At 40.0% G+C, this 57,671-nt stretch carries 60 protein-coding genes, 1 pseudogene and 1 riboswitch (1 of these 62 only partly in view); of the genes and pseudogenes, 54 read left to right on the forward strand and 7 right to left on the reverse strand.

What is annotated here, in order from left to right:
- The 8 genes from deoB to LQ203_RS07200 all read left to right on the forward strand — a co-directional run.
- On the forward strand, positions 1 to 429 hold the 3' portion of the coding sequence (gene deoB / locus LQ203_RS07165) for a phosphopentomutase (protein ID WP_230156886.1). 774 nt of this gene lie to the left of the window's left edge; only the last 429 of its 1,203 coding nucleotides appear in the window; the start codon falls outside the window, past its left edge; its stop codon occupies positions 427 to 429.
- Positions 430 to 1,242 (forward strand): purine-nucleoside phosphorylase, encoded by an 813-nt coding sequence (locus tag LQ203_RS07170; protein WP_230156887.1) that lies wholly within the window; start codon positions 430 to 432, stop codon positions 1,240 to 1,242.
- A 64-nt stretch (positions 1,243 to 1,306) separates the two neighbouring features.
- The gene (locus tag LQ203_RS07175) at positions 1,307 to 2,611 is read left to right on the forward strand and encodes a pyrimidine-nucleoside phosphorylase (RefSeq protein ID WP_230156888.1); all 1,305 of its coding nucleotides are present in this window, start codon (positions 1,307 to 1,309) and stop codon (positions 2,609 to 2,611) included.
- Positions 2,612 to 2,816: 205 nt separating this feature from the next.
- Positions 2,817 to 3,983, forward strand: a complete 1,167-nt coding sequence (locus tag LQ203_RS07180) for a D-alanyl-D-alanine carboxypeptidase family protein (RefSeq protein ID WP_230156889.1) — start codon at positions 2,817 to 2,819, stop codon at positions 3,981 to 3,983.
- A 131-nt stretch (positions 3,984 to 4,114) separates the two neighbouring features.
- Complete coding sequence (gene spoIIAA, locus LQ203_RS07185) at positions 4,115 to 4,465, forward strand: anti-sigma F factor antagonist (protein WP_057914308.1); 351 nt, start codon at positions 4,115 to 4,117, stop codon at positions 4,463 to 4,465.
- Between the two features lies 1 nt (position 4,466).
- The gene (gene spoIIAB, locus LQ203_RS07190; protein WP_034308139.1) at positions 4,467 to 4,907 is read left to right on the forward strand and encodes an anti-sigma F factor; all 441 of its coding nucleotides are present in this window, start codon (positions 4,467 to 4,469) and stop codon (positions 4,905 to 4,907) included.
- Positions 4,908 to 4,920: 13 nt separating this feature from the next.
- On the forward strand, positions 4,921 to 5,688 hold the full coding sequence (sigF, locus tag LQ203_RS07195) for an RNA polymerase sporulation sigma factor SigF (RefSeq protein ID WP_034308137.1): 768 nt from the start codon (positions 4,921 to 4,923) through the stop codon (positions 5,686 to 5,688).
- Positions 5,689 to 5,996: 308 nt separating this feature from the next.
- A complete protein-coding gene (locus LQ203_RS07200; RefSeq protein WP_230157093.1) occupies positions 5,997 to 7,286 on the forward strand; it encodes an NCS2 family permease in 1,290 nt (429 codons plus the stop codon).
- Positions 7,287 to 7,568: 282 nt separating this feature from the next.
- Here LQ203_RS07200 and LQ203_RS07205 read toward each other — a convergent pair.
- Positions 7,569 to 7,760 (reverse strand): annotated as a pseudogene (locus tag LQ203_RS07205) (IS5/IS1182 family transposase); the annotation flags it as partial.
- Between the two features lie 315 nt (positions 7,761 to 8,075).
- On the opposite strand from LQ203_RS07205, the gene LQ203_RS07210 reads away from it, so the two are divergent.
- The 5 genes from LQ203_RS07210 to lysA all read left to right on the forward strand — a co-directional run bounded on the left by LQ203_RS07210 (position 8,076) and on the right by lysA (position 12,823).
- Entirely contained in the window at positions 8,076 to 8,699 is a 624-nt protein-coding gene (locus LQ203_RS07210) for a stage V sporulation protein AA (RefSeq protein ID WP_356714049.1), read from the forward strand.
- A complete protein-coding gene (locus LQ203_RS07215; protein WP_063233148.1) occupies positions 8,689 to 9,111 on the forward strand; it encodes a stage V sporulation protein AB in 423 nt (140 codons plus the stop codon). Before LQ203_RS07210 ends, LQ203_RS07215 begins: the two co-directional genes overlap by 11 nt.
- Before the next feature lie 43 nt (positions 9,112 to 9,154).
- On the forward strand, positions 9,155 to 9,760 hold the full coding sequence (locus tag LQ203_RS07220) for a stage V sporulation protein AE (RefSeq protein WP_230156890.1): 606 nt from the start codon (positions 9,155 to 9,157) through the stop codon (positions 9,758 to 9,760).
- Positions 9,717 to 11,207, forward strand: coding sequence for a spore germination protein (locus LQ203_RS07225; RefSeq protein WP_230156891.1), 1,491 nt, complete (start codon positions 9,717 to 9,719; stop codon positions 11,205 to 11,207). The genes LQ203_RS07220 and LQ203_RS07225 overlap by 44 nt, the downstream gene beginning before the upstream one ends.
- A 287-nt stretch (positions 11,208 to 11,494) precedes the next feature.
- The gene (gene lysA, locus LQ203_RS07230; RefSeq protein ID WP_230156892.1) at positions 11,495 to 12,823 is read left to right on the forward strand and encodes a diaminopimelate decarboxylase; all 1,329 of its coding nucleotides are present in this window, start codon (positions 11,495 to 11,497) and stop codon (positions 12,821 to 12,823) included.
- Positions 12,824 to 12,860: 37 nt separating this feature from the next.
- Here the strand turns inward: lysA and LQ203_RS07235 are convergent, their stop codons facing one another.
- Positions 12,861 to 13,730: a DUF1002 domain-containing protein gene (locus LQ203_RS07235; RefSeq protein WP_230156894.1), complete on the reverse strand. Its 870-nt coding sequence runs from the start codon at positions 13,728 to 13,730 to the stop codon at positions 12,861 to 12,863.
- A 581-nt stretch (positions 13,731 to 14,311) separates the two neighbouring features.
- Between LQ203_RS07235 and LQ203_RS07240 the strand changes: the two genes are divergently transcribed.
- Entirely contained in the window at positions 14,312 to 14,656 is a 345-nt protein-coding gene (locus LQ203_RS07240) for a GNAT family N-acetyltransferase (RefSeq protein ID WP_230156895.1), read from the forward strand.
- 28 nt (positions 14,657 to 14,684) lie between these two features.
- Here LQ203_RS07240 and LQ203_RS07245 read toward each other — a convergent pair whose 3' ends face one another.
- Together LQ203_RS07245 and LQ203_RS07250 are read right to left on the reverse strand one after the other, a co-directional pair.
- Entirely contained in the window at positions 14,685 to 15,218 is a 534-nt protein-coding gene (locus LQ203_RS07245; protein ID WP_230156896.1) for a DUF309 domain-containing protein, read from the reverse strand.
- 164 nt (positions 15,219 to 15,382) lie between these two features.
- On the reverse strand, positions 15,383 to 15,475 hold the full coding sequence (locus tag LQ203_RS07250) for a YjcZ family sporulation protein (RefSeq protein WP_230156897.1): 93 nt from the start codon (positions 15,473 to 15,475) through the stop codon (positions 15,383 to 15,385).
- 216 nt (positions 15,476 to 15,691) lie between these two features.
- Here LQ203_RS07250 and LQ203_RS07255 point away from each other — a divergent pair, with 216 nt between their 5' ends.
- From LQ203_RS07255 to LQ203_RS07340, 18 genes are all read left to right on the forward strand, one after another.
- Positions 15,692 to 16,459 (forward strand): segregation/condensation protein A, encoded by a 768-nt coding sequence (locus LQ203_RS07255; protein WP_230156898.1) that lies wholly within the window; start codon positions 15,692 to 15,694, stop codon positions 16,457 to 16,459.
- Positions 16,446 to 17,027 carry an SMC-Scp complex subunit ScpB gene (scpB, locus tag LQ203_RS07260; protein ID WP_230156899.1) on the forward strand — a complete coding sequence of 194 codons (582 nt, stop codon included), beginning with the start codon at positions 16,446 to 16,448 and terminating at the stop codon, positions 17,025 to 17,027. The genes LQ203_RS07255 and scpB overlap by 14 nt, the downstream gene beginning before the upstream one ends.
- A gap of 40 nt (positions 17,028 to 17,067) precedes the next feature.
- A complete protein-coding gene (locus LQ203_RS07265) occupies positions 17,068 to 17,484 on the forward strand; it encodes a hypothetical protein (protein ID WP_230156900.1) in 417 nt (138 codons plus the stop codon).
- A 22-nt stretch (positions 17,485 to 17,506) separates the two neighbouring features.
- On the forward strand, positions 17,507 to 17,992 hold the full coding sequence (locus LQ203_RS07270; RefSeq protein WP_230156901.1) for a YpuI family protein: 486 nt from the start codon (positions 17,507 to 17,509) through the stop codon (positions 17,990 to 17,992).
- A gap of 123 nt (positions 17,993 to 18,115) precedes the next feature.
- Entirely contained in the window at positions 18,116 to 18,991 is an 876-nt protein-coding gene (locus LQ203_RS07275) for a superoxide dismutase (protein ID WP_230156902.1), read from the forward strand.
- Positions 18,992 to 19,440: 449 nt separating this feature from the next.
- Complete coding sequence (gene ahpC, locus LQ203_RS07280) at positions 19,441 to 20,004, forward strand: alkyl hydroperoxide reductase subunit C (RefSeq protein WP_057217417.1); 564 nt, start codon at positions 19,441 to 19,443, stop codon at positions 20,002 to 20,004.
- A 172-nt stretch (positions 20,005 to 20,176) separates the two neighbouring features.
- The gene (locus LQ203_RS07285; RefSeq protein ID WP_230156903.1) at positions 20,177 to 21,823 is read left to right on the forward strand and encodes an FAD-dependent oxidoreductase; all 1,647 of its coding nucleotides are present in this window, start codon (positions 20,177 to 20,179) and stop codon (positions 21,821 to 21,823) included.
- 163 nt (positions 21,824 to 21,986) lie between these two features.
- The gene (locus tag LQ203_RS07290) at positions 21,987 to 23,147 is read left to right on the forward strand and encodes a D-alanyl-D-alanine carboxypeptidase family protein (protein ID WP_230156904.1); all 1,161 of its coding nucleotides are present in this window, start codon (positions 21,987 to 21,989) and stop codon (positions 23,145 to 23,147) included.
- Positions 23,140 to 23,733: a nucleoside recognition domain-containing protein gene (locus LQ203_RS07295; RefSeq protein ID WP_230156905.1), complete on the forward strand. Its 594-nt coding sequence runs from the start codon at positions 23,140 to 23,142 to the stop codon at positions 23,731 to 23,733. Before LQ203_RS07290 ends, LQ203_RS07295 begins: the two co-directional genes overlap by 8 nt.
- A gap of 4 nt (positions 23,734 to 23,737) precedes the next feature.
- Positions 23,738 to 24,274: a spore maturation protein gene (locus LQ203_RS07300; protein ID WP_290370543.1), complete on the forward strand. Its 537-nt coding sequence runs from the start codon at positions 23,738 to 23,740 to the stop codon at positions 24,272 to 24,274.
- A 307-nt stretch (positions 24,275 to 24,581) separates the two neighbouring features.
- Positions 24,582 to 25,322 (forward strand): pseudouridine synthase, encoded by a 741-nt coding sequence (locus tag LQ203_RS07305; RefSeq protein ID WP_230156907.1) that lies wholly within the window; start codon positions 24,582 to 24,584, stop codon positions 25,320 to 25,322.
- Positions 25,323 to 25,533: 211 nt separating this feature from the next.
- Entirely contained in the window at positions 25,534 to 26,064 is a 531-nt protein-coding gene (gene resA / locus LQ203_RS07310) for a thiol-disulfide oxidoreductase ResA (RefSeq protein ID WP_230156908.1), read from the forward strand.
- Positions 26,065 to 26,082: 18 nt separating this feature from the next.
- Positions 26,083 to 27,732: a cytochrome c biogenesis protein ResB gene (locus tag LQ203_RS07315; RefSeq protein WP_230156909.1), complete on the forward strand. Its 1,650-nt coding sequence runs from the start codon at positions 26,083 to 26,085 to the stop codon at positions 27,730 to 27,732.
- Positions 27,725 to 28,903, forward strand: a complete 1,179-nt coding sequence (gene ccsB / locus LQ203_RS07320) for a c-type cytochrome biogenesis protein CcsB (protein WP_230156910.1) — start codon at positions 27,725 to 27,727, stop codon at positions 28,901 to 28,903. Before LQ203_RS07315 ends, ccsB begins: the two co-directional genes overlap by 8 nt.
- A gap of 300 nt (positions 28,904 to 29,203) precedes the next feature.
- Positions 29,204 to 29,920: a response regulator transcription factor gene (locus LQ203_RS07325; protein ID WP_230156911.1), complete on the forward strand. Its 717-nt coding sequence runs from the start codon at positions 29,204 to 29,206 to the stop codon at positions 29,918 to 29,920.
- On the forward strand, positions 29,920 to 31,710 hold the full coding sequence (locus tag LQ203_RS07330; RefSeq protein ID WP_230156912.1) for an ATP-binding protein: 1,791 nt from the start codon (positions 29,920 to 29,922) through the stop codon (positions 31,708 to 31,710). The genes LQ203_RS07325 and LQ203_RS07330 overlap by 1 nt, the downstream gene beginning before the upstream one ends.
- A gap of 216 nt (positions 31,711 to 31,926) precedes the next feature.
- Positions 31,927 to 32,487, forward strand: coding sequence for an RNA polymerase sigma factor SigX (sigX, locus tag LQ203_RS07335; RefSeq protein ID WP_230156913.1), 561 nt, complete (start codon positions 31,927 to 31,929; stop codon positions 32,485 to 32,487).
- Positions 32,453 to 33,676, forward strand: a complete 1,224-nt coding sequence (locus tag LQ203_RS07340) for a hypothetical protein (RefSeq protein WP_230156914.1) — start codon at positions 32,453 to 32,455, stop codon at positions 33,674 to 33,676. Before sigX ends, LQ203_RS07340 begins: the two co-directional genes overlap by 35 nt.
- 131 nt (positions 33,677 to 33,807) lie before the next feature.
- On the opposite strand, the gene serA is transcribed toward LQ203_RS07340, so the two are convergent.
- Positions 33,808 to 35,382, reverse strand: coding sequence for a phosphoglycerate dehydrogenase (serA, locus tag LQ203_RS07345; RefSeq protein ID WP_230156916.1), 1,575 nt, complete (start codon positions 35,380 to 35,382; stop codon positions 33,808 to 33,810).
- Between the two features lie 356 nt (positions 35,383 to 35,738).
- A riboswitch (FMN riboswitch) is annotated at positions 35,739 to 35,874 on the forward strand.
- Between the two features lie 166 nt (positions 35,875 to 36,040).
- Between serA and LQ203_RS07350 the strand changes: the two genes are divergently transcribed.
- The gene (locus LQ203_RS07350) at positions 36,041 to 36,622 is read left to right on the forward strand and encodes an ECF transporter S component (RefSeq protein ID WP_230156918.1); all 582 of its coding nucleotides are present in this window, start codon (positions 36,041 to 36,043) and stop codon (positions 36,620 to 36,622) included.
- A 627-nt stretch (positions 36,623 to 37,249) separates the two neighbouring features.
- Here LQ203_RS07350 and LQ203_RS07355 read toward each other — a convergent pair.
- Complete coding sequence (locus LQ203_RS07355; protein WP_230156920.1) at positions 37,250 to 37,498, reverse strand: ferredoxin; 249 nt, start codon at positions 37,496 to 37,498, stop codon at positions 37,250 to 37,252.
- 292 nt (positions 37,499 to 37,790) lie between these two features.
- On the opposite strand from LQ203_RS07355, the gene LQ203_RS07360 reads away from it, so the two are divergent.
- The 20 genes from LQ203_RS07360 to fni all read left to right on the forward strand — a co-directional run bounded on the left by LQ203_RS07360 (position 37,791) and on the right by fni (position 56,631).
- Entirely contained in the window at positions 37,791 to 38,855 is a 1,065-nt protein-coding gene (locus tag LQ203_RS07360) for a helix-turn-helix domain-containing protein (protein ID WP_230156922.1), read from the forward strand.
- Positions 38,855 to 40,366, forward strand: a complete 1,512-nt coding sequence (locus tag LQ203_RS07365) for an ATP-dependent DNA helicase RecQ (RefSeq protein WP_230156924.1) — start codon at positions 38,855 to 38,857, stop codon at positions 40,364 to 40,366. The genes LQ203_RS07360 and LQ203_RS07365 overlap by 1 nt, the downstream gene beginning before the upstream one ends.
- Complete coding sequence (locus LQ203_RS07370; protein ID WP_230156926.1) at positions 40,356 to 40,982, forward strand: type II CAAX endopeptidase family protein; 627 nt, start codon at positions 40,356 to 40,358, stop codon at positions 40,980 to 40,982. The genes LQ203_RS07365 and LQ203_RS07370 overlap by 11 nt, the downstream gene beginning before the upstream one ends.
- Entirely contained in the window at positions 40,960 to 41,739 is a 780-nt protein-coding gene (locus tag LQ203_RS07375; protein ID WP_230156928.1) for a LysM peptidoglycan-binding domain-containing protein, read from the forward strand. The genes LQ203_RS07370 and LQ203_RS07375 overlap by 23 nt, the downstream gene beginning before the upstream one ends.
- Before the next feature lie 125 nt (positions 41,740 to 41,864).
- Positions 41,865 to 42,323, forward strand: coding sequence for a YpbF family protein (locus LQ203_RS07380; RefSeq protein ID WP_230156930.1), 459 nt, complete (start codon positions 41,865 to 41,867; stop codon positions 42,321 to 42,323).
- Between the two features lie 98 nt (positions 42,324 to 42,421).
- Complete coding sequence (locus LQ203_RS07385; RefSeq protein WP_230156932.1) at positions 42,422 to 43,237, forward strand: metallophosphoesterase; 816 nt, start codon at positions 42,422 to 42,424, stop codon at positions 43,235 to 43,237.
- A 99-nt stretch (positions 43,238 to 43,336) separates the two neighbouring features.
- Complete coding sequence (locus tag LQ203_RS07390; protein ID WP_230156934.1) at positions 43,337 to 44,230, forward strand: B12-binding domain-containing protein; 894 nt, start codon at positions 43,337 to 43,339, stop codon at positions 44,228 to 44,230.
- A gap of 87 nt (positions 44,231 to 44,317) precedes the next feature.
- Positions 44,318 to 44,893 (forward strand): genetic competence negative regulator, encoded by a 576-nt coding sequence (locus LQ203_RS07395; RefSeq protein ID WP_230156936.1) that lies wholly within the window; start codon positions 44,318 to 44,320, stop codon positions 44,891 to 44,893.
- 271 nt (positions 44,894 to 45,164) lie between these two features.
- Positions 45,165 to 46,442: a Glu/Leu/Phe/Val dehydrogenase gene (locus tag LQ203_RS07400; RefSeq protein ID WP_230156937.1), complete on the forward strand. Its 1,278-nt coding sequence runs from the start codon at positions 45,165 to 45,167 to the stop codon at positions 46,440 to 46,442.
- Between the two features lie 151 nt (positions 46,443 to 46,593).
- Positions 46,594 to 47,562: a YpdA family putative bacillithiol disulfide reductase gene (locus LQ203_RS07405; RefSeq protein ID WP_230156938.1), complete on the forward strand. Its 969-nt coding sequence runs from the start codon at positions 46,594 to 46,596 to the stop codon at positions 47,560 to 47,562.
- A gap of 23 nt (positions 47,563 to 47,585) precedes the next feature.
- Entirely contained in the window at positions 47,586 to 48,551 is a 966-nt protein-coding gene (locus LQ203_RS07410) for an asparaginase (RefSeq protein ID WP_230156939.1), read from the forward strand.
- Positions 48,552 to 48,648: 97 nt separating this feature from the next.
- Positions 48,649 to 49,335 (forward strand): glutamic-type intramembrane protease PrsW, encoded by a 687-nt coding sequence (gene prsW, locus LQ203_RS07415; RefSeq protein WP_230156940.1) that lies wholly within the window; start codon positions 48,649 to 48,651, stop codon positions 49,333 to 49,335.
- 124 nt (positions 49,336 to 49,459) lie between these two features.
- Positions 49,460 to 50,311 (forward strand): spore cortex-lytic enzyme, encoded by an 852-nt coding sequence (gene sleB, locus LQ203_RS07420; protein WP_230156941.1) that lies wholly within the window; start codon positions 49,460 to 49,462, stop codon positions 50,309 to 50,311.
- A gap of 14 nt (positions 50,312 to 50,325) precedes the next feature.
- Positions 50,326 to 51,681, forward strand: coding sequence for a germination protein YpeB (gene ypeB / locus LQ203_RS07425; protein WP_230156942.1), 1,356 nt, complete (start codon positions 50,326 to 50,328; stop codon positions 51,679 to 51,681).
- 167 nt (positions 51,682 to 51,848) lie between these two features.
- Positions 51,849 to 52,508, forward strand: coding sequence for a flagellar brake domain-containing protein (locus LQ203_RS07430; RefSeq protein ID WP_230156944.1), 660 nt, complete (start codon positions 51,849 to 51,851; stop codon positions 52,506 to 52,508).
- Positions 52,509 to 52,575: 67 nt separating this feature from the next.
- Positions 52,576 to 52,761: a YpfB family protein gene (locus LQ203_RS07435; protein WP_230156946.1), complete on the forward strand. Its 186-nt coding sequence runs from the start codon at positions 52,576 to 52,578 to the stop codon at positions 52,759 to 52,761.
- A gap of 190 nt (positions 52,762 to 52,951) precedes the next feature.
- Positions 52,952 to 53,626: a (d)CMP kinase gene (cmk, locus tag LQ203_RS07440; protein ID WP_230156947.1), complete on the forward strand. Its 675-nt coding sequence runs from the start codon at positions 52,952 to 52,954 to the stop codon at positions 53,624 to 53,626.
- Positions 53,627 to 53,628: 2 nt separating this feature from the next.
- On the forward strand, positions 53,629 to 54,210 hold the full coding sequence (locus tag LQ203_RS07445; RefSeq protein ID WP_230156948.1) for a lysophospholipid acyltransferase family protein: 582 nt from the start codon (positions 53,629 to 53,631) through the stop codon (positions 54,208 to 54,210).
- Positions 54,211 to 54,425: 215 nt separating this feature from the next.
- The gene (gene rpsA / locus LQ203_RS07450) at positions 54,426 to 55,565 is read left to right on the forward strand and encodes a 30S ribosomal protein S1 (RefSeq protein WP_230156949.1); all 1,140 of its coding nucleotides are present in this window, start codon (positions 54,426 to 54,428) and stop codon (positions 55,563 to 55,565) included.
- 19 nt (positions 55,566 to 55,584) lie between these two features.
- Positions 55,585 to 56,631, forward strand: a complete 1,047-nt coding sequence (gene fni / locus LQ203_RS07455) for a type 2 isopentenyl-diphosphate Delta-isomerase (RefSeq protein WP_230156950.1) — start codon at positions 55,585 to 55,587, stop codon at positions 56,629 to 56,631.
- A gap of 65 nt (positions 56,632 to 56,696) precedes the next feature.
- Here the strand turns inward: fni and LQ203_RS07460 are convergent, their stop codons facing one another.
- On the reverse strand, positions 56,697 to 56,828 hold the full coding sequence (locus tag LQ203_RS07460) for a YpzI family protein (protein WP_230156951.1): 132 nt from the start codon (positions 56,826 to 56,828) through the stop codon (positions 56,697 to 56,699).
- A 134-nt stretch (positions 56,829 to 56,962) separates the two neighbouring features.
- Here LQ203_RS07460 and LQ203_RS07465 point away from each other — a divergent pair, with 134 nt between their 5' ends.
- The gene (locus LQ203_RS07465) at positions 56,963 to 57,583 is read left to right on the forward strand and encodes a hypothetical protein (RefSeq protein ID WP_230156952.1); all 621 of its coding nucleotides are present in this window, start codon (positions 56,963 to 56,965) and stop codon (positions 57,581 to 57,583) included.
- The last annotated feature ends 88 nt before the right edge of the window (positions 57,584 to 57,671 follow it).

Below are 57,671 nucleotides of genomic sequence, written 5' to 3' on the forward strand. Positions count from 1 at the left end.
ACCGTATCTAATATGGATGGAATGGATAAATTAATTCAAACGATAGAACAGGACTTCAAAGGGTTAAGCTTCCTTAATCTAGTCGACTTCGATGCTTTATACGGACATCGCCGCGATCCAGAGGGATACGGAAAAGCCTTGGAAGAATTCGACGCTCGGATGCCGGAAGTTCTCGATAAACTACATGAGGATGATTTATTGATCATAACTGCCGATCACGGGAATGATCCGGTTCATGAAGGAACCGATCATACACGTGAATATGTGCCATTATTAGTCTATTCCAAACGATTTACTAAAGGTGCCGAGCTTCCAGTAAGAGATACATTTGCTGACATCGGAGCGACGGTCGCTGCTAATTTTGATGTGAAAATGCCTGCCTTCGGGAAAAATATATTGGGCGATATAAATGAAGGGGAGATTAAATAGATGTTTAATAAAATAGAGACAGCTGCTGCATTTATAAAAAATAAGATTGAAGGCTCCCCGGAGATAGGATTGATTCTTGGTTCTGGACTTGGAGTATTGGCAGATGAAATTGAAAATCCCATAACGATCCCATACCACGATATCCCGGAATTTCCGGTATCGACTGTTGAAGGACATGCAGGACAACTTGTCATTGGTCAATTAAGTGGCAAAAAAGTTGTAGCCATGCAAGGACGCTTTCATTTTTATGAAGGTTACTCCATGGAGAAAGTCACATTTCCTGTACGGGTTATGAAACTTCTTGGCGTTGAGCAATTAATTGTAACCAATGCTGCTGGAAGTGTTAATGAAAGCTTCGCACCAGGCGACTTGATGCTGATTACGGATCATATTAATTTAATGGGGGCAAACCCATTGATCGGTCCTAATGAAGAGCGTTTTGGGCCTAGGTTCCCTGATATGTCAGAAGCTTATAACAAGGGGCTGCGGACTCAAGCTAAAAAAATCGCATCAACACTCGGGTTGGATATTAAAGAAGGTGTCTATATCGGGAATTCAGGTCCGACATATGAGACGCCTGCAGAAGTGAAAATGGCAAGAATCCTTGGCGGGGATGCAGTTGGGATGTCAACGGTTCCAGAAGTTATCGTGGCTAGACATAGCGATATGAAGGTGCTCGGAATATCATGCCTTACCAATATGGCGGCAGGCATTCTCGATCAGCCTTTGTCGCATGTAGAGGTAATTGAAACGACGGAAAAAGTGAAAAGCAGTTTTCTGGATTTTGTGAAGCACATCGTTAAAGACATATAAAATGATCAAAAAAATACAAGTACACCTGAGAGTATCGGTGTCTTAAAAAAGAGGGGATTCTATTATGAGAATGGTAGATTTAATCGAGAAAAAGCGGGATGGAAAGGCTCTTTCTACAGAAGAAATACAGTTCATCATCAAAGGGTTTACTGATGGAACGATACCTGATTACCAAATGAGTGCTTGGTCAATGGCTGTTTATTTCAAAGGGATGAATGAGCAGGAACGTGCTGATTTAACCATGGCAATGGTCGAGTCAGGCGATCAAATCGACTTATCGATGATTGAAGGAATCAAGGTCGATAAACATTCAACAGGCGGTGTTGGGGATACCACAACACTCGTGCTTGGGCCATTAGTTGCTGCGGTAGGTGTTCCGGTTGCAAAGATGTCAGGACGGGGTCTTGGCCATACAGGCGGAACGATCGATAAGTTGGAATCTGTAAAGGGCTTTCATGTTGAAATCGAAAATGACGAGTTCATTCGGCTTGTGAATAAAAATAAAATAGCTGTCATTGGACAAAGTGGTAACCTGACTCCAGCGGACAAAAAGTTATATGCATTGCGCGATGTTACGGCTACCGTTAACAGTATCGGCTTGATTGCTGGTTCGATCATGAGTAAGAAAATCGCCGCTGGTGCTGATGCAATCGTACTCGATGTTAAAACAGGAGCTGGCGCTTTCATGAAAACTCTCGAAGATTCTGAAGAATTAGCGCATGCAATGGTGAGCATCGGGAACAATGTCGGGCGTAACACAATGGCTGTCATTTCCGATATGAGCCAACCGCTGGGATACGCAATCGGAAATGCATTAGAAGTGAAGGAAGCCATCGATACGCTTAAAGGGGAAGGCCCGGAAGATTTAACGGAACTTTCTTTAACACTAGGAAGTCATATGGTATACCTTGCCAAAAAGGCAAGTTCGCTGGAAGAAGCAAGAACCTTGCTTGAAAATGCGATAAAAGATGGTTCTGCACTAAACTCATTCAAGGTTTTCTTAGAAGCTCAGGGAGGCGATGGTTCGGTTGTAGATCAGCCGGAAAAACTTCCACAGGCTGCTCATACTTTCGAGCTAGAAGCGAAAGAGGATGGATATGTATCGGAGATCATCGCCGATGAAGTGGGAACGGCAGCTATGCTTTTAGGCGCCGGGAGAGCTACAAAAGAATCAGAGATCGATTTGGCAGTCGGGCTTGTACTCCGTAAAAAAATCGGGGAAACAGTGGCAAAAGGTGAATCCCTTGTGACGATTTACAGCAATTTTGAAGATGTTACAAAAGTAAAAGAAAAATTGTATGAAAGCATTGCGATTTCAAAAGAGAAGGTCGAAAAACCTACCCTAATCTATAAAGAAATCATGGAATAAATGATTTTAAAAAGGTCACCCTTTTTCAGGGTGACCTTTTTGTGTTTTTCCAATGAATGTTAAAAAAGAGGATGCCCATGCGCATCCTCTTTTGCTTTTTGTTAATTGGTACTGATATTCAATGTATGTTCAAAATTCATCTTTAATTGTATAAAAATGGGTTTAATGGAAAAAATAAATGATATCAAGATTGGAGGGTATGGAGATGAAGCGGATTCTTTCTCTATTTATAACCGTATTAATAGCAATAGGCTTTTGCATCCCACATACAGAAGCAGCTAAAGATAAAGGAGTCGACTTGGCGGCCAATGCTAAATCCGCTATTTTGATTGAACGGGATACAGGCGCCATTCTGTATGATAAAAATGCAGACATTCGTCTTTCACCGGCTAGTATGACGAAAATCATGACAATGCTGCTGATCATGGAAGCGATCGATAAAGGCGAACTAAGCATGAAGGAGAAAATCAGGACAAGTGAGTATGCAGCATCGATGGGAGGGTCCCAAATCTTCCTCGAGCCAGGTGAAGAAATGACCACAGAACAAATGCTTAAAGGCATCTCGATTGGTTCGGCGAATGATGCATCGGTTGCGATGGCTGAACGTCTTGCCGGCTCCGAAGAAGAGTTTGTTAAAAAAATGAACAAAAAGGCGAAAGACTTAGGTTTGAAAAATACAAAGTTCCAAAACGCGACAGGCCTTCCAGTTAAAGATCATTACAGCTCGGCCCATGATATGTCGATCATGGCGAAGGAACTATTGAAATACGATACGATTACAAGATTCACGGGTACATATGAAGATTATCTCCGTGAAAACACCGATAAGAAGTTCTGGCTTGTTAACACGAATAGATTAGTAAAATTTTATCCTGGAGTGGATGGGCTAAAGACAGGGTTCACTAATGAAGCGAAATACTGTCTGACAGCCACTGCAAAAAAAGGGAATATGCGTGTCATTGCAGTCGTTTTTGGAGCCGATACTCCAAAGGAACGAAACGCTCAGGTCACCAAGATGCTAGATTATGCATTTTCACAATACATCACATATCCGATTTATAAACGCGGCGAGGTGTTAGGTGAATCAAGGGTGAGTAAAGGCCACAAGAAAGCGGTGGTGGGAGTGACAAGTGAACCTATTTCAGTTTTGACAGCCAAGAACGGAACGGCAAAGGACTTCACAAAAAAAGTCACTCTTGATAAAGATTTGAAAGCCCCTATAAAAAAAGGTGATCAAATTGGTACGCTTGAATTGAAGAAAAACGGTAAGGTGTATGTCGAATCTCCAATTATCGCGAAGGAATCTGTTGAAAATGCCAGCTGGTGGCAATTGTATAAACGTGCTTTCGGCATGTTTTCTCAAGCAAAATAGAATAAATTGTCGCAATGCCTGGTAATAGTACTAATTTAGGCGAAACTCCACTAGTTTTGCTGTTAAGAAGGAATCGGCAGGTAAAAAAGAGAATTTGACTCATTACAAGACAGTGAAGGAGGCTGTATATAGTGAGTCTTACGATTAATATGGAGGCGAAAAATCGCGTATTGTGCATTCGTCTCAAAGGTGATTTGGATCATCATACAGCAGAAAAATTGAAAAACCAGGCAGAGGCAGCCATTCAAAAGCATAACATCCAGCATATTATTCTCAACATGGAAGAATTGCATTTTATGGACAGTTCAGGGCTCGGAGTTATTTTAGGGCGTTATAAGCAGGTAAACAAAAAGCAAGGTGAAATGGTGGTCTGTGCAATTTCTCCAGCAGTAAAGCGGTTATTTGAGATGTCAGGGTTGTTTAAAATTGTTAAAATGGAACTATCCGAAAAAAACGCTTTGCAAAGACTGGGGGTTGCCTAAAATGAAAAATAAAATGGAAACGAAATTTTCCGCACTAAGCCAAAATGAATCTTTTGCCAGGGTAACTGTTGCGGCTTTCATTGCCCAATTGGACCCGACGATGGATGAATTGACAGAAATCAAAACTGTCGTGTCAGAAGCCGTTACGAATTCGATTATCCATGGGTATGAGAGTGATCCGGAAGGTTGGGTCTACATTTCAGTGGTCATCGAAGGTGATACAGTAGAATTGACCATTCGGGATGAAGGACTGGGCATTGAGGACGTCGAGGAGGCTAAACAGCCGTTATTTACGACAAAGCCCGAACTTGAACGTTCCGGTATGGGATTCACCATCATGGAAAACTTCATGGATGAAATCAATATAATTTCCCATAAGGGTGAAGGCACGATCATTCGATTAAAAAAGCACTTAACTACAAGCAGAGCTTTGTGCAATTAAGGGAGACTTGCATATGGATGTGGAGGTTAAAAACGAGAAGAGCAAAAAAGGCCAGCCCCATTTAAAAGATGAGGAATTGAGGAATTTGATTCAACGCAGCCAGAGCGGTGACCAAGATGCAAGGAACTTGATTGTCAATAGCAATCTCAGGCTTGTATGGTCAGTAGTGCAAAGATTCCTCAATCGAGGTTATGAACCGGATGACCTTTATCAAATTGGCTGCATAGGTCTTTTGAAGTCCGTGGACAAATTTGACTTATCGTTTGAAGTGAAATTCTCAACGTATGCTGTACCAATGATCATTGGTGAAATCCAACGTTTTATCCGTGATGACGGAACGGTAAAAGTGAGCCGGTCTTTGAAAGAAATGGCGAATAAAATTCGCAGGGCCAAAGAAGAACTTTCCAAGACGTATGGTCGGGTCCCGACTGTCAATGAATTGGCGGAACATCTTGAGCTGTCGCCAGAGGAAATCATCATGGCTCAAGAAGCTAGCAGGAGCCCTTCATCCATCCACGAAACGGTTTACGAAAATGATGGAGATCCGATTACTCTTCTTGACCAGATTGCCGACCATAACGAAACATCTTGGTTTGATCAAATCGCATTGAAAGAAGCGATTCATGAATTGAATGAACGTGAAAGGCTGATTGTTTTCCTGAGGTATTATAAAGATCAGACACAGTCGGAAGTAGCGGCCAGGCTTGGTATATCTCAAGTTCAAGTGTCAAGGCTGGAAAAGAAGATTCTTCAGCAAATGAAAAACCACATGAATCAGTGATTCATGTGGTTTTTTTATTTGGCTGAAGATAAATCACGATTTTAGGAAAAAGTAAAAGTAATGGACCCTCGTGAATAGTTAGGAGTCAAATTTATGGAAATATGTATGGGAATCAAATTTTTTAGTTGAATTTACAATTAAAAACGAATATTATAGTAAAGGTCGCGTTTTTCATTCGTTTTTTTATCTTTCATTCAACGAATATTTAACCAGGAAAAGCGACGATGCAGTACAATTTTAGGACACCTTGTTATTTCGTGCAAACGGTTGTCGGTGTTTCCTTTAGATCTGGAGGTCTAAATATGTTTATGGAAAGGTTTTTCTCCCTGAAAGAAAATGGAACGAGTGTCCGTACAGAAGTCATGGCGGGCGTTACGACATTTTTGACTATGGTTTATATCCTAATTGTGAATCCGGCTTTATTGTCTTCAATCGGGATTCCATTTGAACAAGTTTTCATGGCAACGGTCATATCATCGGTCATAGGTACCCTTATCATGGGGCTCGTAGCAAAATACCCGATTGCGATAGCACCGGGGATGGGCTTGAATGCTTATTTTGCTAGCGTAGTGGGGGCACAGGGCCTCTCATATCAGACTGTATTTGGAACGGTTTTCATCGCCGGTTTGCTCTTTTTATTAATTAGCGTAACGAGCTTGCGCAAAATGATAATTGATGCGATTCCTAACTCACTGAAATATGGAATCACATCCGGAATTGGTTTATTCATCGCGTTTATCGGTTTGAAAAATGCGGGAATCGTAGTATCTAATGAATCAACGATGGTGACTCTTGGCGATTTGCATCAGCCTGGAACCGTTTTAGCGTTGGTAGGTTTATTCATTACCTTGATTTTTATGGCCCGCAATATCAAAGGGGCCATTTTTATTGGTATGATCATTACGGCAGTTATCGGCTACTTTATCGGTTTGCTAAATTTTGATGGCGTCTTATCCGTACCTCCTGCACCGGTATTTTTCGATATCGATATTGCTGGAGTCTTCACCCATTCTTTATATTCAGTTGTATTCGCCTTTTTACTTGTGACGATCTTTGATACGACAGGTACATTGATCGGTGTAACGGAACAGGCAGGACTGACGAAGGATGGAAAGATCCCTCGTGCCAAAAAAGCTTTTTTAGGTGATGCGATTGCAACGACAGTCGGCTCAATGTTTGGAACAAGTCCTTCAACTGCTTATGTTGAATCGAGCACGGGTGTGGCTGCAGGTGGGCGCACCGGATTGACGGCTACAGTTGTGGCGATCCTGTTCGCTGTATCGATTTTCTTTTCTCCATTAATATCTGCGATTTCTTCAGTTCAAGCAATCACTGCTCCTGTTTTGATCATCGTAGGATGCTTCATGATGGAGGGGCTAGCTAAGGTCAACTGGAAAATTTTCGATGAAGCATTTCCAGCTTTTGCAATCATTTTAACGATGCCGCTTACTTCAAGCATATCAACGGGGATTGCCATAGGGTTCATTACCTATCCACTAATGAAGGTATTCAGTGGGAAAGGAAAATCGGTTCATCCACTCATTTATATTTTTGGATTAATATTTTTGGTTCAACTGATTTTCTTCCCAACCCATTAATTTATGGATGTAAATCAAAGAGACATGCTGTCATGGAAGCGTGTCTCAGGTGCTAGACAAAAAGGTTTCGGAATGATCTCATTCCGAAACCTTTTTGATTTTTAATGGATTTGAAGCAGGTATAGAGAATATTGACCCTCTGAAGTCATTATTTAGGTCATTTTCTGGCCCGCCAAGTTCAGTTGGCCATCTTCTTTACATTCATGGCAGCGAAAGTATTTTAAGTCCCCTTAAAGTGGTCCAACGCCCATGCTTTTCTATTGCATCTGCGGCAACTGCTTATGGTTTTCCTACTTTATCAATCACTTGTTCAACCAGAGGCTCTAAGATAAGACTATCTTGCATATTGACGGGTGAACTATCGCCCACCAACACAAATCCATTGCGCTCTGCTGTCGCATGAAACAAATAGGCAAACTGATTTGTTCGTTCATCTTTCACATAGTAGCAGCTCTCAGGATCAGTTGAACTTTCGCTGTAGGTAAAAGGAGTTCTATCTAAATGTTAAGACAAAGTTGATTGGAGCGAGTGTTCAAGACTCCTGCGGGAAAAGCGCGCCCAAGGGAGACTCCGCAAGGCGCAAAGGCGCCGAGGAGGCTCCCGGACCGCCCGCGGAAAGCAAGTGCCCTACGTTCCAATCAACGGTCAAATTTTAAAGAGACATGCTGTTATTGCAGCTTGTCCTTTTTTGTTTGCAGTTAGTAATATTTGGACATCAGTCACTTCCTGCATTTTCAATCTGTTTACAATCCATACTACTAGCATAAGGAAATAAAAGGTCGGGATGTGATGATAGTGGCAGTTGTATATATCAGGATGAGGAACCGTGTTCAAGTAAATGGAAATCAACCGGTGAGGATAAAAGATATTGCAAGGATAATCGGACCTGAAGAAGAGATTCAAATAATTGAAGAAATCTTATTATTAACGGTCAAGAAGGAAGATAAGAATATTATTGTCATTGATTTGGCTCAAGTTATCATGGCCATTCGCAAAGTGGATCCGGGTATTGAAGTGGAGACATTCGGACCGTCCCAAACCATCATTGAAGTCATCCTCTCGAAAAAGAAAATGTCAATCCTGGCTTTCACCCTAGTCTGGTTCTTGTTGTTTATCGGCGGTGGTATAACCATCATGAATTTTCATGTTGATGTCAGTATGGGGGAAGTGCATCAAAAAATCTTCACGATCATAACCGGAAAAGTGGATGAAAAGCCGCTATTGATTCAAATTCCATATAGCTTCGGCCTTGGTTTAGGCATGATTTTATTTTTTAATCACTTTTTTAAAAAACGCTTCAATGAGGAACCCAGTCCGCTCGAGGTTGAAATGTTCAACTATCAGCAGGATTTGGACCGTTATGTAGCCATGAATGAAAATAAGGAGAACGTGCGCCATCTTGATGACAGGTAAAATTATCTTCGGAATCTTTGTCGGTTTAGCTGGAGGTTTTGCTACAGGTGCCGGTTTTGTAGCGTTTTTAACTGTACTTGGGGTGATTCCGAGACTGACTCAGCTGACCAAAACAATGAAAATGATACATTACTACGAAGGAGCTATCATTGCCGGGGTTGTCGCGGGAACATGGTTCGGATTGCAGGAAACGGAATTTTCCCTTCCGCATTTTTTATTAATTCCGATCGGTTTGGCTGACGGGATCTTTAATGGGATGCTTGCTGCTGCCTTAACTGAAGTTCTGAATGTATTTCCTGTTCTGTCTAAACGAATCGGTATACAAGAGAAAATCATTTATCTGTTAATGGCACTCGTATTGGGGAAGATAGCGGGTTCTTTATTCCAATGGATTTATTTTGTCGATTTATAAGTTTTTAAGGTAACTATTCCTGGTTATGAAAGGTAGGCTCAAGATGGTGACCAAACGAAAAGTGATATTGATTACGGATGGAGATGAGTATGCTAAACGGGCTGTCGAACTTGTCGCCAAGGAAATTGGGGGACGATGTATCTCCATGTCGCAAGGTAATCCATCACGATATACGGGCTTGGAGCTTGTTGGACTAATAAAGAAGGCGAAGAATGATCCTGTTCTGGTCATGTTTGATGATAGCGGATTTATCGGTGAAGGATCCGGTGAACAAGCGATGAAAGTAGTTGCCGAACATCCTGATATTATTGTCCTTGGAGTGATTGCGGTTGCTTCAAAGACTAGAAGGGAAGAATGGACCAAGGTTGATATCTGTATCGACCGGGACGGGAATTTGACACCGAACGGGGTGGATAAATACGGCGCCGAGGAATTTGAACTGGGCAAGATAACAGGAGATACGGTGTATTGCATCGATCAATTACATGTACCTATAGTAGTTGGGATAGGGGATATCGGTAAAATGTCCCATCAGGACGATTATAAAAGAGGAGCACCGATAACGAAGCTAGCGGTGGAAATTATATTGGAAAGGAGTGGTCATGATGACTTCAGAAAAACCAGAAGAAATGAAACCGATTCCGAGTAGGGTAGCGGAAGTAGATGCGTTCATGGAAGAGAGAGTAGGTCTTGGCGTCAGCTTTGACTTAGGGGTAAGAAAGATAAAGGTCCTTAGAAAAGATGTGCATCTTTATTATATAAACGGGTTGACGGATACAGAATTCATCATTGAAATCCTCGACTCACTAATCCATAACAAAAATGCTGAAATCTTGACTACTAAAGTTTTTGATGTAGTCAAAGACTTGCTCGTACACCAATCCGTTGAAGAAATAAAGACGATGGATGAGCTTGTTGATCAGGTATTATCCGGTTTAATAGTCATTGTTGTTGATGGTAAACCAATAGGATTGGTTGTGGATGTCAGGAGTTATCCCGGGAGACAGCCGCAAGAACCCGATACGGAAAAAGTCGTCCGTGGATCAAGGGATGGTTTTGTTGAGAATATCATCGTTAACACGGCTATAACCAGACGGAGAATACGGGATGAAAGATTACGTTTCGAAATGTTGCATGTAGGGGAACGATCGAAAACGGACATATCCATTGGTTACATTAAAGATATTGCCGATCCTGATTTAATAGAAATCGTTCGTAAGGAATTGAATAGTATTAAGGTTGATGGCATAACGATGTCTGATAAAACGATCGAAGAGTTCATCGTCAAGCAAAGATATAACCCATACCCGATGGTTAGGTACACGGAACGGGCTGATGTAGCGGCAACACATTTACTTGAGGGGCATGTCCTTATTTATGTCGATACTTCACCGAGTGTCATCATTACCCCGTCCACTCTTTTTCATCATATGCAACATGCTGAGGAGTATCGGCAGGCACCTGCAGTTGGATCCTTGGTACGCTGGGTACGTTTTTTGGGGATTTTCGTTTCTTTATACTTGCTGCCGATTTGGTTGCTGTTTTGTTTAGAGCCTTCCCTCCTGCCTGAAAAGTTTGAGTATATCGGTCCAAATGACAAAACGCATATACCGATAGTGGTCCAAATCTTCATTTCCGATATTGGGATCGAATTTTTAAGGATGGCAGCCGTACATACTCCGACCCCGCTTTCTACGGCAATGGGCTTGGTTGCTGCCGTTTTGATAGGACAGATTGCGATAGATGTTGGTTTATTTGTTCCTGAAGTGGTTCTCTATGCTTCCGTAGCGACAATCGGTACATTTGTCACTCCGAGTTTAGAACTAGGGGTTGCGAATAAAATTTCCCGTTTAGCGCTCCTAGTGTTGGTTGCTATATTTAAAGTACCTGGCTTAGTCATAGGCATCACACTCTACATTATTTTGCTAACTAGCATAAAAACGTTAAATACACCATATTTATGGCCGCTTCTCCCATTTCAACCGAAGGGTTTATCACATATAATAGTTAGAAGACCTTATCCGGGATCTGTGGAGCGTCCAAGTATTGTACATCCTCAGGATAGATTTAGGCAGCCTAGAAAATCTAAAGGTTGATGTTGTCTAAAAGTTGTGGTAATTTAATTTTATTCGAATAAAGCGATAAAGTTAAGGCTTCACAAAGAGATAGAGCTTTTGTTTCTTGAAGTAAAACCAATCTGGCTTTTCTTTCGAACTACTAAGCAGTCATGGAGAACAATATTTAACTGGGATAATCAATTAGATTCGAATGAGGCTTGATCATATAGAGAACCCTTTTCACTACTATCTGGGTTTCTTTATTTGAGGCTGCCTCATTTCTTGTTAATCTTTTTTTAGTTTTAAGTCAGGAAGGTGAAGCTATCATGCATTTGTACGGAACCGGTGGTGTCAATGAGCGTGGACATCTGGAGATTGGCGGAGTGGACACGATCGAACTGATCGAAAAATTTGGTACACCATTATATGTTTATGATGTAGAGCTAATTCGTGAACGAGCAAGAGGGTTCAAGAGAACTTTTGAGGAATTGGGGATATCAGCACAAGTTGCTTATGCAAGTAAAGCCTTTTCTTCGATTGCCATGATCCAGTTGGCTGATCAAGAGGGCCTTTCTCTCGATGTTGTCTCAGCAGGGGAATTATATACGGCAATTAAGGCGAATTTCCCAACTGAACGCATCCACTTTCATGGAAACAACAAAAGTGAAGAAGAGCTACATATGGCTTTGGATTATAAAATTGGCTGTATAGTAGTCGATAATTTTTCAGAGTTGGAACTGTTAGAAGAGATTTGTACAAATCGTGAGCAAAAGGTGAAAATCCTTCTTCGTGTAACACCAGGCATCGAAGCCCATACGCATGATTACATCTTGACAGGGCAAGAAGATTCGAAATTTGGTTTTGATCTTATTAATGGCCAGGCTGAAGAAGCCCTTAAACAAGCACTACAAAGCGAATGGCTGGAAGTGCTAGGATTGCACTGCCATATTGGTTCCCAGATCTTTCAAACGACTGGTTTCCTTCTTGCCGCTCAAAAAATTATCGGCAAGTTGAATGATTGGCATGGTACTATAGGTTTTCAACCAAAGGTATTGAACCTCGGAGGAGGATTCGGAATTCGGTACACTCAAGAGGACGACCCGCTACCTGCTTCTCAGTATGTAGAAGAAATCGTTAGGGAAGTGCAGAACCTGATTGCCGAATCCGATTTAGGAATGCCTGAAATCTGGATCGAACCCGGTCGTTCATTAGTCGGAGATGCTGGTATGACTTTGTATAAAGTCGGTTCTGAAAAGGAAGTGCCTAATGTCCGTAAATATGTTGCCATTGATGGGGGCATGAGTGATAATATACGTCCAGCACTTTATGAAGCTAAGTATGATGCAATTCTTGCAAATCGGCCACTGGATCCTGTAGAAGAAACAGTGTCCATAGCTGGGAAATGCTGTGAAAGCGGAGATATGTTGATTTGGGATTTACCATTGCCTAAAGCAGGACGCGGGGATGTATTGGCAGTCTTTTGTACAGGGGCATACGGATATTCCATGTCGAATAATTACAATCGGATTCCGAGACCGGCTGTCGTCTTTTGTGAAAATGGGGAAGCTCGATTAGTTATCAAACGCGAGACCTTCGATGATCTTATCCATTTGGATTTGGCCCTTCATGAAGCCGCAGTCTTGAATAAAGAATAAAAAGAGGGTGGCATAGGCCATCCTCTTTTTATTTATATCAGCTGAAAAATGATTTGATCGCGTCTATTAAACTACTGAAAACTTCTTTCAATTTATCTAAAAATGATTGACCTTCTTCGGACTCCAGAAAATTGGATAGCTTATCTTTTGCAGCAGTAAGCTGATCGCCGACAGCGTTCCAATCAATATTCAATTCTTTTAGCTTATTGAATAAATCAATTAAACTTTGAACTTGAGCCTCATTTAAGGCGATTCCAAGTTCTTTTGCTGAAGATTCGACAACATCGCGAACCTCTTCGGTATTGGCTGGTGGATTTTCAGCCATATTTTCTTTGATTTTCGTTACCAGTGCAGAGGCTTCCTCCGTACCGATTTCATCACCTAACTTGGCTGTTTTGACCATTTCCTCATTTGCTGCCTGTTTCACGTCTTCCGGAATCTTCTTATCGGAAGAAATCTCATATGCTTTGATGACTCCTGTCAAAGCCGCTGTACCGGAAACAGGAATAGGTGCTGTCACATAAACGGTAGCATCTTTTACACCTGCAGTGGCCAGAGCATTGATATACATTTCATCGGTGACCCAGTTAATGTTTTTCGACTCCAGTTTAAGGCCAGTACCTTTTTCCTCCAGTGTAATGGCAGAGGATGAAATCGCTTTTGTACCAATCAGTCGGCTGGCGATATAATCTCCTAGGTATTCATGTTCCTCCGCATTTGTAACCGTTAAAACCTCGACATCATTGGGGGCTTTCATTTCTGACAAAATCATATTTTTTTGTTCGTTTGTCAAATTTTCACCAAGTGTGACGATCATTTCACCAACAGCTGCATCTGCAAAAGCCTTATATGGCAATAATAGACATAATAAAATAGTTACAATGACCCATTTATTACTTTTTTTCATGATAATCCTCCTTAACTTTTCCTGCTGAATTGGTATCTTTCATTTAAAGGGCGGCGCTTTAAATGAAGATTCATAGTATTGGACGAAACAAAGGATAAAAAAGATACATATTTTCTTTAAAAAAATAATATGGCCCAAGAAAGCTAATGATCTTTCAAGGGAGAAAAATGATTGCATCCTTGTTTTTTATACCTAAGAGGCACTCTATGAACCTAAGATCACTTTATCAATGTAGTAAAATCGAAGCAAGATTGCAAGGATATTTGTCAGAATGTGTTAGGTTATAGTAAAATGAATTCGATATTTAAATATTTGGACCATTAATAAAGGGAGTATGGGATGAGGAAAAGTAATAAAACTCTTTTACTTATGATGCTTGTTATCGCTTTGATGTGGGGGATCGTATATTGGCTGTTTATCGCGTAGCACATAGCACATCCATAAATCAAGTGCTGAAAGTGATGTTGAAACGTACGAAGTTTTTATGTATGATGGAAATGTTATAAGTGAGGATTATTATTCAAAGCGAATTAATTGGAATCAGGTAGATAATAAAACGTTATTTAGTAACGAGGGATATTATGTTGATTAAGTATAAGAAAAGTTATGAGAAATTTGCCATGGGATTATTATCTTTCATGCCAAATGAAAAAGAGATAAAAGTGCTTCGGAATACGATGAAGAATTATGAAACAGATGAAAATCTACAGCTGTTCTTATGGAAAGATGAAGAGATTATAGGCTTGATCGGAATAGAAGCCTCTCAAAATCACATTGAGATTCAACATATATCTGTAAATCCATCTTTTCGGAAGCAAGGTATCGGTAAAATGATGGTCAGGGCTCTTAAGGAGCAATATCCTGACAAAGAATTAAAGGCAAATGAGTTTACGGAAAGCTTTCTTGACAGGTGCGAAGAAATCTGAATATGAAAGTGAGAATGGAGGACAGCCTTTAAGGGCGGTCCTCCATTCTTTTTCGAAGGGATAGTTGTCGAGCCCTTTCAGAAATAACATCCGAACGGTCGCGCATTAGATGCTTATCAACTATTGCTGAATTAGCCATGTCACTTTTTGCGCACCATATGTATCCTTCATGCAGGCACATCGACTGGCATTTTTCGATCAACCCTTGATCTGCTATCGGAAGATTAATGCTTTCATATGGCTTTTGGGATAACATTCGTTCGAGGGTGTTCTCGAGCAAATTGAATAGTTCTTCGGAATCAAGCCCCAACTTTAGGAGCTCGGGCTTTTTAGAGTGGAGATTAGCTAGGGCTTTAGTTAGGGTCCTGACAGCCCCCTTATTGTTTCCCCTGCGATCATGGTATAGGGCAACAGCAATTTGAATGAGGCCGACCCAATGGGAGTCACGCTCTTTTGGAGCGGTTTCCTTCCAATATTCTTCAAGAATTTCATGACATTCGAAGTAATCCCTTGTCCCATGGAAATGTACAAGGAAAGAAAGGTAGTCGTCCGCGTAATTCAATAGGAGCACCCCTTTTGTTTTGATGGTATCATCTAAGGCAGAAAAGCCATTTTTCCATAGCCTTTCACCTGCAATGTTTACTTTCTAAGTTTAGCATAGAATTTTTTCTTGGAAAATAAAGAAAGCCGATTGCAATGCAATCAGCTTGATTCATCAGTCTTCCATTAACAACAAGAAGCACCGACGATTACTAACAAAATGAACAATACTACAATAAAGGCGAATCCGCCGCCGTGTCCAAAACCACCTGCACCCATAATAAGTACCTCCTTTGTTCTGCTATTCTTACATTTCTAGGTTATGTTGTATTTAAGAATGTGATTGGGCATCGACCCAATTGTCACAATTCCATTAAAAGAACTTTTTTCAAGGTCCGTAAATTATTATTATTGGATAAAGGGCGGCAATCCACTATACTTGATTAGGAAAAGAAATAGGCCTATGGGCCAATTGGATTTAAATGGGGTAATTTAATGGGTTATAATATAAAAATTGACGCTTTCGAAGGTCCGATGGATTTACTCCTACATTTGATAAATCGACTTGAAATAGACATCTACGATATTCCCATGGCAGATATTACAGATCAATACCTAGGTTACATCCATACCATGCAGCACCTTGAATTGGATGTGGCCAGCGAATATTTGGTAATGGCTGCAACGCTGCTTGCTATAAAGAGTAAAATGTTGCTGCCAAAGCATGAAGATGAACAATTGATCGATGAAGATGGGGAACTATTTGAAGAAGATCCACGAGATGAGCTTGTGGAGAAGCTTTTAGAATATAAAAAGTATAAGCATGCGGCCGAAGAATTTAAAGGGATGGAAGAAGAACGCAGTTTGATGTTCACTAAACCTCCAAGTGACTTGTCCGGATATGTTAAAGAAGCGGAAAGTGATAAACAAGAGTTGAATATCAGTCTATATGATATGTTGGGCGCTCTGCAAAAATTGCTCCGCAGACAAAAAATACAAAAGCCGCTTTACACGAAAGTAACGAAACAAGAGATATCGATAGAAAAACGCATGGATGAAATCCTGATGGAGTTACAATCCATCAAAGGAAAGAAAAGCTTTTTTGAACTGTTTTCGGTTCCGGTTAAAGAGCATATTGTCATCACCTTTATGGCGGTACTGGAACTAATGAAACTAAATGAAATCAACGTTGAACAAGAAGATAATTTTTCGGAAATCATGATTGCAGCTAAGAAAGGTGTAGAGCCAGTTGGAAGTTATTAATTGGAACGGGATTCTTGAGGCATTACTGTTTGCGGCTGGAGATGAAGGACTCTCCATCAAACAGATTGCGTCAGTCCTAGAAATTACAGAATATCAAGCAACGGACATCGTTGAAAGTTTAAAGGAAGAATATATATCGGATGCACGCGGAATTCAAGTGATTGAAATAGCGGGTGTTTATCAAATGACGACAAAAAAAGTACACTCGGATTACTTGAAAAAACTTGTAGAAACATCAAGCACACAAGGCTTATCCCAGGCTGCTTTGGAAACACTCGCAATCATTGCATATAAGCAGCCGATTACTAGAGCTGAAATTGATGAAATTCGTGGTGTCAAAACAGAACGTCCCATTCATACACTTGTCGCCAAAGTCTTAATAAAAGAGGTCGGACGTGCTGAAGGGTCCGGTCGGGCTTACTTATATGGAACAACAAAAGAGTTTTTGGATTACTTCGGATTGAATTCCATCGAAGAATTACCGCCGCTTGCCGATAATTCGGATGATAGCTTCGAAAATGGTGAAGCGGATTTGTTTTTTGAAAAATTTCAGCAAACAATCGAATAATTGTGATAATATAGAAAAAATGAATGCGGGGGGATTGCGGGTGCAAATCGTAGCATGCAATGGATTTGAGCTTGAAAAAGAGAAGTCAAATTCGCCGGAGGAATTTTTTAACCGATCCGTTATACAATACGTAAAGGATGGAAAAGAAAAGACACTGAATGTACTGTATCTTCGTTATTTTGATGAGATGGTTTCTCGTTTTACACCCTATCCCGCCAATCCTATATTCAAAAGTTTTAACAGAGATATTTATCTGGCTGATATCATTGCCATGGTCTGCCTGCTCAAAGACCCGAGTTTGATCAACCGAAAACGTATATATATAAATTCAGAAAAAGAGTTAGCTAGTTATTTCGAAAATATAGATTTTGAAAAATTGGAGAAAGTGTTTATATCTATTGACCAAGCTAAACCATATAATATAGAATCACATGTTGACTATTATATTCAATCTTAATCATTTTGAGGAGGGTTCACGGTTGGGGAATACATTGGTAAAATCTCAGCTTGAGGATGTAAAAAGCTTTTTAGAAACGACAGTGGCTCAGCTAGAAGAATTCATAAATCAGACGACCTATTCTAAGCTGCAAGAAGAAAAGCCTGGTGATGAAACCTATTATAAAGGAGTCCTTTCCAGTTTAAGAAGATTGCTCGTCAGTTGTGAAGAGGGCTTGGAAGCTTGTCAAATCGTTCTTAAAAATGATGTCTTTAATAAAGCGGCAGCTGAAAAGACTCTTTATAGGGTATATCATCAATGTATCGAAGAATACTTTTCCCCAAAATCGGATCGTTGGTTTGAGGACAGCAGATCTGCATATACAGGAAAAAACTCGATTAAATTTCACCAAAGTGTACCCGACAGCATAATATCCATTCTGAAGGTAGTAGAAAGTGGATTCCAGACCATGCGTGAAGAATTGGAGTTTTATGAAACGGATTACCGAACGAAAATGTTACAGTCATGATATAGAAACAGCAAGGCTTAATAGGCCTTGCTGTTTTTTTATATATAAATGGAATCTCCGCTTAATCGAAACATAAAATACTTTGATGATTTATGTGCCATAAGGTTACAAGGAGGTTGAAAGATGTCTGAAGAAAGAGAGTACGCAAAAGAGGTAAGTGATTGGATTGACGAGATCATGGAATATCTTGAGAAGATCGATATCACAGATTCGAATTTGTTGTCAAATATTGAACGGCTTTCCCAGTGGACCAAAGATTTGGATACGGAAGAAATAGATTATGAAGACATGGTCCTCATTGAAGAAGAGATGACTCGGGTCTACGGGGAAATTGAAGAAATCGCTAGAGATTATGGTATACAGGAAAGGCAATCAGTACCAATTGGGAAGCATACGCTACCGCCGTTACCGTATGCTTATGAAGCGTTGGAACCGACGATTTCAAGGGAAATCATGTACTTGCACCATGATAAGCATCATCAAGCCTATGTCGATGGTCTGAATAAAGCGGAAATGATGATGAAAAAAGCGAGGGAAACGAATGATTATTCCTTGTTGAAACATTGGGAAAAGGAAGCCGCCTTTCATGGTTCGGGTCATTATCTTCATACATTATTTTGGGAAGTGATGATTCCAGGAGGAGGCGGGCAGCCAAAGGGAGACTTACTTAGACAGATAGAACAGGACTTTGGAAGCTTTGCAGCCTTTAAAACTCAGTTTAGTGAAGCGGCCAAACAGGTTGAAGGTGTTGGCTGGGCGATTTTAGTCTGGGTTCCACGTACCCGGCGTCTTGAAATACTTCAATCGGAACTGCATATGGTATTAACCCAGTGGGATACGATTCCAGTCCTTGTTCTGGATGTGTGGGAACATGCTTATTACCTGCAATATAAAAACAATCGGGCAGCTTATGTGGATAAATGGTGGGACGTGGTAAACTGGCCGCAAACAGCTGTAAGGTTCACCGAAGCGAAGAAGCTTATTTGGAAAAAACAATAACGGATAAAATAAAAGAATGACATTGGATAACCAATTCAAAGAGCCGGGCCGTGATGGTTCGGTTTTTTTTGCTGAAATCATGTCGGAAGAATCGTTTAGGGAAAAAATGGCAATGATATAAAGGAATGGCCTTTCAATAAAAAAATTGGATGAAAAAAAGCTATTGATTCTCATTTAAAGTTGATTATTTGATTGAAAAGGGGGCGATAAAACCATTTGAAATAATGAGCTTGATTCTTATTTTTTACTCTTGAAATAACATTGGAAAGGTTTGAAATATGCTATTTTGTAGTGCCATGCCTTTTTAAAATTAATTAATTTATATCAATATAAAAACTGTGACTAATTTGTGAACTTAAAAATTATTAAGGTATATTTATTGACTAGTTTCTATTTAATAATTATTATAAATAGTAGCGTATTAAAAAAAGCTATTGGAGGAATTTATTATGTCATTGATCAATAAACAAGTTGAAGATTTTAAAGTACAAGCTTACCATGCAGGAGAATTCAAAGAAGTTACACTTGAAGATGTTAAAGGAAAATGGGCAGTATTCTTTTTCTACCCAGCTGACTTCTCATTCGTATGTCCAACTGAATTAGCTGACCTTCAAGATAACTATGAAACATTCAAAGAAATTGGTTGTGAAGTTTACTCAGTATCAACAGATACTCATTTCAGCCATAAAGGATGGGCAGATGCTACTGATACAATCGGTAAAATTCAATATCCTATGTTAGCAGACCCAGCAAACGTCTTATCCCGTCAATTCGGTGTTTTGATTGAAGAAGATGGATTAGCTCTACGTGGAACTTTCATCGTAAATCCAGAGGGACAAATTAAAGCATACGAAGTGAATGACTTAGGAATTGGCCGTAATGCTGAAGAACTTGTGAGAAAAGTTCAAGCTGCACAATTCGTAGCAGAACACGGAGATAAAGTTTGCCCAGCTAAATGGACTCCAGGTGAAGCAACGCTAGAACCAAGCCTAGACCTTGTAGGTAAACTTTAATTCTTAATGGGAAAATCCATTACTCCGGTTAATGGACCCATGATTATGATAATGGGGACAATTCGTTTCTGACAAGTATCTAATGACAAAAGGCACTTACCTAAAATAAGTGCCTTTTGTTTTTCAAAATAATCAGTTTAGCACGTATTATTTTTCAGCTAGGAGAACAAATATGAAAAAAATATATGATCTATTAATTATTGGCGGCGGCCCTGCAGGCCTCTCAGCGGGCGTTTATGCAGGAAGAGCCAAATTAAAGACTATAATTCTTGAAAAAGGCACTGGGGGCGGACAAGCCGCAACTACATCTGAAATAGCCAATTATCCTGGAATCCGCCATATTTCAGGCCCGAGATTAGTTGAAGAAATGAAGCTTCAAAATGAAGATTTTGGAGTAGAATTCGCCAAAGCGGATGTAACGGGCGTTGATTTCTCTGGTGAGGTAAAAGTCGTTAAAACTCTTGGTGGAGACTATCATGCACGGGCCGTCATCATTGCAACAGGTGCTACTCCGAGAACTCTAGGATTTCCAGGTGAAGAGGAATTTACCGGGCGTGGTGTAGCATATTGCTCAACCTGTGATGGTGAATTCTTTGAAGGGTTGGAAGTTTTCGTTATCGGGGCAGGATATGCAGCGGCTGAAGAAGCTATCTTCCTGACTCGCTTTGCCACAAAAGTTACCATCATTGCACGGGAATCAAGCTTCTCATGTGCCCCTTCCATTGTTGATAAAGTAATGGCAAATGATAAGATTGAAGTGAAATTTAATACGGAGATCCTTGGGGTGCATGGAGATGGGATGATCCAAAGTGCCCGTTTCATCAACAACGAGACTAAAGAAGAATTTGAATATAAGGCGAAGGAAGAAGACAATACGTTTGGCGTATTCGTATTCATTGGTTATGAGCCGAAAACAGAGATTTTCAATGGCCATATCGAAATGGACCATGCTGGTTACATTCTCACGGATGATGATATGAAAACGAATGTGAAGGGTGTATATGCAGCGGGAGACTTAAGGCCAAAATCCTTGCGCCAGATTATCACAGCTGTATCTGACGGAGCGATTGCTGCAACGGATGCAGGTAAATATATTGAAGAAGAAAAAGATCGCTTAGGCATTAAAGATGAGCCTGAGGTTGAAAAGCCAGCGAAGAAAGAACAGGCCGCAGTCCCAGCAGGAAAGAGCGCTTTATTAAGTGATGCGTTACGTGGCCAATTAAAGGGAATCTTCGGCAAGATGGAGAAAGAAGTAACATTGGTTTCCATCGTCGATGAAAGTTTGCCAAAATCAGTCGAATTGCGCGACTTCTTGTTGGATGTTGCGGAATTAGGCGACAAGCTTCATATTGAGTTATACAACAAAGGGGAAAATGAGGAAATTGAAGAAAAGATCAATGCAGATAAGTTCCCTGTCGTTTCCTTATTAAATTCGAATGGTGAATACAGTGGGGTCAAATACCACGGTGTACCAGGAGGACATGAGTTGAATTCCTTCATTTTGGCTATCTACAACCTGGCTGGACCTGGTCAAGCTTTGGATTCAGCCGTCTTGAGTTCAATTAAAGGAATCAGTAAAAAAGCGAACATCAAAGTGATGGTTTCATTGTCATGTCACTACTGTCCAGACGTTGTAGTGGGCGCACAACGCATTGCTATTGAAAACCCTAACGTTGAAGCTGAAATGGTCGATATAAGCAATTTCCAGGAAATTAAAAAGAAATATAAAGTCATGAGCGTGCCGGCTATGATCATCAATGATGAAGAAGTGGTATTCGGAGCTAAGAAAATTGATGAAATCGCAGCATTGTTAGTATGATAGAACACTAAATCGATAGGGGACTGTCCCCCTATCGATTTTTTTATTGGAAATGACCATTGAAAATCAGAGGATATCATGGGGTTTACATTCTTTTTATTCATAACCCTTGTCCCTTTGCATAAACTTGTACAAAAACAAGTAAAGAGACGAGGGGGCACTCATGCGTTTTCGATATAAAGGGTTATCAAGTCTGTGTATTGTCATTCTCCTGCTGTCTTTTATGGCACCTGTACAAAGCGCCAACGCAAATGTAGCCGTCAGTGCCCACAGCGCGATTTTGATGGATGAGGATAGCGGAAGGGTCATTTATGAAGTGAAAGCTCATGAAAAAAATCGCATAGCAAGTATTACGAAAATAATGACGGCTATCTTGGCTATTGAATCGGGACAAATGGATGAAACAGTAAAGATAAGCAATAATGCCTTCGGGACGGAGGGTTCTTCCCTTTATTTAAAAGAAGGAGAAAAGATTAAGCTTGAAGATTTGGTTTATGGCTTGATGCTGCGTTCAGGTAATGATGCAGCAGTGGCAATCAGCGAAAAGGTGGGTGGAAGCCTGGATGGATTCGTCTGGATGATGAATCAAAAGGCAGAAGAAATCGGTATGAAGAATACCCATTTTTCGAATCCACATGGTCTGGATAATACGGAAAACCATTATTCAACCGCATATGATATGGCTATACTGACTCGTTATGCCATGCAAAATGAAACATATGTAAAGATTGCCGGCACCAAGGAGCACAGAGCCCGTAATTCAACAGAACAATGGGACTATGTCTGGAAGAACAAAAATCGCCTTCTTACACAATTATATGAGTATTGCACAGGTGGGAAAACAGGGTATACCAAACTAGCAAAGCGCACCTTGGTCACGACGGCAACAAAAAATGGGCATGGCCTAATCGCAGTGACATTGAATGGCCCTGATGATTGGAATGATCATATTCAAATGTACGAATCCGCTTTTAAGGATTATAAACCAACGGAAATTTTACCTGAAGGCATGGTAAAAAATATGCAAAACAAAACGTATAAAGGGCATGTTTATATTAAAAATGATTTTTCGTATCCACTCACGAAAGATGAAAGAAAATTGGTCAATGTGAAAATGAAATTGTTGAAACCGCAGAAAGCTTGGAAAGATAAAAGGAAAATACCGGATGTTGTCGGGAGAGCTTCCATCTACCTCGATGGAAAGAAAATAGGTACACGCTCGATTTTTTATGGGGAATCAAAAGAAAGCTTCAAACAACAATCATTCCAATCATCATGGGCTGAGATGTTCGAAGCAGTATTGGGAATCGAACGCAATGGTTAATTACATTTGGGTTGGAATGACTGTGATCGGTATTGTATTTGGCATGATTAATGGGACGATGGATCAGGTGAATGAGGCTCTTTTTGTCAGCGCAAAGGAAGCGGTCACCCTTTGTCTGGGTCTTATGAGCATTCTTGTTTTTTGGTTGGGTTTGATGAAAATAGCGGAGGAATCGGGACTGCTTGATAAACTATCCATCTTGTTCAAGCCATTCATGAGATGGCTGTTCCCTGAAGTTCCTCCTAATCATCCCGCTATGGGGTATATACTATCGAATATGATGGCAAACACATTCGGTCTGGGTAATGCGGCTACGCCACTTGGTATAAAAGCAATGGAGCAGCTAAAGAAACTAAATGGCGGTAAAGCAACGGTCAGTCGATCTATGGTCACTTTTTTAGCGATCAATACCTCGAGCGTAACGTTGATTCCGACGACAGTCATTGCAATCCGCATGAATTACGATGCCCACTCCCCGACGGACATCGTTTTTCCGACTATAATAGCTACGGCCATTTCTGCCGTTGGAGGAGTCGCGATAGATCGATATTTTTATTACAGGAGAAAGAGGAGCGGGAGGGAATAGGATGTTGCACTGGATGACCACTATCTCGATTTGGATGATACCGATTTTGATTCTCTCTATATTACTGTACGGTACATTGAAAAGAGTCCCCACCTATGAAACTTTCGTCGAGGGGGGGAAAGAAGGGATTAACATGTCCTTTTCCCTTATCCCTTTCCTGGTAGGGATGCTTGTTGCCATTTCAGTATTTAGGGCATCAGGGGCATTGGATTTCATTGTACAATCACTAGACCCATTGCTTTCCCTGCTTCATTTTCCGTCAGAGGTTTTACCGCTTGCGATTATTAGACCAATATCAGGCACGGCCGCTTTAGGAATGACCAGTGATCTGATATCGGTTTATGGTCCGGACTCCTTTGTTGGGCGCCTAGCTGCCACGATTCAGGGGAGTACAGACACCACCTTCTATGTATTGACCGTTTATTTTGGAGCAGTCGGAATCAAAAAAATGGGAGATGCCCTTAAGGTCGGCCTTTTGGCAGATTTGGTCGGGATCATAGCAGCTGTTATCGTCGTCACACTGGTTTTCGGAATGAATTAAGAGAGGAAACGGGCAATCCCGTTTCTTTTTTTGTCTTTTTTCTTGAACTATTACTATGCTGGGCAATCATTTTTTATGGGATCAAACTTACATATAAAAGAAACATTTTTTTGAATGGAAAAAAAAGCTATGTTACACTCATTATGGAAACCAAACCATTTAACCATCTCATATTTGGTGTAATAATAAAAGAAAAGCTCTTAATCGCGAAAAACCTTTTGTTTTTGTCACTCTATATGTAATAATTGTATGATTGTGTATGTATAGACACTAACAAACGAATGATTATACTATGGGGTGAAGATAGATGGAACGATTACAAAAGGTGATAGCGCATGCTGGACTGGCTTCCCGTCGGAAAGCAGAAGAGTTGATTTTAGAAGGTAAGGTAAAAGTGAACGGTAAAGTAGTGAAGGAATTAGGTGTGAAGGTGGGTCCTAATGATAAGGTTCAAGTTAATGAAGTCCCGCTTGAAAAAGAAGCTCCTGTTTATTTCTTATTCTATAAACCGCGCGGTGTCATTTCGGCAGTTTCGGATGATAAGAATAGAAAAGTGGTAACGGATTATTTCCCTTACATCAATGAACGGATTTATCCAGTTGGCCGCTTGGATTATGATACTTCCGGTTTGCTGATCTTAACCAATGATGGAGAATTCGCCAATACGTTAATGCATCCGAAGCATGAAGTAGATAAAGTGTATGTGGCAAAAGTGAAAGGGATGCCTTTGCGTGAAAGCTTGAAAAAGTTGGATAAAGGTATCAAGTTGGAGGATGGCAAGACTGCTCCAGCCAGGACTAGAGTATTGTCTACCGACAAAAATAAGGAAACGGCCATTGTTGAAATCACGATACATGAAGGTAGAAACAGACAAGTCCGCCGGATGTTTGAAGCGATTGGTCATCCTGTCATTAAATTGAAGAGGGAACAATATGGATTTTTGACCTTGGACGGTTTAACTGCAGGAGATTCCCGGGAATTGACTCCGCATGAAGTTAAATTAATGCGAACTTTAGCATCGACCGATCCTAAACAACGGAGAATGTAAGAAAGAATTTTTCCTGTATTAATAGGTTGAAACCACTACCCCATTCTTCCCATGGTGGAAGAATAGGTGGTGGAAAACAGTCTGTAAATACAAATTCTTTCATGAAGCAGGAATGAAAGTCACAAAACCTTCGGAAATGTAATTAAAAGGGACCTGGTGGTAGATGGTATAATGGTATGGTTAAATTTGGTGTGGACTTAGGAGGATTTCTATGAATAAAAAGAAGCGACGCCTAATAAGCAGGACCATCATTCTTTTGCTTTTAGGTGCAGCTTTAGTGTTTGCCCTTTATACGAACTTCACTAAAGATAAGAATGAAAGTTTGAGAAAAGGATCCGATGCACCCAATTTCGTTTTGACGGATATGGAAGGTAAAGCGCATAAACTGTCCGATTACAAAGGGAAAGGCGTCTTCCTGAACTTTTGGGGTACATATTGTAAGCCGTGTGAATATGAAATGCCTTATATGCAAAATCAGTATAAAAACTTTAAAGACCAGGGCGTGGAAATATTAGCCGTTAATGTCGGGGAATCTAACTATGCTGTCAATAATTTCATTACAAAGCATGATCTTACCTTTCCTGTCATGATCGACAAAGGCAGGGAAGTGGAAAATGCCTATCGAGTGGATATTTTGCCAGTCACCTTTTTGGTTGATAAAGAAGGTAAAGTGATAGATATCATCACCGGAGCTTTGACAGAAGAGAGCATCCAAAAGCATATGGAGAGAATTAAACCATAATATTGGGGAGTTTTTGACATGAAAGAAGTAAAATGCGATTGTGGTCATGTAAATCCGTTTGGCACAAAAATTTGTGAAAAATGCGGGATGTTGCTTGGTAACGACAAAGAAAACAAGCTTATTGATATGCGATATGAAGGAAGTGCAAGGCGCTCACAAACCTATCAAAAAACGTTCATTGATAAAATATGGAACTTTTTTTCTTCCGTAAAGGTAGGAGTGACGCTCATTGTCCTTGCTTTGGTTGCTTCAGCTATCGGGACGATTTTACCTCAGGAAATGTACATCCCTTCAACCGCGACGCCGGCAGAGCATTATGAACTTGAATACGGCTGGGTCGGAAAGTTGTATTATGAACTCGGATTTCATAATTTGTATAGTTCATGGTGGTATTTGATTATCATTGGCATGCTGGGCATATCACTTTTGATTGCCAGTATCGATCGTTTTTTTCCTTTATATCGATCTTTAAAAAACCAAGGGGTCACTCGTCAAGATGGATTCATGAAACGTCAGCGGATTTATGGAGTGACGAAGCTTGAAGACCAAGATATAAACCTTGAAGAAGTAAAGAGTCGACTAAAAAGGCAGCGTTATCATATACGAGAGGAAAACGGTCATTTACTTGCCGAAAAAGGTCGATTTTCACGTTGGGGACCCTATGTAAATCATATTGGACTTATCATTTTTTTAATTGGAGCATTATTGCGTTCTGTCCCTGGGATGTATATCGACAAAGTCCTTTGGCTAAGGGAAGGCGAGAGAAAAGAAATCCCGGGTACCAATGGCGAATACTATCTCCAGAATAATGAATTTACCTTGGACGTGTATGACAAAGGAAATGAAGAAGATGAACAATACAGTGCCGCAATAGATAAAACAGGTACGATAGTTAAGACCTATCAATCCGATGTCACACTCTATCAACGCAAGGGAGAAACCATACCAGGGGAAAAAGTGGATCTTGAAAAACTTAAAGATTTTAAAATCAAAGTCAATGAACCTCTGAAACAAGATCATTATGCCCTCTACCAAGTAGATTATAAACTGGATGAACTCAGTACGATGGCTTTTAATTTAATGAACAAAAAAACCGAAGAGAAGTTTGGCAGCTTAAAGGTTGATTTGAATGATCCTCAAAAGAAATACGATTTGGGTAAAGGTTATTCTGTTGATTTGATCAGCTATTTCCCCGATTTCGAGTTCGATGAAAAAGGTGAGCCTAGAACGATATCGAAGATTCCGAATAATCCAGCATTTATCTTCAAAATGCATACACCGGACAAGCCAGAGGGTGAAGTCAGTTTTGTAGCCATTAAAAAAAATGTGGAGCCATTAGGGGAAAATACGTATAAAATGGCTTTTAATGGTGTGGAGACCCAAGATGTCACGGCTTTGACCGTTAGGAAGGATTTAACGCTTTGGATCCTTTTCTCAGGTGGAATCATTTTCATGGTGGGTGTGGTCCAAGGTTCGTATTGGAATCACCGGCGTATATGGATTAAGAGGAAAGACGATGAGATATTGATAGCCGGACATACAAATAAAAACTGGCACGGTATTAAAAGAGATATAAAACAAGCGTTAGAATCTACATCTCTTTGCGAACCAACGGATCAACTTGAGGAGGAGAAATCTTCTACAAAGGGGGAAGCTTTAAATGGCTGAAGTAAGCAGTAACTTTTTATATGCAGCTTTCTTATTATATCTTGTCGCTACCTTTTTATTTGGAGGGGCGATAAAGGATAAACGGGGAGCGGAGGAAAAGAAACAAAATAAATGGGCTAAACTGGGCATTTTCACCACCATTCTCGGTTTTGCTGCGCAAATAGGGTATTTCATCACAAGATGGATTGCTGCCGGCCATGCCCCGGTAAGTAACCTGTTCGAATTTACGACCTTTTTCGGAATGATGCTGGTCGGTGCTTTCATTTTAATTTATTTCCTTTATAAAACACCTGCACTTGGGTTATTCGCTTTACCGATTGCGTTATTGATAATCGCATATGCAAGTATGTTCCCTACAGAAATAGCGCCACTTATACCTGCTTTGCAGAGCGATTGGCTTCATATTCATGTGACGACAGCAGCGGCCGGACAGTCGATTCTAGCGATAAGTTTCATTGCAGCCATCATCTATCTGGTTAAATTCGTCGATCAAACACAATCCAGTAAAAGAACGTTCTGGCTAGAATTCATCATGTTCACATTAGTCAGCGCCATTGCTTTTGTCATCATCACTTCAACTTTTTCAGCGATGGATTATAAAGCGAATTTTGATTGGGTCGATAAACACGGTGCGGAGGTTAAACAGGAATTCAACCTGCCTGCTTTAGTGGGTCCCAATGAAGGGAAACTAATTGAGCCGGATCGATTTGAACCGATGGCGAGCATGCCTCCACTGATCAATGCTAAGAAATTGAATACTGTCATTTGGTCAATCGGAATGGGACTCGTCCTTTATGGTCTAATAAGATTGATTGCTCGTAAAAGGGTGGCAGCATTGATAAAACCGATCGTTAAAAATGTGAATTTGAATTTATTGGACGAGATTAGTTATCGTTCAGTTCTTATCGGTTTTCCAATCTTTACACTCGGTGCACTTATTTTTGCAATGATCTGGGCTCAAGTGGCCTGGACAAGATTCTGGGGCTGGGACCCAAAAGAGGTCTGGGCACTCGTTACCTGGTTGTTTTATGCAGCTTTCTTACATCTGCGTATGTCTAAGGGCTGGCAAGGGGAAAAATCAGCTTGGCTTGCCGTCATCGGTTTTGCCATCATGATCTTTAACTTAATATTCGTTAATCTTGTTATTGCTGGTTTGCATTCATATGCTTGATTCTGTATTGTAATAATTAGATGAAGGGGGTCTTTTGATAGAAACGTCGAGGAGATGGCTTATCGATTTTTCTGGAGAATGATCCCTTTTTCTGTCTCTTACTTTAAAAGTGATATAACGGTTTTAGAATAGCCGCTTTGAATTCGTGGGGGAGCAGTTGAAGTCATTTTATTGTGACAATATGGTGAAAAGTTCATAGAACCCATACGAAATTGGCTTTTTAACGTACTTTGGAGGGAAAAATTATTAGTCATGGAAGTATTCATTTTGTAGAATATAAGATAGGAGGCTGATTACATAATGTATAATGCTATTACTATTCTCGTGGTGGATGATGAGGAAAGAATCCGCCGGCTGTTAAAGATGTATTTGGAAAGAGAAGAATATATAATTGATGAAGCTGAAAATGGAGAAGAGGCTTTATCAAAAGCCATTGAAAATGATTATGATTTAATCTTATTGGATATTATGATGCCTGGTAAAGATGGAATAGAAGTTTGCCGTGAGTTAAGGGAGAAGAAAACAACACCTATTATCATGCTGACGGCAAAAGGTGAAGAAGTGAACCGGGTTCAAGGGTTCGAAGTGGGGACCGATGATTATATCGTCAAACCGTTCAGTCCCCGTGAAGTTGTGTTAAGGGTCAAAGCTTTATTGCGGCGTTCTTCAAACACTAGTTACATGCAGACCGAAACGACGGCAAAAGATGTGATTGTCTTCTCGCATTTAACCATTGACAATGATGCCCATCGTGTACTTGCTGATAATAAAGAGGTTTCTTTAACGCCAAAAGAATATGAATTATTATATTTCTTAGCGAAATCCCCAGATAAAGTATTTGATCGGGAGCAACTGTTAAAAGAAGTATGGCACTATGAATTCTTTGGAGACCTTCGAACTGTTGACACGCATGTTAAACGCTTACGTGAAAAATTAAACCGCATATCCGAAAACGCAGCTAAGATGATTGTCACTGTTTGGGGTGTAGGTTACAAGTTCGAAGTCATGAATGACTGATGATGCTATGGGGAAGTGTTGTAGGGAAGCTGTGGGCAACGATTCTATTGCTCGTGTCGTTTGTATTAATCGTATTAACCGTTTTGCTCGTAGAGTTTTTTGAGAATTTCCAAATTGAAAATATTGAAAATGATTTAACCAAAACAGCTGAACAAATCATCAAGGTGACAAATGATCATCAAGGATCTAACACGGATGTTTTACAAATAGCTTCAGAATTAATAGGCAACGAAACGAAGATGATCATTCTAAACGATGACAAAATGATTTTCTCATCCATTGGTGCTACGGAGATTGATATCACTCCGGAATCCATTAAGAATGACTCCGAATTGCTCAAGGTTTTTACGGAAAGAAAGACAGTAAAAAAGGAAATGGCGCTATCCAATGATAAGGGGAACCAGGAATTATCCGCAATTGTAGTAGGGGTTCCGCTTGAACTGAATGGGGAACAGGATGAAGTTTTCTTATTTCAATCGTTGGAATCCATGGAAGAAACGACAAAATCCACTACACAGTTCATTTTATTGGCCGCAGGGATCGCCATTATCTTGACAACGGTTTTTGCTTTCTTTTTATCGACTAGAATCAATGCCCCATTGGTGAAGATGAGGGAAGCCGCCCTAGCCATCGCCCGGGGGAAATTTGATACAAAGGTGCCAATCTTGACACAGGATGAGATCGGTGAGTTGGCCATAGCGTTCAATCAGATGAGAAAGCAACTGAAATTCAATATAAATGCACTTAGCCAGGAAAAAGAACATCTTTCTAGCATTCTTAGCAGTATGGCTGATGGGGTCATTACCTTCAATAAGGATGGCACAATTCTTGAAACGAATCCCCCAGCGGAAAGGTTTCTGCAATCCTGGTACTTTGAAAAAGGCTATAACCGGGAAGATAATGTGAATGTCCCGTTGGTGTTGATGAACCTTTTTGATGAATCAGAGTCCTTCGATAAGGAGCAAATTGGTGAAATTACCTTGCAAGGTCGCGATTGGGGATTGATTGTCAGTCCATTATATACCAATGGCGACAATATCCGGGGAGCGGTGGCCATCATACGGGATATTAGTGATGAAAGACGTATTGACAAACTAAGAACGGATTTCATAGCGAATGTCTCCCATGAGTTAAGAACGCCAATTTCAATGTTGCAAGGGTATAGTGAAGCGATCGTAGATGACATTGCAAGCAGTGAAGAGGAAAAGATGGAAATGGCCCGAATCATCTATGATGAGTCTTTGAGAATGGGACGTTTAGTCAATGATCTACTCGATTTAGCAAGATTGGAATCTGGAAAAATGAATCTTAGCTACGAACGTGTGCCCATTTCTTCCTATTTAATGAGGATTACAAGTAAGTTTTCAGGGCTGGCCAAGGATAAAGGAATTTCAATATCCACGGTTCTTCAAGACGATGAAATCGAATGGCATTTTGATCCTGACCGCATTGAACAGGTTTTGACGAATTTAATTGATAATGCAATTCGACATACTCCTCCAGGAGGGAACATTGATGTCATTCAGAGGACAAGTGATCGAAGAGGTCTGATCATTGATGTGAAAGACTCAGGATCGGGTATTCCCGAAGAAGATTTACTTTTTGTTTTCGAGAGATTTTATAAAGCGGACAAAGCAAGGACCCGCGGCCAGTCTGGTACCGGATTGGGATTGGCAATCGTAAAAAATATCATCAATGCCCATGATGGCTACATTTCGGTAAACAGTTTACCTAATAAAGGGACAACATTCAGTTTTATCCTGCCTCGAATTATGGAAAATGCTGAATGAATAACGGGTAGCTTGCCAGAAAATCTTGTTTCATAAGAAACTGTGAAGACAAAGGCAATTGGATTCATTTCCAACTTGTCTTTGTTTTTTTTTAGGTAGCAAGATAAGAAGTCTTGGATATGTGGAAATTAACGGTACTTTATAATAAGATTAAAGCCAAAGCATGTAACTTTTAAGTAAGAATGACGACTATATTTATGAACGGGTGGGGAAATGATGGATTCCGTTTTCCACGATCTTTATGAAAAATATCATCAGGAAATTTATCAATTTATTTTTTATATGACCAAAAATCGAGAAACGGCAGAGGACCTTGTTCAGGAAGTCTATATCCGAGTTATGAAGGCATATGAACGGTTTGAAGGAAAAAGCAGTGCAAAAACATGGATTTATTCGATTGCAAGAAATGTGACGATTGATTATTTTCGGAAACAAAAAGGGTGGAAGGACAAAATCTTTTCTAACTTTGATTGGGATAGGCAATTGATTATAGATACTCAGCCCATTCCGGAAGAAGTGGCTATCATGAACGATGACATCCAGGATATTTATCGATGCTTAAACAGATGTACCACGAATCAAAGATCCGTCATCATTTTACGATATATTTCTGGCATATCAATAACAGAAACCGCTGAAGTATTGAACTGGAGTGAAAGTAAGGTAAAAACGACCCAACACCGTGCGTTAAAGGCGATCAAAAAGATGATGGAAGATTTATCAGGAAAGGAGGGACACCGCATTGAGAAAATCCCGTTGGAAAGAAAACGAAATTGAAGACATGTTGCGCGAGCTTCCAAAAGTAAAAGATGACCGAAGCAAGGCAGAGGTGTTTGCGAGAATACATGATAAAAAGAGAAAGAAACACTGGTTACCTTTAATTGCGGGCGTTGCCTCCTTATTTTTAATGGTAGTTTTGGCGTCATCAATCATTACTGGAAAAGAAGGAACTACAAGTCAAGAGGACAGCAGCAAGAGTGGAAAATTATCCATTTCTGAAAGTAAGGAAATGTCAGAGTCAAAACAACAGGGTGCAAATATCAATGAAAATACTTCAGAAGATAAACAGGGGAATCAGGAGTTTTTGAGTAAGCAAGCAGAAAGTGAATCTAAAGACGAGGTTTCACAAATAGAACCTTTTAAAAAGGACAAGGAAAAGACCTTCGCACATGCGATTTATCAGGACGACCTAAAAAATGAATCGACCATTACCATTGGTGTTCCAGATGATCACATGAAAGTCATCGTTCCCATTTCTATCAAACTCAATCACTTTGATAGAACAGAAACACTTAATCAGTTAGTGAATCAAATGTCCGATATCGATGAAGAGCAATATGGGCTATCTGACTATTTTCCACTTGATATAAAAATTAGCCAAGGTAACGATATGACCACGGCTCATATTGAGTTTCAAGAAGACAGCCAATTATTGGATGATGATGCACTGTTTCTCCATTCGATGGAAGAAACGTTTTCCTATAACAATATAGAGAGGATGACTTTTGCTACAGATGGTAAGCAAGGTGCAATGTTTTTACATGCGGGATTTTTAAAGGAGCAGGCAGTACCTCAACAAAAAAATCGCACATACCTTCTTTATCAAAGAGATGAATACTCTCCACGGTTGCTTGTTCCAAGCAATAGGGATTATCAGGATTTTGAGGAAGCCCTTCAAGCGGGAAAAGGGGAGCAGGATATAGAGGGAATAGCACCTGCAATCCCGGAAGACATGAATTGGGACAATATAAATTCAGAGGGAGGCCTTGTGACCATTCAATTATCAGAGCATGCGGCTATTGAAAATAATGAGGAATCTCTTCAAGCTTTAGAAGCCATACTCTTCATTGCTAAGGATTTTGGTTTTAAAAAAGTCAAGTTTGAAAACGCTCCTATTGAAAAGGTGGGCCATCTGAATTTAACTGACGACATAGTAGTGCCTAAAGCACCGAACCAAGTGAATTGATGCAGGGACAGGGGCTAAATGATGAGGAGCCGTGCCGTATTTGTTCAGAAAAAAGGATTGGAGTTAAAAACACACCCTAATAATTGTGTGCAAACAGAAAAGTGCCCTCTTCAAGCGGGCACTTTTTCTTCTTATAATGAAATGCGGGCCAAGAATGTAACTTCTTCTGTTTCCATTAAAAATTGCTTCATGTTGTCTTCTAATGGTTTATCAAAGCTTAAAACCATGATGGCTTCCCCGCCAGCTTCTTTTCGACCGACCTGCATGGCGGCAATGTTCACACCATGATCTCCAAGGACCTTACCTACGTTACCGATTACACCAGGTTTATCGGTATGCTGGATATATAGTAAATTTTCTTCCGGTTGAAAGTCGATTTTGAAGCCATTCAAACTTACAATTCGAGAACCGTAATTTGCGATATACGTTCCACTGATTGTTAATTCACGGTTATCACCTTTTACCTTAAGGCTGATCAGGTTAGAGTAACCTAAAGAATCCGAAGAGATTTTTTCCCCAACTGTGATGCCACGCTCTTTTGCGACCAGCAAGGCATTAACCTCATTAACGGATGCATCAACTCTTGATTTGAAGAAACCTGAGATTAAACTTTTTGTCAAAATCGCTGTATCGAAGTCCAATGATTCTCCTGCATACGTAACAGATATTTCCTGAATTCCTTCTTTCATGCACTGAGAAGCAATGGATCCCATTTGTTGGACGAGTTGATAGAAAGGTTGAACCTTTTCAAACACTTCTTTAGAAATGGCTGGAAGGTTGATAGAACTCGAGACTGGATTTCCCTCGAAATAGGTCAGAACTTCTTGTGCGACCTGTACGGCTACGTTTAATTGGGCTTCTTTTGTAGATGCACCTAAATGAGGTGTAGCAATGACACTATCCAGTTCAAGCAGTTTATGGCCAAGTGGAGGTTCTTCGACGAAAACGTCCAGTGCAGCCCCTGCTACATGACCTGCAACTATCATTTCATATAAATCATCCTCATCTAGAATTCCACCGCGGGCACAGTTCAGGACATATACGCCTTTTTTACAGGTAAGCAGTTTTTCTTTATTGATTAATCCCCTAGTTTCATTCGTTAAAGGTGTATGTACAGTAATGATGTCTGCTTTAGGAAGCAAATCATCCAAGGGGAGGGATGTTACGGACATTTTCTTGGCACGATCAGCAGTTAGGAACGGATCATATACAATGACATCCATACCAAACACTTTAGCACGTTTGGCAATTTCCCCTCCGATACGGCCAAACCCAATAATTCCTAACGTTTTACCGCGAAGTTCCGTTCCTGTGTATGAAGATCGTTTCCACTCCCCATTCTTCAGAGAAGCATAAGCTTGCGGAATATGACGCATTAACGAAGCCATCATGGCAAATGTATGTTCAGCTGTTGAAATGGTATTGCCGTCAGGTGCATTAACTACGACGATTCCGCGTTTTGTCGCAGCAGGGATGTCTATGTTATCGACGCCGACACCAGCCCGTGCAATAATCTTCAACTGTGGCATACGGTTCATTAAGTCTTCCGTAACCTTCGTTGCACTTCTTACAAGTATTGCATCAATCTGATCAAGTTCGCTTGCCGCTTCCTCTACTGTCTTCTGAATAAGAAGAATATTGGATGCCTCTGATAGCGGTCCGAGTCCTTCTGGTTTGATAGCATCTGCCACTAAAATCCGATACACGTTAAACACCTTCCTAGGTAAATAATTATCTTAAATTTCAGTTAATTTTACAATTGAACGGTTGATTATGTCAATTTGGCATTTCTTGATGTAAGCGCTTAAAACAAAGATTAATATTGGTATTGTTTGATCAAGACCGCAGTATTAATGACTTTATCATTAATTGCCTAAAAAAGAAAAAAATTTGATTATTTAAAATTGTCATGTAAGGACATCAACTTTTGAAAATCCTTTATTCGTTTAATGTCGGTTCCAAATGACAAGCGATATTCATGCTAAATTAATCATCCAAGAAAAAATGCTATTCAAAAAAAAGAATTTCAGATATAATGGGAAATGTAAACAAAATTTTATAGGTCTATCTTCGGGGCGGGGCGCAATTCCCCACCGGCGGTGATGAAGAAAATCTTCTTCTTAGCCCGCGAGCCTTACGGGGCAGGATTTGGTGTGATTCCAAAGCCGACAGTATAGTCTGGATGGGAGAAGATGGAGGTTCCTGAGTGCGTTTCAACAGTCATATGCTGAACGTTTGTTTGATGTAACCTTTAATTAATCCCTTTAATTCAATCGGAATTAAAGGGTTTTTTATTGAACATCAACATGATGAAGGAACACTAACCTCTTTTTCAGGTAGATCGGAAAAGAAGGAGAGAGAGCTATGAAAAAGAACAAAGTTAAAAAAACGGTCACGCTGGCCATGATGGGGAGCATTTCTTATCTATTGATGCTTTTGAATTTCCCGTTTCCAGGATTTCCACCTTTTCTGAATGTTGATTTTAGTGACATTCCAGCACTGATGGCGGCTTTGATTTTCGGTCCGATGGCAGGAATCCTAGTTGAATTCCTTAAAAATCTATTGGATTTAGTCATGACAGGTACCCTGACTGCTGTACCAGTTGGGCATATTGCTAACTTTATAGCAGGAGTACTGTTCGTTTTGCCTACTTACTACGTATTTAAAAAAATCAATTCCAAAAAAGGTATGACGTTCGCTTTACTTGCGGGTACAGTTTCAATGGCGGTAGTTATGAGTGTTTTAAACTATTTTGTCTTTTTACCGGCATATACCTTCTTTATGGGATGGGATGCAATGTCGGCGCCCGAATCAAGAAAGTTCGTAACGACGGCAATTTTACCTTTCAACGTGATTAAAGGCGTGCTTATCACTTCTGTATTCATGCTGTTGTTCATTAAATTGCAGACATGGATCAATAAGCAAACATTATATAAAAATGCTTAATGGCATAGACGATGATACAAAAAAGCCGGATATTCATATCCGGTCAGACTGTAGACAAAAAGGTTTCGGAATGGTCTCATTCCGAAACCTTTTTGATTTTTTATTGGATTAGAATATGGAGTGTCACCACTTTCTGTAGGTCTTACTTTCGGTACACTGTGATAAAAATCTTACGAACCAAATTGATTGGAAAGGGTGTACGAGACTCCTGCAGGAATAGTACGTCCAAGGGAGACCTCGCAGGCGCAAAGAGCACCGAGGAGGCTCCCGGACCGCCCGCGGAAAGCGAGTGCCTGGAGTGAACCGCAATATTCAAGTTTTATAAACCCTCAAAGAAGAATAGGCAAAAGGAGCTCTATCTAACTGTTAAAACCAAGTTGATAGGAAAGGGTGTGCGAGACACCAGCGGGAATAGTGCGTCCAAGGGAGACCCCTCAGGCGCAAAGAGCGCCGAGGAGGCTCCCGGACCGCCCGCGGAAAGCGAGTGCCCTACGTTCCAATCAACGGTCAAATGCAAAAAGCCTAAAAAAACTATAGTTAAACTCAATTATTATCGAGTTTGTCTGCAGTCAGCCTGGATATTAGCCAAAAGAAAAAGCCATTCTCGATTGAAAATGGCTTGCCTTTTTATTCGTATTTTAGTGCATCTCCGTCAAATGACTCGTCAGCAACTTTAATAGAATCCGTAGGGCATCCTTCAAATGCGTCCATCATGTCATCTATAAGTACGTCTGGAATTTCAACGATTCCTTCGTTATCGTCAAGGGTAACAAATGCAATCCCTTCGTCATCATAATCATATATATCTGGTGCTGCTGCTCCGCAAGCTCCGCATGCGATGCATGTTTCTTTATCCACAATAGTAAATTTAGCCATGAATATATAACCCCTCCTAAGTTGTTTAACAACTGATAATCTTTTTATTTCAGATTATTATCTCTTTCTTATTGTAAGACCGAATGCCAAACTTTTCAATAGAAATTGTATTGATAATAACTATCAAGAAGCGAATTGTCAATGAAAAACATTGGAATAATTAACTCGATTCTTGCCTTGGTTCGTCATTTAGTCACAAATTCTTCCTTGTATTCATCAATAATAACGGCGGTTTTTGCAGTTTTTTGATACAATGGGAGTAATGGATAAATGAAACAAGGATGTGAGTCCCATGAATAATTATCTACAGGCAATCATTCTATATGCGATAAAAAAATTTCAAGGCGAACGTTCCATTTATGCTATTTACCATATGCTGCAGGGGAAGAAGTCGTCACAAACGATTCAGGATGCCCATTTATTCGGATTAACGAATATATTCGGGACAATACCCCGTTTTACCCGTCAGCAATTGAATCAAAACATTGAATGGTTCCTTAAACATGACTTCATTAAACTAATGGATAAAACCGATGCTTATGAAATTAGTGTACAAGGTGAGAAAATGTTAGTTAGTTACTTAGAAAACAACCCATTTCCAACGTATTTAAATGGTTGGAAGTATCAAAATATCACCCCTGTATTCTGGGGGAGGTTAAACTTACTCATTCAAACCATATCCCATATTGTCCACAATGAAAGACGTTTTTATCCGATACAACAAAATCCTAAAATCCAACATTTCGTTAAGGAATTCTTACATACCAATCGTCAGGACCGAGTGTTGATAGCAACTCATCTATTTGAAGAATTGATATCGCTTTTAGAACGGCAAAGCGACCTGAAAAGAGACATTCTCATTTTGAAATTAACTGGGGTAAACAGGATTGGACATACGTTTGAACAGATTGCAAAAAGGAAAGATGTAGAAGAAGAATATGTTCGCTTTATGTTTCTTGACTCTCTGCATCAAATGCTTGCAGATACGGAAATGAGCACGGATTATCCTCTTTTAGCCACGTTAATATACGATTGGAAAAGGAGTGGGAATCCCCATTTGACACAATCTACACAAACGACTTTACGATACATCCAGGAAGGGAAAAACATGTGGGAAATAGCTGAAATCCGCCGATTGAAAGTAAATACCATAGAAGACCATCTCGTCGAAATTGTCCTTTCGGATAATAGTTTTCCAATTGCCGATTATGTGTCGATCGAGGATGAAAGTAAAATTGCTGCAGCGATCAAGGAACTTGGTACGAAAAAGCTTAAAGCAATCAAACAAATGGTCGATAATAAACAGATAAGCTTTTTCCAAATACGGCTTGTGCTCGCGAAACTAGGTGATGGATGATGAATATAGAAGCTGTCCTAAAAGAAAAATTCGGATTTGATGAATTCCGTCCTGGGCAAAAAGAAGTGATTGAATCATTGATGTCCGGTCGTCACACATTAGGGATGCTACCCACCGGATCCGGTAAATCATTATGTTATCAGTTGCCCGCTTACCTTATAAATAAGACTGTCTTAATTGTCTCTCCATTACTATCTTTAATGCAGGATCAGGCAGATCAGTTGAAAATGAGTGGAGAAAAAAGTGTATTGACCCTCAATTCTTTTTTGACGCTAAATCAAAAAAGAAGTGCGTTCGAACGGTTACATAGTTATCGGTTTATCTTTTTATCTCCTGAAATGCTCAGCCTGGAGGGCGTGATAAAATCCTTGAAATCCATAGATATAGGTTTGTTCGTCATTGATGAGGCGCACTGCATCTCACAATGGGGATATGATTTCCGTCCAGATTATTTGAATTTAGGTGAAGTGAGGCGTGAACTGAACGATCCGCTAACGCTTGCCCTGACGGCAACTGCTACCATTGAAGTCCGCAGGGACATCGTTGGTAAACTCAACCTTGGCCAAGTCAATGAAACCGTGTCATCCGTTGATCGGGAAAATATTGGGATACTTGTTGAACGCATGTTCAGCTACGATGAAAAGCAATCCCGTGTACTTGAACTTGTCAGGAAATTCACAGGGAGTGGAATTATTTATTTTTCATCAAAAAAAGTAGCGGAAGCAGTCACTCGGTTTTTACAGGAAAATGGGGTGGATAGTGTCAATTATTATCACGGTGGCATGGAACAGGAACAAAGGATGCTCATCCAGCAGCAGTTCATTTCCGGTCAGTTGAAAATAATTTGTGCAACGAGTGCCTTTGGCATGGGTGTAAACAAATCGGATGTCAGATATGTTATCCATTTTCATATGCCGTCCACGATGGAAGCATATCTTCAGGAAATAGGCAGGGCGGGGCGAGATCGGAAGCAAAGTGTTGCTGTTTTATTATATAGTGATGGGGATGAAGGGCTTCCCATGCATTTGATGGAACAACAATTACCTACGGATATGCAAATAGAGGGGGTTTGTTCGTTCCTAAATGATTCACAAAAGATTCTGGAGAACTTGACTCCATCTGAAAAAGAACAGCTATCTCTAACTTTTTCTTTGAACGAAATCCAACTTCGTTTTTTTACTCAGCTTATTAAAGGAACGAATAACCCTTTACATCAAGTCGCAGAGATGAAAGAGTATTGCCATAAGAGGAAGGCCGCGAATCAAGGAAAACTGCATAAATTCCTCCAATGGATCGATGCACAGGATTGTCGCAGGTTAGGGATAATGGACTACTTTGCGGAAAAGCAACAAGAAGTGAACCCCATCTGCTGTGATTACTGTGGGATGGATGCGGATAAAATGGTCGATGTATGGCCTGAAGTTAAGGTGGATCACGTTAATTCTTATTCAACGTGGAAAAAGGAATTGGCTTTTATCTTATTAAAGAAGGAAACTGGGAATGAAAAATAAGCAAGCTGAATTGATTAAACAACTAACAGATAAACAGTTGCTATATAATTTGTTTCTTACACAAATTATTCTCTTAACGTTAGCCGTTTTTTTAGGTATTATTTTATTTAAAGAACGTTCTGCTTTTTTCGACTTATTTATCTTTGATGACCTTAACATTTTGCTGATTGGCATTCCTGCTGGAATCGTCGTTGTGTTAATTGACATTTTATTGATGAAAGTGACACCATCTTCCTATCAGGATGATGGAGGTATTAACGAACGCATTTTCAGTCATTTATCTTACACGATGATATTTGTCGTTGCTTTAGTGGTAGCGATAAGTGAAGAAGTATTATTTCGAGGAGTTTTGCAAACACATTTTGGTTTACTTTGGACGAGCATCATTTTTGCAGCCGTCCATTATCGTTACCTTTTTAATTGGTTTTTATTTTTAAATGTTTTGGTTTTGAGCTTCTTTATCGGTTTGCTATTTGAATGGACCAATAATATCATGGTGACGATTACGGCCCATTTTTTGATTGACTTCATCCTTGGTATTATAATTAGGAGCAAAAAGCAAACAGGGTTGAGCAAGAAAGGGGGTGACTTGTATGAGTCAAGTACAAAAGAATGAAAAAGAAAACGATCAGGCTGGTGAACTTGGTTCGCGAATAGAACGTCATAAGGCTAAGTCATCACTGCCCAAGCGTAGCAAAATCCACAAAAATAAAAAGAAAAAAAGTAAAGCGAAGATTAAGTTTCCAATCATACAATTTTTATCGTTGTTTTTTATTTTGCTTCCGATAGGATTTTACGGCCTTAATACATATTTTCAGGATAGACCTGTACGTGTTACAAATAGTGACCAAGTCGTCGTTAATAACAATGAGGAGGAGGTTACAGAAACGATTCCAACTACAGCAACAGCAGATGATTTAAAAGATAATAAAGAAAAAGACTCGGAAAAAGCCGTAGCGGAGAAAGAAAAGGAAGAAGCGAAGGCTAAAGCTGAGGAAGAAGAAAAGCGCAAGCAAGAGGAACAAGCTAAGAAAAAGGACGAAGAAAAAGCTAAGGCCCAGCAAGAAGCCGAAGAAAAGGCTAAGGCCCAGCAAGAAGCTGAAGAAAGGGCTAAGGCCCAGCAAATAGCTGACGAAAAAGCTAAGAAGGAAGCAGCCGAAAAGAAAAAGGCAGCTGAAATTCAAGCCGCAAAACCGGATAAGGATGAATACAAGGTTGTTTTACATACTGTTCAATCGGAAGAAACACTCTTCCGCATTTCCATGAATTACTACAAATCACAGGAAGGCATTGCTTTGATTAGGGAGTGGAATGGCCTTAAGGGCAATGAAATTTCCAATGGTCAGGTTTTGAAAATTCCGATTAAGAAATGATGATGGCACCCTGTCTTTATAAGGCAGGGTGTTTTTCCAATTTGAAGCCAAACATGACAGGTACTTTATCATTTTTTCCTGGACAGCTTCATATCATGACTTGAAAGAGTAGAGGAGGAAAAAGAATGGAATCGACAATCATTTTATTAGATGAAAAAACGGACCAAGCAACAAAACAAATGCTGCAGAATGTCGTGGATCGAAAAAAAAAGTTCGAGGCTCTTAAAAAGAAGCATCTTCAAAGTTTGTGGGCGACAATGATTGTTGCTGCTCTTTTTTTGGTTTACCTTTATTTTTATATTGTTGTACCTTATTCATATTCCTTTTTCAGCATGTTTAGTGTTTTCGTCGACCATTTCAGCCATTTTCTTTTTTTGGCGGCAGCTATAGGTCTATATGGATATATGATTTTAATTAAAAAGAAGCTCGATAAAGCTGAAAAGGAGTTTCAGCTGCTACGCTGTGAAATCATTAATAAAAGCAAGCAGTTATGGGAAAAAGAGGAAGAATGGAAAAGTCGTCATAAGGTTTTTGAAATGATGAAGAAGAATTATGATATAAACTTATATCATGAAAATAAATGATTGATCACGTTAACATATATTTAATTGCGGGTAATATGGTTTTATGGTTATATGAAGGTAACTATTAGGATTAGGATGGAAAGAAGGTTTAACGAAAGATGTTATTGGTATCTGGATTATTTTTAGTCATCATTCTGCTGGTAGTTGGCATGGTCATTTACATGTGGCTTACTGCTAAGCAAGATAGGTTGATTTTTCAAGACTTATTTTTCAATGACTTTCCTGAAGGGTTTGGCGATGTTCGGATTTTTTTCATATCTGATCTCCACCGTCGGATCATATCGGATAAATTAATTGAGGAAGCCCGCGGCAAAGCTGATTTGGTGATTATAGGCGGGGACATAAGAGAAAGCGGGGTTCCCTTAGAACGAGTGGAAAAAAATGTTTTGAAATTGAAAGAGCTTGGTCCCATTTATTTTGTTTGGGGAAATAATGATTATGAAGGGGATTTTCATGAGCTGGATGCAGCACTTCTAAAACATGGAGTGAAAATCCTTGATAATACAGCTGTTTCTTTTGAATCTCAAAATGGCAGGAAAATCGCTCTTTTAGGCATTGATGATATAACGGAAGAACGAGATAGGCTGGATCTCGCCCTCTCGGATTGCGAGGATGAGGCTTTTCGGATATTGGTGAGTCATAACCCCTTGGTCAAGGAACAATTGACTACGGAACACCACATAAGTCTTGTCCTGTCAGGTCATACCCATGGCGGGCAAATTCGCATATTCGGATACGGACCCTATCAGATCGGCAGTATAAAAAAAGAGGGCAACTGTTTGTATATGACGAGTAATGGTTATGGGACAAGCGCAGTGCCTTTAAGGCTTGAGGCTAAGCCGGAAACACACCTAATCACCCTGAAAAGGGGGAAGCGCACTGAAATAGGCGATGCGGTGGAGAAGACCTTTTAAAAAGCTTTTTAACGAGCATATCGGAATTTTACAGACTTATAAGAACACACTATAATTTCAACAAATGAACTTTCAATTATTGGAGGCCTTGAAAAAACCATGCAAGAAGGTAAATATAATATAAAGGCAGTTTCAAAACTGCTAGACATTCAGCCGGGTACTCTGAGGGCATGGGAAAGGCGATATAAATTTTTCGAACCTGTCAGGAATGATTCAGGGCATCGGCTATATACAGAAAAGCATCTGCAGATCCTTAAATGGCTCGTCAATAAAACGAATCAAGGGTTCACGATAAGCCAGGCCGTGTCACTTCTCGATAGTGCTGGCACTAAAGCGATTGGAGTTCCAGAAACGAACCGTAAGGATGAACAAACGATAAAGTTATCGGATGAATTAATCGAAGCTCTATTAAATTTCAATGAAAATAAAGCCCAGATGCTGATTAGCCAAGCATTCAGTATGTATACGATCGAACATACCATAGTTGATGTTCTTGGTGCCGTACTGGTTCAGATAGGGGATAAGTGGGAAAGGGGAGAAATTACTTCCGCTCATGAACACTTTGCGTCGAACATTTTAAAAGCCAGGATCAGTTCCGTCATGCATACGATTCCGACTAATGGTTATCTTCCAAAAGCTCTTACCGTATGTGCCCCTGGTGAAAAACATGAGTTTGGTCTGTTGATTTTCACCATTTTTTTGAAGCGGAAAGGGTATGAAACCGTTTATTTGGGAGAATCTATCGCCGATAAGGATCTTTTCACCGTATTAAACATCATAAAACCCTCTTACTTATTCATGTCTGTTTCACTTGAAGAAAATCTTGAAGGGACATTTAGTCTTGTGGAAGCATTAAAAAAAGAATTCCCGGATTTGAAGGTGGGTCTTGGAGGTGCGGCTTTGAGTCTTATATCCGAAGAAAGACATATTACCTTCAGTGGAGTTCTCATGGGGGACAAGCAATCGGAATGGGAGGAATGGCTGAAAAGCTAGTGACTGTCTTTGTGAAATAATGGATATGCACCCTGCGACCAAGGCTTCATATGATGTATGAAGATGGTAACCAGGGGGCCTTTTTTTATGAAGCTGGAGCGTTTAACTAATAATAAAATCAAGATTTTTTTGACCCTTGATGATTTAATTGATAGAGGTATAACAAAAGAAGATATTTTAGGAAATTCTTTAAAGGTCCACAAGTTATTTCAGGATATGGTTGAAGAAGCATGCGAAGAACTCAGCTTTAAAATGAGTGGTTCCATTGCAATCGAGATTTTTTCCCTGCCTGCTCAGGGGTTGATAATCATCGTGACAAAGGATGAAGAAGAATTATTGACAGACGAGGAAGAATTCTTGGATTTGCAAGTGAAAATAGATGACTTTCCCCATATTCTGTATGTTTTCGATGAGTTTGAAGACATCGTCCAATTATCTCATAGATTGTCTTTTCATGGTTTGCTTAAAAGTACTCTTTATCATTATGAGGGAAGATACTATTTACTAATCGAAAATGGTAAAGACACGACCTATGACACGGTCATCTCATTAGCCGCCGAGTATGGCCATGCTTCGACACTGACGCTCTGTCGTATCAATGAATATGGCTCTTGTATAATTGAAAATGAAGCGATACATGTTTTGACTACGCACTTCAGTTAACTGCAAAAAGTAGGAGACAAGGCAGACGCATGATGTAAAAATCAATGTGGTTTGCCTTATTTTTCTCACCTTTTTGATTGAAGAAAATCTACGGGAAATGAGTATGAAAACAATGGTTATGATAACGTTTTCATTTTTTGAATATTTCCAACTTTTAAATTCCCATTTTTGTTCTTGCATAAATATAACGAAGGTGTATACTAGCACATGAAGAGGACTATTTGTAAATTATAATTTAATATATGGATGAGATTTTTAGGAGGTACTTTTAATGGATTCGGCAAAAGATAATAGCCATGTAAATGAAGAAGAAAAACACGACGTACTGAGGTCAACCCAAACTGTAATACATAAAGCTTTGGATAAGCTGGGTTACCCGGAAGAAGTTTTTGAGCTCTTGAAGGAACCATTGCGTTTATTAACAGTGAAGATACCAGTCCGGATGGATGATGGGTCGGTTAAAATTTTCACGGGTTACAGGGCGCAGCATAATGATGCTGTTGGGCCTACAAAGGGCGGTATCCGTTTTCACCCTGATGTAACGGAACGTGAAGTGAAAGCATTATCCATTTGGATGAGCTTGAAATGCGGGATCGTTGATTTGCCGTATGGCGGTGGTAAAGGCGGGATCGTTTGTGATCCTCGTAATATGTCCTTCCGTGAGTTGGAAAGACTAAGCCGGGGCTATGTTCGCGCAATCAGCCAAATCGTGGGGCCGACAAAAGATATCCCGGCACCGGATGTATTTACGAATTCCCAGATCATGGCTTGGATGATGGATGAATACAGCCGTATGGATGAATTCAACTCCCCAGGATTCATTACAGGTAAACCGCTTGTATTGGGTGGTTCTCATGGCCGTGAATCAGCAACTGCTAAGGGTGTAACGATTTGTATCAATGAAGCTGCCAAGAAGCGTGGCATTGATATTAAAGGGGCACGGGTCGTCATTCAAGGCTTTGGTAATGCAGGAAGTTTCTTAGCTAAATTCATGCATGATGCAGGTGCAAAGGTTATTGGTATTTCTGATGCATATGGTGCGCTTCATGATCCTGAAGGACTGGATATCGATTATCTTCTAGATCGGAGAGACAGTTTCGGAACCGTAACAAAATTGTTTAAAAGCACAATTTCAAATAAAGAACTGCTTGAATTGGATTGTGATATTTTAGTTCCGGCTGCAATTGAAAACCAAATCACAGAAGAGAATGCTGCTGATATTAAAGCTTCAATCGTTGTCGAGGCTGCAAACGGGCCTACGACAATGGAAGCGACACAAATCCTAACAGACCGTGGAATCCTTCTTGTTCCTGATGTCTTGGCTTCTGCTGGCGGAGTTACGGTTTCTTACTTTGAATGGGTACAAAATAATCAAGGATATTACTGGTCTGAAGAAGAAGTGGACGAAAAGCTGGAAAAAATCCTTGTGAAATCTTTTAATAATATTTATGAACTTGCCCAATCCAGACGTGTTGATATGCGTCTTGCGGCTTATATGATTGGCGTAAGAAAAATGGCTGAAGCTTCACGCTTCCGTGGTTGGATCTAAAAAGATTCAAATCATGAATGGCATATAGATAAAATCGTTTTCATTGCTTTATCATTGAAATGATTTGTAAAAACTCCTATCATGTATTGATAGGAGTTTTTATTTTTAAGCGAACGAATTACATAGTGCATGGAAAGGCAGTGGAGTAAAAATGAATGTTGAAGAAGTCATTATCATAGGTGGGGGCCCTTGTGGATTGGCGGCTGCGATTGCTCTTAAAGAAGTGGGAATTCAGTCCCTGATCATTGAAAAAGGCAATGTGGTGGATTCGATTTACCGTTACCCCACTCATCAAACATTTTTCAGTTCAAGCGAAAAATTGGAAATCGGTGATACCGCTTTTATTATCGAAAACCGTAAACCGGTCCGTAATCAGGCATTGGCTTATTATAGGGAGGTAGTTAGAAGAAAAGAATTACGGATCAATAAGTTCGAAAAAGTGGAAAAGGTGGAAAAACGGGAAGATGGGAAATTTGTAGTAAAGACATCAAAAGGTGACTATACAGCATTGCATGTTATCGTATCTACCGGATACTACGATCATCCAAACTATATGTGCATACCCGGTGAAGATCTTCCTAAAGTGTTTCATTATTTCAAGGAGGGCCACCCTTACTTTAATTGTGATGTTACCGTCATCGGTGGTAAAAACTCAAGTGTGGATGCGGCACTGGAATTGGTCAAATCAGGTGCAAGAGTTACCGTCCTATACAGGGGAGCGGAGTACTCTTCTAAAATCAAACCATGGATTCTCCCTGAATTTGAATCATTAGTCCGCAATGGAACGATCATGATGGAATTTAATGCGAATGTTGACGAAATCACTGAAGATAGTGTCGTATATCATGTAGGTGAAGAGCAAAAAGTTATAAAAAATGATTATGTGTTCGCCATGACTGGTTATCACCCTGACCATTCCTTTTTAGCTTCAATGGGCATAAATATTGATAAGGTGACTGGAAGGCCAACCTATAACGAGGAAACGATGGAGACGAACGTAAAGAGTCTATATATTGCCGGCGTTCTTGCAGCCGGAAATAATGCGAACGAAATCTTCATTGAAAATGGCAGGTTCCATGGTGGTTTAATTGCCTATCATTTGGCTGTTAAAGAAAAGTGAAATGAAAAGGGAGCTGAAATAGTATGGACAAAATATCATTAATAACGACAGGCGGAACTATTGCCAGTAAAGAAACGACAAATGGAATGTTGGCTTCAGGTGCGTTGAGTGGGCAGGAGTTGGCATCCATTTGCGAATTACCCAACGATATTGAGGTTAAAGTGGTTGATCTTTTCCAAATCTCAAGCATGTCCATGTCATTTGGGAAAATGGAACAGCTGAAACTAGCCATAAAAAAGGAATTGGAAGACCCGGAAGTTACAGGGATTGTCGTGACCCACGGTACCGATACACTAGAGGAAACGGCTTATTTCCTTGATGTCACGAATAGAGATCAACGACCAATCGTTTTAACCGGATCCCAGCGGTCTCCTAAAGAAGTGGGAACCGATGTTTATTCGAACCTAAGGAATTCGATATTATGTGCTGCGAGTGATCTTCTCAAGGATGTTGGTGTGGTTGTCGTTTTTAATGAGCGCATTTATTCAGCAAAGTATGTAAAAAAAGTGCATGCTTCCAATTTGCAAGGATTCGAATCTTTCGGCTATGGATATCTGGGGATCATTGATAATGATGTCGTCAGCATCTATCAAAAACCTTTACATCGGGAGTTCTATGATATCCAGAATCGCATCCCCAGAGTGGATATCATCAAGTGCCATACAGGCGCTGATGGCCTCTTTATAGAGGCTGCTGTTAAAAACGGTGCGAAAGGCATCGTCCTCGAAGGTGTAGGAAGGGGACAAGTTACGCCTGAAATGGTAACTTCCATACAGGATGCGATCGATAATGGCATAACAATCGTCATGACAACAAGTGCAGAAGAAGGAAAAGTTTACCCGGCATATGATTATGTAGGCAGTGCATTTGATTTAAAACAGCGCGGCGTGATATTAGGTGCTGATTATGACAGCAAGAAGGCTAGAATTAAGTTAGCTGTCGTGCTGGCAAGTGAAAACTCTGTAGATGAAACCTTCTTTAAGTACTGACGGATTAAATAAATGTTGGAAGACTTGATTCTTGGATTTAGTTTTTCTGCATTCCATGGTACGATTAAGGAAAAGAAGAGGAAAAGAGGGTCAGCTAATGCTGGTCATGTTGTCAGCGGCTATTGCGCCAGGATTGGCGCTACTCAGCTATTTCTATTTGAAAGATCAATATGAAACAGAACCGATATCGGTTGTTATCAAAACATTTTTATTCGGTGTCTTTCTTGTTTTGCCGATTATGTTCATACAGTATGTGCTCGAAACGGAACATATCTTGAATACAGACTTAGCTAATGCATTTTTATGGGCAGCACTGCTTGAGGAATTCTTCAAGTGGTTCATACTCATTTATGTTATTTATCAGCATGTAGCCTTTGATGAGCCATATGATGGGATCGTTTACGGAGCAGCAGTCTCACTTGGATTCGCTACAATGGAGAATATTTTGTACTTACTTGCAAACGGCGTGGAGCATGCTTTTATCAGGGCCGTTCTCCCTGTATCCAGTCACGCTTTATTCGGGGTGATCATGGGGTATTATTTGGGCAAGGCGAAATTTTCAGCTACCAATAATCGGCTCTATTTATTATTGGCACTGATCATACCAATTTCGTTACATGGGGTTTATGACTATATTTTAGTTTCTCAAAAATTTTGGGTGTACTTTATTATGCCATTTATGATTTACCTATGGTGGTTAGGGATGAAAAAGGTGAAAAAAGCACGTTTGATGTCTGATTTTCATGCTGAAAAACTTTCTCAAAATCATTTTCTTAGCAAATGATGAATAGTAAAAAACGGAGTGTTGGCATATTTTGCCCGCTCCGTTTTTTTATGGTTTGGAATAAAAAAGCCAGTTAAGAAGAAAATAGAATTACATTAATTCAAGAAAAAGAGGAGTGTTTTTGATGAAAGGAATTTCGTCAAAATGGAAATGGCTTTTGCTGTTTTCGTGTTTAACAATTTGTTTCGGAATTTACCCGGAAACAAGGACAAATGCCTTTTCGAGCCAAGTCATCCAAAAAGGTGCGGTTGGAGATGATGTAATTGAACTACAGGCACGCTTACAAAACATTGGTTACTATAATGGAAAGATTGATGGAGTCTATGGATGGGGCACTTATTGGGCACTTCGAAACTTTCAACAAGATTTCGGGCTGCCAATCGATGGCTATGCAGGGACAACGACAAAGCAGAAGTTGACGAATGCCTCTAATTTCAATAGAGCATTCGTTCACGAACAGATTAATAAAGGGAACGAGTTCACCTATTATGGGGGAGTAGATATTGAAAAACAGGTAAAAGTGAAAGGCAATGCAAATGCACCCAAGTCTGGCGGGGCCAATGATAAATCCGGAAATGCCCCTTCTAAAACAACAACAGCGGCCAATCTTCCTGGAGGGTATTCTCAGAACGATATACAACTGATAGCCAATGCCGTTTATGGAGAGTCGCGTGGGGAGCCATATACAGGTCAGGTTGCTGTTGCGGCGGTCATTTTAAACAGGGTAGAAAGTGCAGCTTTCCCGAATACCATTTCGGGAGTGATCTTTGAACCTGGAGCCTTTACGGCAGTTGCGGATGGCCAGATATGGCTTACCCCGAACGAACGGGCAAAAGAAGCGGTCGTGGATGCTATCAATGGATGGGATCCGAGTGGTAATGCCGAGTATTACTTTAATCCCGAAACGGCTACTAGCAAATGGATTTGGTCTAGACCGCAAATCAAAAAAATCGGAAAACATATCTTTTGTAAGTAAAGAGGTGAAGGAAAATGATCAGGAATATAGTGATTGCCCTGCTTGTTGTAGTTGTTGCAGGAACTGCATTCTGGGGCTATCAAGAACATAAGGAAAAAAATGCTGTATTAATCAATGCGGAAAACACTTATCAGCGAGCCTTTCATGATTTAAGCTATCAAGTAGATTTATTGCATGATAAAGTTGGCAGCACGTTGGCGATGAATTCAAGATATTCATTAAGTCCAGCTTTAACAGATGTGTGGCGTATCACTTCCGAAGCCCAAAGTGATGTCGGGCAGTTGCCAATAACCCTGCTTCCTTTTAATAAAACAGAAGAATTTTTAGCGAAAATTGCGGACTTCAGTTATAAAACAGCCGTACGTGATCTTGATAAAGAACCATTGAATGATCAGGAATATTCGACTTTACAATCCCTATATACACAGGCAAGTGACATCCAGGGCGAGTTAAGAAAGGTGCAATATCTAGTCCTTAAAAACAATTTAAGATGGATGGATGTCGAAATGGCTTTAGCATCTGGAAAAGAAAATACAGATAACACGATCATTGACGGCTTAAAAGTGGTGGAGAAAAAAGTATCGGGGTATGGGGAAACAAACGAGATGAATCCGACCTTTACTTCTACCCAACAGAGGGATGAAAACTTCAAAAATTTGCAAGGTAAAACCATTACAAAAGAAGAAGCCATTGCGACAGCGAAAAGCTATATACATTCAAAAAGCGGAAATTTGAAGGTGAATGTTGAAGAAAACGGCAAAGGTTCCGATTATGGATTTTATAGTGTGAGCATCCTTGATAAAGATTCTGATACCGAATTGAATATGGATTTGACAAAAAAAGGCGGTTACCCCATTTGGTATATCAATAATAGGGACGTGAACAAAACAAATATTGATTTGAATCAAGCCTATACGAAAGCCGAAGCCTTTTTAAAAGAACATGATTTCAGTTCACTGGAATTATTTGAAAGTGCACAGTACGATAACATCGCTTTACTGAATTTCGTGACATCTGAAAATGGAGTCAAGATTTATCCTGATTCAGTCAAGGTCAAAATTGGATTGGATGACGGATCTGTTGTGGGGTTCTCGGCAGACGAGTATTTAAAATCACATAAAACAAGGGAAATAGAAAGTCCGAGCATATCGGAGAAAGAAGCTAGAGATAAAATCAACTTAAATGTAAAGATAATGGAAAGTGGAAAGGCATTAATCATTAATGATATTGGCGAAGAAGTTCTTTGTTATGAATTTATGGGTACTATTAAAGAAGATACATACCGTATTTTCATTAATGCCGACACTGGTCAAGAAGAAAAAGTGGAAAAATTAAAGAACTCCGAACCGGTATACGAAAATTTAATCTAGACGGGTATGATGATTCATATTCAATAGGGAAATGTGCCTAGCCACTTTCCCTTTTTCTTATTTCATGACATAATAGTAAAATAGATTTTTGGATAATATGGGAAAATTAATGGGTAATATGATGTTGTTTCCCTCATTACTTGCTACCAAAAAGGACGTGAATCAAGATGTTTAAAATGGGTGATATTTTAATGCTCGAACAGAAATACTCCTCCCGGAAGGAAAAGTTCAAATGTATGGTTGTTGAAATGGAACCGGGTTGTGTTTATATAGACTTTCCCATCCATTTAGAAACTGGAAAAATTGCATTTCTGATGGACGGGACACAGTTGAACGTCACATTTTCAAACGAGGATCAGGCCGTATATGTATTTGATTCTGAAGTGCTCGGAAAAGTGAAGGGTAGAATACCTATGATACAACTAATGCTGCCTGATGCAGGTACTTTTGTGAGAATTCAAAGGAGGCAGTATGTTCGCCTGGATGTAACGCTTGATACAGCCATCCATCCTGAACATTCCGAGTTTCCTCCTTTTCGCGCATTAACAGAGGATATCAGTGCAGGGGGAGCTTCTATAAGGCTTTTAAAAGGCGTGAATATACAATCGGCTTCACAATTATTTTTGTGGATGGCGCTTACACTGAAATCCGGGGAGATCCATTATTTACGTTTAAGAAGCAAACTCATTCGTGTAACGGAGAAAGAACATGAAAACAAGCTTCTACACGTCCAATTTATTGAACCGACAAAAAGTGATGTACAAACTTTAATGAGATTTATTTTTGAAAAACAGGTGGATTTAAAGAAAAAAGGGTTGTATGTTTGACCGGATTGAATGAAAAACAGTGATTCCATCCATACTGCTAATATAATCAGTATGGAAGGAGCGGCATATGAAAACATTTGAAAGACTTTTAATTAAAGTGATCATCATCCAGCTGGCTTGCCTATTCTTTTTTCAGTTCCTTTTGAGCAGGGAGGACCAAATCATTGATTTGACCAAGCTCTCGAAGTATGAAGGGGTAACTAGCAATAATTATACGAAAATCATTGAAACATTCAATGGGACCTCAAAATGAAAGCGGTGTTCCGCTTTTTTTTGTATGAAGATTTTCAATAAAGGAAAACTATTGATGGTTATATAAATCAAAAGATGAACAAAGGTGTTTTTATGTACACGTCCCTTTTATTAATGATTTTCCTGCTAGTTGTGATAAAATGAAAGGGTAATAAATAATCAGCATGATTGTAGGATTCTTGGGAGGATTTATGGAAAAAAAATTATCAGTTGCAATCGATGGACCAGCTGCTGCTGGAAAAAGCACGGTTGCTAAAATTGTTGCAGAAAAGTTCAATTACATATATGTGGATACAGGAGCAATGTATAGGGCCCTTACCTATAAGGCCATCAATCAACAGATTCGCTTGAATGATGAACAAGCACTATTTGAAGTTCTCATCAATACAGAAATCGAATTAAGACCGAGTGAAAAGGGGCAGTTGGTGTTCTTGGATCATGAGGACGTGACAGCCCAAATCAGAAACAATGAAGTGACTGGTTCTGTATCGGAAGTGGCAAAGCACAGGAGTATCCGGGAAGAAATGGTGCGCAGGCAGCAGATATTTGGTGAAAATGGTGGAGTCGTCATGGATGGCAGGGATATCGGTACACATGTTTTGCCTAATGCCGAGGTAAAAGTATTTCTAATTGCATCTGTAGATGAAAGGGCACAGCGGAGACATCAGGAAAATATGTTAAAAGGTTTTCCATCCGATATCGAAAAGCTAAGGGAAGAAATTGCAACAAGGGACAAGCTGGATTCGGAACGCGAGGTATCGCCCCTGAAAAAGGCGGCAGATGCTATCGAAATTGATACGACTTCTTTATCGATTCAAGAGGTGGCAGAAAGTATCATGTCTTTAATAGAAGAGAGGAAAAGATAAAATTGGATTTTTACACATTTGGCAAAAACGTCGTAAAAGTCGTTTTAATGCCTGCGTATAGGGTCAAGACGCTCGGAAAGGAACATATCCCTAAAGAGGGCGGAGTATTGATCTGTGCCAATCACATTGATAATTTGGATCCCCCTGTAGTTGGCATGACATCTCCAAGGGACATTCATTTCATGGCGAAGGAAGAGTTGTTTCAAGCACCTGTTTTAAAGGGTATATTACCCAGAGTGAAAGCTTTTCCCGTCAAGCGGGGCAATAGCGATCGTGAATCCCTTAGAAAAGGTTTAAAGCTTTTGAAGGAAGGTAAGGCGCTTGGGCTGTTTCCCGAGGGAACCAGAAGTAAGACAGGTGAATTGGGAGAGGGGATGGCTGGTGCAGGATTTTTCGCATTGCGATCTGATGCCGTGATCATCCCTTGTGCAATCATCGGCCCATATAAGTTATTGCGTCCTTTGAAGGTGGTTTATGGGCCTCCCATACATTTTGCCGAGTACCGTGAACAGAAAATTTCAGCCGATGAAGCAACCAAGATCATTATGGACGGGATTGGGAAATTGATTTCCCAACATAAATAGTCATTCATACTTGACAATTTTCTGATTTTGTTAGAATTTATAAAATAGGGGTATTGTTCCTTATAGGGAATGAAAAGGAATATAACCTTATTACTCTAAAAAAAACCGTTTTTATCTTTATTAGGAAAGTGTTTTTATTGAACCACTTTAAATAAAATATGTGGCCGATGAAGAGGAAGTTTGCTGATCAGTCATGGGTTAAGGAGGAGTTAGTAATGACAGAAGATATGAACCAGGTAGAAGTGAACAATTACAAAGTTGGGGATCAAGTGAAAGCAACCGTTTCAAAGGTAGAAGAAAAACAGGTCATCGTCGATGTAGAAAACAGCAAGACTGATGGAATCATCCCTATCAGTGAGCTGTCGAGCCTTCATGTCGAAAAGGCGTCAGACGCCGTTTCGGAAGGTGATGTATTGGAGCTTGAAGTCATTAAAGTAGAAGAAGAAGCTCTTATTCTATCAAAACGCAAAATTGACGCGCTAAAAGCATGGGATGACCTAGAATTGAAATTTGAAAACGGAGACGTATTCGAGGCTGAGGTTAAAGATGTCGTCAAAGGCGGACTTGTTGTAGATCTAGGCGTACGTGGTTTTGTTCCAGCTTCTCTAGTAGAAGACTATTTCGTTGAAGACTTTTCTGATTACAAAAACAAAACTTTAACATTCAAGATCGTTGAACTTGAGAAAGACAAGAATCGCTTAATTCTCTCACATCGGGCAGTCGTCCAAGACCAAAAGGAAAAACAAAAAGCAAATGTTCTGGATAGGATTGAAAGCGGGCAAGTGCTAGAGGGTGTGGTCCAAAGGATTACCGATTTCGGTGCATTCGTCGATATTGGTGGCGTTGATGGCCTTGTCCACATATCCCAGCTTTCCCATCAGCATGTCGACAAGGCATCCGATGTCGTTTCCGAAGGAGATAAGGTACAGGTGAAGGTCCTTTCCATTGATCGCGATAATGAAAGGATTTCACTTTCCATTAAGGATACCCTTCCTGGACCATGGGCAGGCATTGCTGAAAAGGCAGCAAAAGGTTCTAAACAAGAGGGGGTCGTTAAGCGCCTGGTTTCTTTCGGAGCATTCGTCGAGATTTTCCCTGGGGTGGAAGGACTTGTCCATATTTCACAGATTTCGCACAAACACATTGCCACACCTCAGGAAGTACTGAAAGAAGGCCAGTCTGTCGAAGTGAAAGTACTGGAAGTCAATGAAACGGAACAACGTTTATCCTTGAGCATTAAAGAACTTGAAGAACCTCAATCCAATTACAACTCATCAGATTATGAACTTCCTGAAGAATCGAAGGGCTTTCAGTTAGGTGAAATGATTGGAGATCAATTGAAAAAACTAAAATAAGATAATAATGGTGATAGCCTTGGAGAGAGAAAAACGAAAATTAGATCATATAGAGTTTGCGCTAAAAACAGGTCAGCAGCATAAATCCGGACTAGAAGATATTTCGTTTATCCACCAAAGCTTACCAGGAATTTCTTTGAATAATGTGAACCTCACAGCAGAAGTTGGCGGACTTAAATTAAGTTCGCCAATTTTTATAAATGCCATGACCGGAGGCGGGGGCCTTGAAACCGAAAGATTGAATGGCGACCTTGCCATTGCTGCACGGGAAACAGGAATCGCCATGGCGGTCGGATCACAGATGGCAGCGATCAAGGACCCTAGACAGCAGGCATCTTTTAAAGTGGTAAGACAGGAGAACCCTGAAGGGGTGCTGATTGGTAATCTCGGTGGTGAAGCAACTGTAGACCAAGCAAAACGAGCGCACGAGATGATCGGGGCTAATGCCTTGCAGATTCATATTAACGTCATTCAAGAATTGACGATGCCTGAAGGAGATAGGAATTTTGCGGGTACCCTTTCTAGAATAGAAAAAATCAACAGAAGTATCGGAATACCTGTCATTGTAAAAGAGGTAGGATTTGGGATGAGTATGGAAACGGTGCAGCAATTACGTTCTGTTGGTGTTTCAATCATTGATGTAGGTGGGTTTGGCGGAACAAATTTTGCTAAGATCGAAAATGAAAGGCGAGCAAAAGTACTCGGATATTTTAATGAATGGGGCATTCCGACAGCTGCTTCCATCGTGGAAGCTGTTAATGTTTCATCAGAGATTTCAGTCATTGGTTCGGGTGGTATTCAAAATCCTCTGGAAATTTCAAAAGTCCTGGCTTTAGGAGCGAAAGGTGTCGGGTTAGCCGGTCATTTCCTCAAGTTGCATAAAGAATTGGGGCTAGTACAATTAATCAAAGAAATTAACTACATACATGAAGATCTAAAGATCATCATGACTGCACTTGGGTGCGGTAATATCTCGGAATTAAGGGAGTCGAAAATTGTCATCACAGGCAAGACCTATCATTGGTTAACTCAAAGAGGCATTGATTGCTCGTCATATGCTAAATGAATCACTACAAAAGAAGCATCTCAATTGGAACATTCATTGAGATGCTTCTTTTTGTTCACATAGATTCAGCTATTTCTTTTTCGAGCATCTTCCGGGCTTTCCATTTTTGTTGCCCCTTTATAATCCAATGATTGGTCCCTATCGGACTCCACCCGTTTACTTTGTTTCAGTTTCTTCTCTTGCCGATCTTTGCCCATGTTTACACCTCCTTTATAAAATAAAGTAGGAACAATTATTATGTATAAATATTGCAACACCACATTAAAAGCCGTGTCTAACGTTTATTCTTTGTAAAAACGAGCCATAATGTTTCCTAAAAGGGGGACACTGCATGGATGGAATTTTGTTTTATTGGATGTCATGGATAGTTTGGGTCATTGTCATGTTTTTTATTCCAAAAACGGTTCCCTTTCGTTTTGATTTTCTTTTTCATCTATTAGCCGTAATGGTATTGGCGGGGTATAAATTGGAGGTATCCTTACTTTCGGTGCAATTGAGCGGTCTATATCTATTGTTGATATTGTGTGTGTATATTAGGAAGCTATCGATCATCAAGCTGATGGAGCTGTTTTGCGGCAGCCTAATAATCACACTCGCTTATGCCAGCTTTCAACTGTTTTCTTTGCTTGATCCGATATGGCTTATTATGAAACCTTCTTATCTTATGTGTATCTTTCTGAATTATCTTATCCTATTACTTTTTAAAAATTGGAAACATCGATTGTTTGTGCTTTTAATTGGTTTGATAATGGGTGATATCATATATTCAGGTTTGCTTGTTTATCACTCATTGCCTTATGCTGCCCTTACATACGCATGGCATGATGATGCAGTGCTGATATTGGGCTCAAATATATTGTGGAGAATATTAGAGCTTGTCGGCCAATACATATATTTATCATCTCAATCTAGGGTGATATCAAAACAAAGAAAAGAGAACTTTAATCAATGAGGTGAACTGTGAAAGGAAGGAAAATAGGTTTGAGGTGTTGACTGCTTTACCAAGAATGCTGCGGTCTAAAATGGAATCAATTGGAATG

It is taken from the genome of Peribacillus sp. Bi96 (genome assembly GCF_918698115.1).
Lineage (GTDB): Bacteria > Bacillota > Bacilli > Bacillales > DSM-1321 > Peribacillus.

What these genes read in the sequence shown, in the direction of transcription:
- LQ203_RS07170 (WP_230156887.1), top strand. Translation starts at nt 430, where the DNA reads ATGTTTAATAAAATAGAGACAGCTGCTGCATTTATAAAAAATAAGATT.
- LQ203_RS07175 (WP_230156888.1), top strand. Translation starts at nt 1,307, where the DNA reads ATGAGAATGGTAGATTTAATCGAGAAAAAGCGGGATGGAAAGGCTCTT.
- LQ203_RS07180 (WP_230156889.1), top strand. Translation starts at nt 2,817, where the DNA reads ATGAAGCGGATTCTTTCTCTATTTATAACCGTATTAATAGCAATAGGC.
- spoIIAB (WP_034308139.1), top strand. Translation starts at nt 4,467, where the DNA reads ATGAAAAATAAAATGGAAACGAAATTTTCCGCACTAAGCCAAAATGAA.
- sigF (WP_034308137.1), top strand. Translation starts at nt 4,921, where the DNA reads ATGGATGTGGAGGTTAAAAACGAGAAGAGCAAAAAAGGCCAGCCCCAT.
- LQ203_RS07200 (WP_230157093.1), top strand. Translation starts at nt 5,997, where the DNA reads ATGGAAAGGTTTTTCTCCCTGAAAGAAAATGGAACGAGTGTCCGTACA.
- LQ203_RS07210 (WP_356714049.1), top strand. Translation starts at nt 8,076, where the DNA reads ATGATAGTGGCAGTTGTATATATCAGGATGAGGAACCGTGTTCAAGTA.
- LQ203_RS07215 (WP_063233148.1), top strand. Translation starts at nt 8,689, where the DNA reads ATGACAGGTAAAATTATCTTCGGAATCTTTGTCGGTTTAGCTGGAGGT.
- LQ203_RS07220 (WP_230156890.1), top strand. Translation starts at nt 9,155, where the DNA reads ATGGTGACCAAACGAAAAGTGATATTGATTACGGATGGAGATGAGTAT.
- LQ203_RS07225 (WP_230156891.1), top strand. Translation starts at nt 9,717, where the DNA reads ATGACTTCAGAAAAACCAGAAGAAATGAAACCGATTCCGAGTAGGGTA.
- lysA (WP_230156892.1), top strand. Translation starts at nt 11,495, where the DNA reads ATGCATTTGTACGGAACCGGTGGTGTCAATGAGCGTGGACATCTGGAG.
- LQ203_RS07235 (WP_230156894.1), bottom strand. Translation starts at nt 13,730, where the DNA reads ATGAAAAAAAGTAATAAATGGGTCATTGTAACTATTTTATTATGTCTA.
- LQ203_RS07240 (WP_230156895.1), top strand. Translation starts at nt 14,312, where the DNA reads ATGTTGATTAAGTATAAGAAAAGTTATGAGAAATTTGCCATGGGATTA.
- LQ203_RS07250 (WP_230156897.1), bottom strand. Translation starts at nt 15,475, where the DNA reads ATGGGTGCAGGTGGTTTTGGACACGGCGGCGGATTCGCCTTTATTGTA.
- LQ203_RS07255 (WP_230156898.1), top strand. Translation starts at nt 15,692, where the DNA reads ATGGGTTATAATATAAAAATTGACGCTTTCGAAGGTCCGATGGATTTA.
- LQ203_RS07275 (WP_230156902.1), top strand. Translation starts at nt 18,116, where the DNA reads ATGTCTGAAGAAAGAGAGTACGCAAAAGAGGTAAGTGATTGGATTGAC.
- ahpC (WP_057217417.1), top strand. Translation starts at nt 19,441, where the DNA reads ATGTCATTGATCAATAAACAAGTTGAAGATTTTAAAGTACAAGCTTAC.
- LQ203_RS07285 (WP_230156903.1), top strand. Translation starts at nt 20,177, where the DNA reads ATGAAAAAAATATATGATCTATTAATTATTGGCGGCGGCCCTGCAGGC.
- LQ203_RS07290 (WP_230156904.1), top strand. Translation starts at nt 21,987, where the DNA reads ATGCGTTTTCGATATAAAGGGTTATCAAGTCTGTGTATTGTCATTCTC.
- LQ203_RS07295 (WP_230156905.1), top strand. Translation starts at nt 23,140, where the DNA reads ATGGTTAATTACATTTGGGTTGGAATGACTGTGATCGGTATTGTATTT.
- LQ203_RS07305 (WP_230156907.1), top strand. Translation starts at nt 24,582, where the DNA reads ATGGAACGATTACAAAAGGTGATAGCGCATGCTGGACTGGCTTCCCGT.
- resA (WP_230156908.1), top strand. Translation starts at nt 25,534, where the DNA reads ATGAATAAAAAGAAGCGACGCCTAATAAGCAGGACCATCATTCTTTTG.
- LQ203_RS07315 (WP_230156909.1), top strand. Translation starts at nt 26,083, where the DNA reads ATGAAAGAAGTAAAATGCGATTGTGGTCATGTAAATCCGTTTGGCACA.
- ccsB (WP_230156910.1), top strand. Translation starts at nt 27,725, where the DNA reads ATGGCTGAAGTAAGCAGTAACTTTTTATATGCAGCTTTCTTATTATAT.
- LQ203_RS07325 (WP_230156911.1), top strand. Translation starts at nt 29,204, where the DNA reads ATGTATAATGCTATTACTATTCTCGTGGTGGATGATGAGGAAAGAATC.
- LQ203_RS07330 (WP_230156912.1), top strand. Translation starts at nt 29,920, where the DNA reads ATGATGCTATGGGGAAGTGTTGTAGGGAAGCTGTGGGCAACGATTCTA.
- sigX (WP_230156913.1), top strand. Translation starts at nt 31,927, where the DNA reads ATGGATTCCGTTTTCCACGATCTTTATGAAAAATATCATCAGGAAATT.
- LQ203_RS07350 (WP_230156918.1), top strand. Translation starts at nt 36,041, where the DNA reads ATGAAAAAGAACAAAGTTAAAAAAACGGTCACGCTGGCCATGATGGGG.
- LQ203_RS07355 (WP_230156920.1), bottom strand. Translation starts at nt 37,498, where the DNA reads ATGGCTAAATTTACTATTGTGGATAAAGAAACATGCATCGCATGCGGA.
- LQ203_RS07360 (WP_230156922.1), top strand. Translation starts at nt 37,791, where the DNA reads ATGAATAATTATCTACAGGCAATCATTCTATATGCGATAAAAAAATTT.
- LQ203_RS07365 (WP_230156924.1), top strand. Translation starts at nt 38,855, where the DNA reads ATGAATATAGAAGCTGTCCTAAAAGAAAAATTCGGATTTGATGAATTC.
- LQ203_RS07370 (WP_230156926.1), top strand. Translation starts at nt 40,356, where the DNA reads ATGAAAAATAAGCAAGCTGAATTGATTAAACAACTAACAGATAAACAG.
- LQ203_RS07375 (WP_230156928.1), top strand. Translation starts at nt 40,960, where the DNA reads ATGAGTCAAGTACAAAAGAATGAAAAAGAAAACGATCAGGCTGGTGAA.
- LQ203_RS07380 (WP_230156930.1), top strand. Translation starts at nt 41,865, where the DNA reads ATGGAATCGACAATCATTTTATTAGATGAAAAAACGGACCAAGCAACA.
- LQ203_RS07385 (WP_230156932.1), top strand. Translation starts at nt 42,422, where the DNA reads ATGTTATTGGTATCTGGATTATTTTTAGTCATCATTCTGCTGGTAGTT.
- LQ203_RS07390 (WP_230156934.1), top strand. Translation starts at nt 43,337, where the DNA reads ATGCAAGAAGGTAAATATAATATAAAGGCAGTTTCAAAACTGCTAGAC.
- LQ203_RS07395 (WP_230156936.1), top strand. Translation starts at nt 44,318, where the DNA reads ATGAAGCTGGAGCGTTTAACTAATAATAAAATCAAGATTTTTTTGACC.
- LQ203_RS07400 (WP_230156937.1), top strand. Translation starts at nt 45,165, where the DNA reads ATGGATTCGGCAAAAGATAATAGCCATGTAAATGAAGAAGAAAAACAC.
- LQ203_RS07405 (WP_230156938.1), top strand. Translation starts at nt 46,594, where the DNA reads ATGAATGTTGAAGAAGTCATTATCATAGGTGGGGGCCCTTGTGGATTG.
- LQ203_RS07410 (WP_230156939.1), top strand. Translation starts at nt 47,586, where the DNA reads ATGGACAAAATATCATTAATAACGACAGGCGGAACTATTGCCAGTAAA.
- prsW (WP_230156940.1), top strand. Translation starts at nt 48,649, where the DNA reads ATGCTGGTCATGTTGTCAGCGGCTATTGCGCCAGGATTGGCGCTACTC.
- sleB (WP_230156941.1), top strand. Translation starts at nt 49,460, where the DNA reads ATGAAAGGAATTTCGTCAAAATGGAAATGGCTTTTGCTGTTTTCGTGT.
- ypeB (WP_230156942.1), top strand. Translation starts at nt 50,326, where the DNA reads ATGATCAGGAATATAGTGATTGCCCTGCTTGTTGTAGTTGTTGCAGGA.
- LQ203_RS07430 (WP_230156944.1), top strand. Translation starts at nt 51,849, where the DNA reads ATGTTTAAAATGGGTGATATTTTAATGCTCGAACAGAAATACTCCTCC.
- LQ203_RS07435 (WP_230156946.1), top strand. Translation starts at nt 52,576, where the DNA reads ATGAAAACATTTGAAAGACTTTTAATTAAAGTGATCATCATCCAGCTG.
- cmk (WP_230156947.1), top strand. Translation starts at nt 52,952, where the DNA reads ATGGAAAAAAAATTATCAGTTGCAATCGATGGACCAGCTGCTGCTGGA.
- rpsA (WP_230156949.1), top strand. Translation starts at nt 54,426, where the DNA reads ATGACAGAAGATATGAACCAGGTAGAAGTGAACAATTACAAAGTTGGG.
- LQ203_RS07460 (WP_230156951.1), bottom strand. Translation starts at nt 56,828, where the DNA reads ATGGGCAAAGATCGGCAAGAGAAGAAACTGAAACAAAGTAAACGGGTG.
- LQ203_RS07465 (WP_230156952.1), top strand. Translation starts at nt 56,963, where the DNA reads ATGGATGGAATTTTGTTTTATTGGATGTCATGGATAGTTTGGGTCATT.